33 protein-coding genes, 2 tRNA genes and 1 pseudogene are annotated in these 42,632 nt (G+C 33.6%); 17 read left to right on the top strand and 19 right to left on the bottom strand.

What is annotated here, in order from left to right:
• Positions 1 to 568: 568 nt before the first annotated feature.
• A complete protein-coding gene (locus ACP6PL_RS19810; protein ID WP_426546991.1) occupies positions 569 to 3,910 on the top strand; it encodes an ATP-binding protein in 3,342 nt (1,113 codons plus the stop codon).
• A gap of 560 nt (positions 3,911 to 4,470) precedes the next feature.
• The gene (gene aqpZ, locus ACP6PL_RS19805) at positions 4,471 to 5,193 is read left to right on the top strand and encodes an aquaporin Z (protein ID WP_426546994.1); all 723 of its coding nucleotides are present in this window, start codon (positions 4,471 to 4,473) and stop codon (positions 5,191 to 5,193) included.
• A gap of 119 nt (positions 5,194 to 5,312) precedes the next feature.
• On the opposite strand, the gene ACP6PL_RS19800 is transcribed toward aqpZ, so the two are convergent.
• Positions 5,313 to 6,632, bottom strand: coding sequence for a 3-isopropylmalate dehydratase large subunit (locus tag ACP6PL_RS19800; RefSeq protein ID WP_426546990.1), 1,320 nt, complete (start codon positions 6,630 to 6,632; stop codon positions 5,313 to 5,315).
• Between the two features lie 341 nt (positions 6,633 to 6,973).
• Between ACP6PL_RS19800 and ACP6PL_RS19795 the strand changes: the two genes are divergently transcribed.
• Together ACP6PL_RS19795 and ACP6PL_RS19790 are read left to right on the top strand one after the other, a co-directional pair.
• Positions 6,974 to 7,417 carry a T3SS (YopN, CesT) and YbjN peptide-binding chaperone 1 gene (locus tag ACP6PL_RS19795; protein ID WP_426546989.1) on the top strand — a complete coding sequence of 148 codons (444 nt, stop codon included), beginning with the start codon at positions 6,974 to 6,976 and terminating at the stop codon, positions 7,415 to 7,417.
• Between the two features lie 625 nt (positions 7,418 to 8,042).
• Positions 8,043 to 8,453, top strand: coding sequence for a nuclease A inhibitor family protein (locus ACP6PL_RS19790; protein WP_426546988.1), 411 nt, complete (start codon positions 8,043 to 8,045; stop codon positions 8,451 to 8,453).
• Between the two features lie 256 nt (positions 8,454 to 8,709).
• On the opposite strand, the gene ACP6PL_RS19785 is transcribed toward ACP6PL_RS19790, so the two are convergent.
• Positions 8,710 to 9,516, bottom strand: coding sequence for a DNA/RNA non-specific endonuclease (locus ACP6PL_RS19785; protein WP_426546987.1), 807 nt, complete (start codon positions 9,514 to 9,516; stop codon positions 8,710 to 8,712).
• 320 nt (positions 9,517 to 9,836) lie between these two features.
• The gene (gene sfsA, locus ACP6PL_RS19780; RefSeq protein WP_426546986.1) at positions 9,837 to 10,568 is read right to left on the bottom strand and encodes a DNA/RNA nuclease SfsA; all 732 of its coding nucleotides are present in this window, start codon (positions 10,566 to 10,568) and stop codon (positions 9,837 to 9,839) included.
• Between the two features lie 174 nt (positions 10,569 to 10,742).
• Here sfsA and ACP6PL_RS19775 point away from each other — a divergent pair, with 174 nt between their 5' ends.
• Positions 10,743 to 11,585: a sulfotransferase family protein gene (locus ACP6PL_RS19775; protein WP_426546985.1), complete on the top strand. Its 843-nt coding sequence runs from the start codon at positions 10,743 to 10,745 to the stop codon at positions 11,583 to 11,585.
• A 129-nt stretch (positions 11,586 to 11,714) separates the two neighbouring features.
• On the opposite strand, the gene ACP6PL_RS19770 is transcribed toward ACP6PL_RS19775, so the two are convergent.
• From ACP6PL_RS19770 to ACP6PL_RS19760, 3 genes are all read right to left on the bottom strand, one after another.
• Positions 11,715 to 12,065 (bottom strand): hypothetical protein, encoded by a 351-nt coding sequence (locus ACP6PL_RS19770; protein WP_426546984.1) that lies wholly within the window; start codon positions 12,063 to 12,065, stop codon positions 11,715 to 11,717.
• 253 nt (positions 12,066 to 12,318) lie between these two features.
• The gene (locus ACP6PL_RS19765; RefSeq protein WP_426546983.1) at positions 12,319 to 12,741 is read right to left on the bottom strand and encodes a hypothetical protein; all 423 of its coding nucleotides are present in this window, start codon (positions 12,739 to 12,741) and stop codon (positions 12,319 to 12,321) included.
• 95 nt (positions 12,742 to 12,836) lie between these two features.
• On the bottom strand, positions 12,837 to 13,082 hold the full coding sequence (locus ACP6PL_RS19760) for a hypothetical protein (RefSeq protein WP_426546982.1): 246 nt from the start codon (positions 13,080 to 13,082) through the stop codon (positions 12,837 to 12,839).
• Positions 13,083 to 13,200: 118 nt separating this feature from the next.
• Here ACP6PL_RS19760 and murJ point away from each other — a divergent pair, with 118 nt between their 5' ends.
• The 6 genes and pseudogenes from murJ to ACP6PL_RS19730 all read left to right on the top strand — a co-directional run bounded on the left by murJ (position 13,201) and on the right by ACP6PL_RS19730 (position 18,366).
• Positions 13,201 to 14,820, top strand: a complete 1,620-nt coding sequence (gene murJ / locus ACP6PL_RS19755; protein ID WP_426546981.1) for a murein biosynthesis integral membrane protein MurJ — start codon at positions 13,201 to 13,203, stop codon at positions 14,818 to 14,820.
• A gap of 728 nt (positions 14,821 to 15,548) precedes the next feature.
• Positions 15,549 to 16,712: a pyridoxal phosphate-dependent aminotransferase gene (locus ACP6PL_RS19750; RefSeq protein ID WP_426546980.1), complete on the top strand. Its 1,164-nt coding sequence runs from the start codon at positions 15,549 to 15,551 to the stop codon at positions 16,710 to 16,712.
• A 533-nt stretch (positions 16,713 to 17,245) separates the two neighbouring features.
• The gene (locus ACP6PL_RS19745) at positions 17,246 to 17,392 is read left to right on the top strand and encodes a hypothetical protein (RefSeq protein ID WP_426546979.1); all 147 of its coding nucleotides are present in this window, start codon (positions 17,246 to 17,248) and stop codon (positions 17,390 to 17,392) included.
• Positions 17,393 to 17,671, top strand: coding sequence for a hypothetical protein (locus ACP6PL_RS19740; protein WP_426546978.1), 279 nt, complete (start codon positions 17,393 to 17,395; stop codon positions 17,669 to 17,671).
• 269 nt (positions 17,672 to 17,940) lie between these two features.
• Positions 17,941 to 18,012 (top strand): annotated as a pseudogene (locus tag ACP6PL_RS19735) (prepilin-type N-terminal cleavage/methylation domain-containing protein); the annotation flags it as partial.
• Between the two features lie 18 nt (positions 18,013 to 18,030).
• On the top strand, positions 18,031 to 18,366 hold the full coding sequence (locus ACP6PL_RS19730; RefSeq protein ID WP_426546977.1) for a hypothetical protein: 336 nt from the start codon (positions 18,031 to 18,033) through the stop codon (positions 18,364 to 18,366).
• 149 nt (positions 18,367 to 18,515) lie between these two features.
• Here the strand turns inward: ACP6PL_RS19730 and ACP6PL_RS19725 are convergent, their stop codons facing one another.
• From ACP6PL_RS19725 to moaC, 4 genes are all read right to left on the bottom strand, one after another.
• Entirely contained in the window at positions 18,516 to 20,774 is a 2,259-nt protein-coding gene (locus ACP6PL_RS19725; protein WP_426546976.1) for a glycosyltransferase, read from the bottom strand.
• A gap of 211 nt (positions 20,775 to 20,985) precedes the next feature.
• Positions 20,986 to 21,294: a DUF3181 family protein gene (locus ACP6PL_RS19720; protein ID WP_426546975.1), complete on the bottom strand. Its 309-nt coding sequence runs from the start codon at positions 21,292 to 21,294 to the stop codon at positions 20,986 to 20,988.
• Positions 21,295 to 21,316: 22 nt separating this feature from the next.
• Positions 21,317 to 21,571 carry a 2TM domain-containing protein gene (locus ACP6PL_RS19715; RefSeq protein ID WP_426546974.1) on the bottom strand — a complete coding sequence of 85 codons (255 nt, stop codon included), beginning with the start codon at positions 21,569 to 21,571 and terminating at the stop codon, positions 21,317 to 21,319.
• Between the two features lie 475 nt (positions 21,572 to 22,046).
• Complete coding sequence (gene moaC, locus ACP6PL_RS19710) at positions 22,047 to 22,574, bottom strand: cyclic pyranopterin monophosphate synthase MoaC (protein WP_426546973.1); 528 nt, start codon at positions 22,572 to 22,574, stop codon at positions 22,047 to 22,049.
• Positions 22,575 to 22,658: 84 nt separating this feature from the next.
• Between moaC and ACP6PL_RS19705 the strand changes: the two genes are divergently transcribed.
• Positions 22,659 to 22,731 (top strand) — tRNA-Arg (locus ACP6PL_RS19705).
• A 2-nt stretch (positions 22,732 to 22,733) separates the two neighbouring features.
• On the opposite strand, the gene ACP6PL_RS19700 is transcribed toward ACP6PL_RS19705, so the two are convergent.
• From ACP6PL_RS19700 to ACP6PL_RS19680, 5 genes are all read right to left on the bottom strand, one after another.
• Positions 22,734 to 23,972, bottom strand: a complete 1,239-nt coding sequence (locus tag ACP6PL_RS19700; RefSeq protein ID WP_426546972.1) for an MFS transporter — start codon at positions 23,970 to 23,972, stop codon at positions 22,734 to 22,736.
• A gap of 687 nt (positions 23,973 to 24,659) precedes the next feature.
• Positions 24,660 to 24,863: a hypothetical protein gene (locus ACP6PL_RS19695; RefSeq protein ID WP_426546971.1), complete on the bottom strand. Its 204-nt coding sequence runs from the start codon at positions 24,861 to 24,863 to the stop codon at positions 24,660 to 24,662.
• Between the two features lie 1,220 nt (positions 24,864 to 26,083).
• Positions 26,084 to 26,245 (bottom strand): hypothetical protein, encoded by a 162-nt coding sequence (locus ACP6PL_RS19690; protein WP_426546970.1) that lies wholly within the window; start codon positions 26,243 to 26,245, stop codon positions 26,084 to 26,086.
• A gap of 3 nt (positions 26,246 to 26,248) precedes the next feature.
• On the bottom strand, positions 26,249 to 26,638 hold the full coding sequence (locus ACP6PL_RS19685; protein ID WP_426546969.1) for a C40 family peptidase: 390 nt from the start codon (positions 26,636 to 26,638) through the stop codon (positions 26,249 to 26,251).
• A 27-nt stretch (positions 26,639 to 26,665) separates the two neighbouring features.
• Entirely contained in the window at positions 26,666 to 26,794 is a 129-nt protein-coding gene (locus tag ACP6PL_RS19680) for a hypothetical protein (protein ID WP_426546968.1), read from the bottom strand.
• Positions 26,795 to 27,502: 708 nt separating this feature from the next.
• Between ACP6PL_RS19680 and ACP6PL_RS19675 the strand changes: the two genes are divergently transcribed.
• The gene (locus ACP6PL_RS19675; RefSeq protein WP_426546967.1) at positions 27,503 to 28,429 is read left to right on the top strand and encodes a serine hydrolase; all 927 of its coding nucleotides are present in this window, start codon (positions 27,503 to 27,505) and stop codon (positions 28,427 to 28,429) included.
• 431 nt (positions 28,430 to 28,860) lie between these two features.
• On the opposite strand, the gene ACP6PL_RS19670 is transcribed toward ACP6PL_RS19675, so the two are convergent.
• Positions 28,861 to 28,950: transfer RNA gene (locus ACP6PL_RS19670), tRNA-Ser, on the bottom strand.
• A 986-nt stretch (positions 28,951 to 29,936) separates the two neighbouring features.
• On the opposite strand from ACP6PL_RS19670, the gene ACP6PL_RS19665 reads away from it, so the two are divergent.
• The 3 genes from ACP6PL_RS19665 (at position 29,937) to ACP6PL_RS19655 (ending at position 39,286) form a co-directional block, all read left to right on the top strand.
• The gene (locus ACP6PL_RS19665; RefSeq protein WP_426546966.1) at positions 29,937 to 30,881 is read left to right on the top strand and encodes a calcium-binding protein; all 945 of its coding nucleotides are present in this window, start codon (positions 29,937 to 29,939) and stop codon (positions 30,879 to 30,881) included.
• 511 nt (positions 30,882 to 31,392) lie between these two features.
• Positions 31,393 to 34,266, top strand: a complete 2,874-nt coding sequence (locus ACP6PL_RS19660; protein WP_426546965.1) for a tetratricopeptide repeat protein — start codon at positions 31,393 to 31,395, stop codon at positions 34,264 to 34,266.
• A gap of 460 nt (positions 34,267 to 34,726) precedes the next feature.
• Complete coding sequence (locus ACP6PL_RS19655; RefSeq protein WP_426546964.1) at positions 34,727 to 39,286, top strand: tetratricopeptide repeat protein; 4,560 nt, start codon at positions 34,727 to 34,729, stop codon at positions 39,284 to 39,286.
• Here the strand turns inward: ACP6PL_RS19655 and ACP6PL_RS19650 are convergent.
• Complete coding sequence (locus ACP6PL_RS19650; protein ID WP_426546963.1) at positions 39,283 to 39,597, bottom strand: hypothetical protein; 315 nt, start codon at positions 39,595 to 39,597, stop codon at positions 39,283 to 39,285. The two genes, ACP6PL_RS19655 and ACP6PL_RS19650, sit on opposite strands and share 4 nt — an antisense overlap.
• A 95-nt stretch (positions 39,598 to 39,692) precedes the next feature.
• Between ACP6PL_RS19650 and ACP6PL_RS19645 the strand changes: the two genes are divergently transcribed.
• Positions 39,693 to 40,181, top strand: coding sequence for a hypothetical protein (locus tag ACP6PL_RS19645; protein ID WP_426546962.1), 489 nt, complete (start codon positions 39,693 to 39,695; stop codon positions 40,179 to 40,181).
• A 174-nt stretch (positions 40,182 to 40,355) separates the two neighbouring features.
• Here ACP6PL_RS19645 and ACP6PL_RS19640 read toward each other — a convergent pair whose 3' ends face one another.
• Both ACP6PL_RS19640 and ACP6PL_RS19635 read right to left on the bottom strand, forming a co-directional pair.
• Positions 40,356 to 41,033 carry a pentapeptide repeat-containing protein gene (locus tag ACP6PL_RS19640; RefSeq protein ID WP_426546961.1) on the bottom strand — a complete coding sequence of 226 codons (678 nt, stop codon included), beginning with the start codon at positions 41,031 to 41,033 and terminating at the stop codon, positions 40,356 to 40,358.
• Between the two features lie 166 nt (positions 41,034 to 41,199).
• Positions 41,200 to 42,632: peptidylprolyl isomerase (locus tag ACP6PL_RS19635; protein ID WP_426546960.1), on the bottom strand; the 1,433-nt coding region annotated here is incomplete at its 5' end.

Genomic DNA, 42,632 nt, shown 5'->3' with positions numbered 1-42,632 from the left:
CCTTATATTCAATCCTCTCGGTTTTAACCAGAGGTAATTATCAATTATCCATTATTAATTATCAATTAATGAAAGTACTTACTGCTACGAATAAATAGTTATTAACCTTTAGATAGCTGAAAGCCTTGTCTAGCAAGAGTTATTTCAATAACTTTGCACTGTCTAGTAGAAAAAAGATTTAACTGATAACTGATTAAAATGTGGGGTTTTGCGACAAAATTATTTTGATAAAATTGGAGTATTTTTAAACATTTTTCCTATATTTATATGAAATACAAAAAACTGTGCTACTTACAAATATCCCTATCAATCTTTGGTAGCAAACATTAACGTATTTAATCTTATTCTACTTACCTACTAACTCCTGAATTACTAGAAAATTTAATTTTGGCAAAAATATCAAACTTTCTCTTTGAAAAATTTACTAAATGGATTATATACCTAAATATCTACTTTAACAAATAAAAAAATAGAATAAAATTCCAAAATTTTTGACATTAACCCCTCTTACTTAGTTGGTTAAAAGCAATGAATATTTCTCATACAGCTCAAATATAATTGCTACAATATGGCTTTAAAATATCTGAGTACATTAGTTGCTAAAATATCTGGAAAAGTTCCCCTCCGTATAACTTTGATCCTCCCATTTGTAGTGCAACTTTTTGGGGTAGTAGGTTTGATAGGGTATATTTCTGTGAAAAATTCTCAGAGAGCTGTTAATGATGTAGTTAGTCAACTTTTGAATGAACAAGTTGCTAGAGTTCAACAAAATTTAGAAGTTTACCTTCGTGTTCCCCATCAGGTTAATCAAATTAATGCTACTGCTATTCGTAATGGTCAATTAGATTTAGAAAATACTTCTCAATTAGAAAATTATTTTTGGCAACAATTACAAATATTTGATGTTCTTAGTTTTACAGGATTAGGATTAGAAAATAAAGTTAATTTGGGAGCAGAAAGATTTGCAGAAAATAGTCTCCACTTAAGAGTTTCAACTCCAGAAAGTAACTATATTTTTGAAACTTATTCAACAAATCAATTTGGCGAACGAGTTCAACTATTAAGTAGTATTAAATTCGACCCCCGTACTCGACCTTGGTATAAAGCTGCTGTAGCTAATGGTCGATCTACTTGGAGTAAGATTTATCCTAATACTGCGGGTCTGACTGCTTATCTTGGTGCATCTATGCCTTTTTATAATGATCGGGGAAAGTTGCAGGGTGTACTACTAACTAATATTAATCTTTCACAAATTGGTGACTTTTTAGGTAGTCTAGAAATTGGTAAAACCGGACAAATTTTTATTCTTGAGCGTTCGGGAATGTTGGTGGCAACTTCTACAGGAGAAAAGCCTTTTCGTACTTTAAATAAAGAATACGGAGCTGAGAGAGTTCAAGCCATTGAAAGTCATAACTATTTTACTCAAGCTACAGCCAAATATTTAACTACAGAATTTGACTTAAATCAATCAATTAATTATCAAAAAAATCTGCAATTTGATATTGATGGTAAACCACAGTTTATTAACATTCAACCTTTCCAAGATAAGTATGGTTTAGACTGGCTAATAGTAGTAGTAATTCCAGAAACAGACTTTCTGGATACCATTTATCAACAAACTCAAATTACAATTTTACTTTGTCTCTTGGCATTATTTTTAGCAACGGGAATTGGTATATTAACATCTCGTTGGATTGTGCAACCTATTTTGAAACTAAAAAATGCAGCTACAGCATTATCTGAAGGAGAATTTAATCAGAAAATTGAACTTAATCGTGATGATGAAGTTGGTGTACTGGCTAAAGCTTTTAATTCTATGGCTTTTCAGTTACAAAATTCTTTTGATATTTTGAAAACTAAGAATCAACAATTAGAACGTTTAGATAAATTAAAAGATGAATTTTTAGCTAATACATCTCATGAACTTCGTACTCCTTTGAACGGAATTATTGGTATTGCAGAATCATTAATAGATGGGGCGGCAGGAGAATTATCTTCTCAGGTAAACACTAATCTTTCTATGGTTGTTGCTTCTGGCAGAAGGTTGTCAACTTTAATTAACGATATTCTTGATTTTTCTAAACTTAAACATCGCAATATTGAATTGCAATTAAAACCAGTGGGAGTTAGAGAAGTAGCAGAAATAGTGATTACTCTTTCTCGTTCCATGATTGGTACAAAGTCTTTACAACTAATTAATTCTATTAGTCAGGATACACCTTTTGTTAATGCTGATGAAAATCGACTTCAGCAAATATTTTATAATTTAGTTGGTAATGCAATTAAGTTTACTCAGTCAGGTAAAGTAGAAGTATCGGCTAAAGTATTAGAAAATCAACTAGAAAACTCTTTAGAGATTACTGTTGCTGATACAGGTATTGGTATTCCATCAGATAAATTAGATCGAATTTTTGAATCATTTGAACAAGCAGATGGTTCTACTTCTAGAGAATATGGTGGTACTGGTTTGGGTTTAGCTATTACTAAAAAATTAGTCGAATTACATGGAGGTTCTCTGTATGTTTCATCAGAAGTAGGTGTGGGTTCTCAGTTTAAATTTACTATTCCAATCTCTCAAACTCAAGTAGTTAGTTTGCCACAAGTTACATTATCTGCATCCATACCATTAATTAGAGGATTTGAACTGGAAAATCAAGAGATTGCCCTAGAACAGTTAGCAGCAGAAAGAGGAGATTTTACAATTTTAATTGTGGATGATGAACCAGTTAATTTACAAGTCATCAGAAATAATTTGGCTTTGCAAAATTATGCTATTACTCAAGCTAATAATGGAATTGAAGCATTAGAAATAATTAAAAATGGCTTGATGCCAGATTTAATTTTACTTGATGTAATGATGCCTCACATGACTGGTTATGAAGTGACAAAAAAACTGCGGGAAAAATATTTACATACTGAATTACCCATTATCATGTTAACGGCAAAACCATTAATTTCTGATTTGGTGGAAGGTTTTATATGTGGAGCAAATGATTACTTAATCAAACCTTTTTCTAAACCAGAATTACTTGCCAGAATCAAAACTCATATTAGTCTTACTAAAATAAATTGTGCTTATGGTCGTTTTGTTCCTCATAATTTTTTGCATTTCTTAAAACGTGAGAGTATTGTGGATGTAAAGTTGGGAGATCATGTCAAGCAAAAAATGTCTATTTTGTTCTCTGATATTCGTTCTTTTACAACTTTAAGTGAAAGTATGACTCCAGAGGAAAATTTTCAGTTTATTAATGCTTATTTATCTTACATGGAACCTGCTATTTTAGATAATGAAGGGTTTATTGATAAGTATATTGGTGATGCTATTATGGCTCTTTTTCCTATAAAAGCAGATGATGCAGTTCAGGCAGCAATTAATATGTTGAAAAATTTAGCAGATTTTAATCACGAGCGTCAAGAATTATCACAGGAACCGATTAAAATTGGTATTGGTATTAATACAGGGGATTTGATGTTGGGAACTGTGGGAGGAAAGAGAAGAATTGATGGTACAGTGATTAGTGATGCTGTTAATTTAGGCTCTCGTTTAGAAAGTTTAACTAAGTTATATGAAGTGGATATTTTAATTAGTGAAAATACTTTATTTAATCTGGAAGAAGTAGATAAATATAATTATCGTTTTCTAGATAGAGTAAAAGTAAAAGGGAAAAAAGAAGCAGTTGCAGTGTTTGAAATTTTTGATGGAGATACAGAAGAACAAAAAGAATTAAAAAAACAAACGAAAACTAAATTTGAACAAGCAGTTTTACTTTATTATCAACAAAAGTTTGCTACAGTCAAACAAATAATGAGCGAAATTTTACAAACCAACCCAGAAGACAAAGCTGTACAATTTTATCTCCAGCGTTGTGGTAAATATCAATTTTATGGAGGAGTTAAAGGTGGTGCATAAGGAGATATTCGTTAAATATTAAATCTAGAGATTTAGATAGAAAATCTCTTTCAATAATTGATAATGAATAATTGATAATTACCTCTTCCTTTTAGGGAGAGGATTGACGCGGTAGGGAAAATTTTTTCTCTCTTGGTCGATTGGATATGGCGTTTCGGCGCTTGAGCCGACATGAAAAGCGTAGCGGCTCTGCAAGAGCGGGAAACCTCGCCATCCCATCCTTCGGAATGCTCCGCAAACGACCGCTTGTTTCTCCTTTAAAGGAGAGGCTTTAAACCTTAATTATTCGGTCAAATAAATCTTATAATATGACATTTTCACCCCGTGGGCTTTTTTTTTAATTTCTATACCAATCAAATACAACTGCTATTTAAAAATTCAACGATGCACAATTTTTGACTAAATATAATTGACAATCTATTCCTAACAGTGACAGCTTCTAATCTTTAGAAAAAATTAATATATTAAAAAATACTAAAGTCTGCAATAAATTAGAAAAGTCAAAGATAAAATTCCTCTAATTAATTCTGAACTTGTAATATTTTTTTTACACAATGTAAATAAAAAAACTAATAGCAGAGGTGCTGGGAACATTCGTATTAGTTTTTCGAGGCTGTGGAAGTGCAGTTCTCGCAGCTAATTTTCCTGAAGCTACTCAAAATACTCTTGGTATTGGACTACTTGGGGTTTCTCTTGCATTTGGCTTAACAGTAATGACAATGGCTTATGCCGTGGGTCATATTTCTGGCGGTCACTTTAACCGAGCAGTTACCTTTGGTCTTTATGTTGGGAAACGTTTTCCTGCAAGGGATATATTGCCTTATATTCTGGCTCAATTAGTTGGAGCAGTATTTGGAGCATTAACTATATATCTTATTGCTGTTGGGAAATCAGACTTTGACATTAGTAGTGGAGCATTAGCTTCCAATGGGTTTGGCGTACATTCTCCAGGCGAATATTCTTTGATAGCAGGCTTTATTGCTGAATTTGTCCTAACTTTCATGTTTTTAATCATTATATTAGGTTCGACCGATCGCCTTGCTCCTAAAGGTTTTGCTCCTGTGGCTATTGGCTTAGGACTAACCCTAATTCACTTAATCGGAATTCCAGTAACTAATGTATCAGTTAATCCAGCTCGTAGCACAGGCCCAGCTCTCATTAGTGCAATTTTTGGTGGTGTTACTTGGCCAATGGCTCAATTATGGTTATTCTGGATAGCTCCTATTTTGGGAGCGATCGCCGCAGGGTTTGTTTATTCTAGATTTCTAGAGGAAACTGAGTAAAATATTTCCTATCAAGAACAATAACAAAGAAGAATTTAGTTTCAAAATTTAGGTAAAAAATAAAATATGCTGCTATATTATGAGGGTGAGTTGTAAGATAGGCTCACCCTCTTAATTCATTACATAAATTCTCGTGGGTCAGTCACATATCCAGTCAGTGCTGAAGCTGCTGCTGTATATGGAGAAGCTAAGTAAACTTGTGCTTGTTTATTCCCCATTCGACCAGGAAAATTACGATTAGTTGTAGAGACACAAATTTCTGGTTCATTTAATCGTCCAAATGTATCTTTTGGTCCGCCTAAACAAGCAGCACAAGATGGAGCTGCAGGTTCAATACAACCAGCATCTAAAAATATTTCTGAGAGGGTTTGACCATCATGTTTGACAGTAAATAAATCCTCATAAACTTTCTGAGTTGCTGGTACTAAATAAGTCGGAACTTTGACTTGATGACCTTTAATAAGTTTCGCTGCATGGAGAAAGTCAGAAGTTTTTCCACCTGTACAAGAACCTATATAAACTCGGTTAATTTTAACATCCTGACAGTTACGGGCGAGTTCCTTATTATCTGGAGAATGGGGTTTAGCTACTACAGGTTCTAATGTTGTAACATCGTAAGAATAATCACTATAAAATGTAGCATCTTCATCCGTATAAAATGACTCAAATGGTTTATCGGTTCGACCCCGCAAATATTCAAAGGTAGTCTCATCTGGAGCAATAACTCCATTTTTACCCCCCGCTTCAATAACCATATTACAGAGGGTCATCCGTTCTTCCATTGTCATTTGTCTGACAGTTTCCCCAGCAAATTCCATTGTTCTGTATGTAGCGCCAGATACAGAAATATCTCCAATAATTTGCAGTATTAGATCCTTTGCCAATAAATAATTTGGCATTTCCCCATTCAAGACAAAACGCATAGTTGCTGGAACTTTTACCAATAGTTTGCCTGTACCTGTAATAAAGGCGGCATCTGTATTACCAATACCTGTAGCAAATTCTCCAAAAGCTCCCGCATTACAAGTGTGGGAGTCAGTGCCAAATAATACTTCTCCCGGACGGGTATGACCTTCTTGGGCGAGGGCAACATGGCAAACTCCTTTGTAGTCTGGGTTTGCTTTGAAATTTGAGCGGTCAATAATGTCGTAGAAGTATTTGATATTTTGTTCTTGGGCAAAGTCTCGCAAAATATCTACGTTGCGGTTTGCCCGTTCGTCGGCAGTAAAAATATAGTGGTCTGGTATAAGGACGATTTTTTCTCTGTCCCAAACTTTGGCATTTTCGCCAAATTCTTTTTTAAAGATACCAATTGTACCAGGACCACAAACATCATGGGTCATTAATACATCAACGTTGACCCAAATGTTTTCTCCTGGTGTAATGGTAGATTTTCCTGATGCTTTGGCCAGGATTTTTTCAACCATGGTCATTGCCATAAGCGATCGCTCCTCTTGGTAGTTTACAATTGTATTTTAGACAACCTATACTCAAAGGAAGAAGAAATAAGGAAAAACTTTAATTATTAATGTTAGCTTGTTTTCGCTACTCTATAAGTCTTGATTGTAATACTTTAACTGCTATATTTTTTCTATATAATCTCCGATTTTAATATTGGTTTATTTTGTCAGTTTTCAAAGCTAGATTTAACATATATAAAAAGCTGATAGCTGAATTGTAAAAATTGATAGTTACTTAACAGGCAGTTATTGACAGTTAATATAATTATGTTCAAGCAATATAAGAACTATAAATAGCTTTTGTTCGGGAGATGATAGATATGGAATTTCAAACACCAGCTCAAGCAGAATGTTATCAAAAAATTGATGGGTGGATGGAAGAATTATTCAGTGATTATCCTTGGGAAAAACTTGATGAACCAGGGTTTAGTATATTTTTGGGTTCTGCTTGGGTGGAAATAAGAATTTATCCTTGGAGTGAGGATAGTGTTATTAAGACTTGTTCTACTGTGGTTATTGGGGCTGACTTAAAGTCTGATTTGCTGGAATTTTTATTGAGAGAAAATAGTAATATACAGTTTGGTGCTTTTTCTTTAGATGGTGATGGAAATATTTTATTGGAACATACTATAGTTGGTTCTACTTGTGACCCAAATGAATTGGAAGAGTCTGTTTTGGCAGTTTTGGAAGTTGCGGATGATTATGATGATAAAATTGTTGAAAGTTGGGGTGGTAAACGTGGGTTAGATATTCCACCTCAATAGTTTATTAAGGAAGTAAGAAGGAAGAAGGAAGAAGGAAGAAGGAAGTTGAGAAACCTGACATAAGTTATTCTTTTTAGGATCTTAATTTTTGGCGTTGTACCATCATGGGATGATTGTGAGATCTGCCCAAAAATTTTTCTTTATATAACTACAGTTTTAGATTCTGCAAAGCATGATTATCATTCTACAACTATGGAATAATTTTCATACTTTTAATTTTTTATCTTGTCTCAAAACACAGACTCAAGTTATGCTAGTAAGATTGAATATTTTCTTAGCAATATTCAAGCCAGAGAATGCAAAAATTATAGATAAATTTCTTGCTTAATTTAAAATTAATATAAAATGAGTTTGCCTAATTTAGAAATTGTTTAACTTTGTGGTGGAAAACATGGGTTAGATATTCCACCTCAATAATTAAATTAATTGTATTAGTAAACAGTGGATTTGAAAGTTAGACTATCTAATTAAGTTATTCTGTCTTCATCCTTTTAATTTTTCATCTCGTCTAAAAAACAGAAACTCAAGTTATGCTAGTAAGATTAAATATTTTCTTGGCAATATTTAACCCAGAGAATGCCAACATTATATATAAAGTTGTTGATTAATTTGAAATTAATACAAGATGAGCCTAACTAATTTAGAAATTTTTGAGCGATTACATGAAGCTGCAAAAGATTTACTATGGACGAGTGAATCTGATTATCCCTTTGAATCTTTGATTTGGGAATTTGGTGAAAAAATTTTACTGGATAATGAAGTAGTTTTGAAAATTACTAAACATTCTTTAGATACTCCAATTAAAGTCATAGAATTTGATACCTTTTTTCAAGGTACAGTTACTCATCAAGATTGGCATAATTCAGAAGAAGCTGATACGGTGAACAGATATCAGGAACTTGTCAGGATAATGAAGCAAGACTTAAGTAATTTAAAAGTCTATAAAGTGGGTGAAATTGAAATTAATGTTTATATAATTGGTAAGACTGATACTGGAGATTATGCTGGTTTAGCTACAGTTTCTATTGAGACTTAAAATTTCAGGAATAAGGCAAGTATTACAAGATTATCAAAATATTTGATAGTTTCTTTCACCGTTCATCTTTTATTCCTTAGCAGTATGAGGATTACTATATTAGAGATTACTGATTAAATCTAAAAGTTCTGAAATTCTTCCGACTATCTCCTCTAAATTTCTCACTCCTGACTCCTACCATTACCACTTATACTTTTTCAGTCAACCCTAATTATCAACTATCCATTATTCATTATCAATTATCCATTATCAATTATCAATTATCAACTCGGCTTTCAATCACATCTTGAATTTCTTTTGGAACTTTTGAAAGAAAATCATAACCAGTAGCACTTTCAATTTTATCTACTGAAACTCGGTAAGCTTTCCAGTCACTTCTAATCCGATTTGAATTAGGCATATCCACTGCAATAACTCTAGTATTTGTGTTCACTCCTCTCACACCACTACCAGGTTTTAAAACTACTATAATTTTCCATGTTCGACTAGGAATAGTTAGCTTTCCTCCGGCAAGAGTTGATTTTTTTCTATACCCTCCAGCAATAATATAAAGTTCATTTCCCACCTCTACAAGTTTACGAGAATATTGTTCTAACTCCCGCCAAGTTTCCCGATTATTATCTGGAGCTTGAGGAATTATATTTGTCATCAAAAATGTGGCTGAATTATCTTTTTCATTAGCAGTACGATCTGCTGAAGGAATTAAATGTCCTCTATCATAACCACTATTTCGATAATCATTTGGTCTGACTTGATACCACTCTTCAGGCAAAGTATCATCAGGGCGAAAATCATCCTGTCTTTCTACATTTCCCAGCCAAGATTTATTCAGTTGCCAACTCACCCAGTTTGCTGTTCCTTTCTTTTGGTTATATGACAATACATATTGGGGTTTTTCCATTAAATAATTATCTGAATTTTCGATAGAAGTTGTGGCATTACTTGGGTTTCCTAAAGTCATATGAACTTTGGGAGATGGTTTGAGAAGTAGAGAACATCCACTGGTAAATGTGAGTAAAAGTATTGTAATTCCTAGAGCGATTTTGCGAGATAATATTAGCATTTTTTATTCTTTTATTTGTTAGTTTTTTTCAGTTATCAGTTATCAGTTATAAACAGGTTGTAATATTTTATGGTAGGGGTTTGCTCTCCAAACCCAAGGAAGTTAGTTACCAGGCAGAAAATATCTATTAGGTTGTAATATTTTATTGTAGAGGTTTTGATACCAAACCCAAGCAAAGATGAACTATCCCACTATTATTAAAATACTTAACATTAAGCTAATGGAAAAATTGTTAAATATAAAAATCCTATTAGTGGGATAGACTCATGGAATTTGGAGACCAAACCCCTACAATTTTTTTTCACCCAAAACTCAATATCTTAATTAATAAATTCTGCTATACCCAAATAACGAATTTCTTCGGGAGTAACTGCAAATCTACAAGGCAAAATTTCTACTCCTTTTTTTACAGCTTCTCTCAAAAGTTTACCATAATTAGGGTCGGCAATATCTCCAGGAGCAAACTGATAACAATCACCACGATTTATCAAAAACAAACATACAGCTCTTTCCCCTTGTTCAACTACCTCTATTAATTCCCGTAAATGTTTTTGCCCTCTTTCTGTAACCGTATCTGGAAATAAAGCAACTCGTTGATTTGCCCAAGTAGTATTTTTCACCTCAAGATAAATATTTCGAGTATTACTAATTAACTTAAAATCAACCCGACTTTTCCTTTCTTTTCCGTAAACAACTTCCGTTTTAATTTCTTGATAATCTCCCAATTCAGGAAACAAATATTCTGTCAAAGCTAACTTAATAACTCGATTTGGTAAAGCTGTATTAATTCCCACCCAAGTCGGTTCGTTATCCGTTACTTCAATTAATTCCCAAGTGTAAGCTAATTTCCGTTTCGGATTATTACTATAAGAAACCATTACATTACTTCCTGGAGTAGAAACTCCAGTCATCGGACCTGTATTTGGGCAGTGAGCAATAATAATTTCTCCAGACTTTAACTCTATATCTGCTAGAAATCTTTTATAACGTTTAATCAAAATTCCTGCTTCAAGAGTGGGATATTTATAAGAGAATTTTGGTGAATTATTCATAATTACTTTAAACCAAGTTATGTCCGTTTTAAATTACCTGAAGAAAAAAGATAATTCAGAATTATCAATCAAATTATTTTAAAAATAAAACCAATGAGTTATTGACAAGCATTATTTAGTATAGTAAATTAAAAATGATAGTTTTAAGTATTGATGACCTTTTTTATTATTAACATGACTGTTAAAGAAACAATTAATCAATTCCTAAAAAATCCAGCCCGCATTTCTAAAAATATTATCTGGCGTTTCCCCAAGTCAAAATCTCATCAAAGACATATATTTGTGTTTGGCGCTCCTAGAACTGGAACTACTCTGATGAAATTAATACTAGGAACACACCCAAATTTAACTGGTCCTGGTTATGAAACAGGCATATTTATGTATAAGGAGCTATTTAGTCTGCCATTTTCTGAACTTACTCAATCAGAAATAGAAGATATTCAGAAGCAATCACAGGATATTGTAGATTATTTTGACAGATTGGCTGAATGTACCTTAAAAAAAATTGGTGGAACAAGATTTATTGAAAAAACACCACCCCATGTATTGAGAATAGATTTTTTAGCCAAATATTTTCCTAATGCACAGTTTATCAATATGTATCGCGATGGTCGAGATTGTTATTGTTCAGCTCGTAATCATGTCAACGTAGTTCAAGGAAAAACCATCGAACGATATGCTAGATATTGGAAAAAATGTGTAGATGCTAGGCTAAGATCGGGTAATCTCCCAAATATTTTAGATATTAAATATGAAGACTTAACTTTATATCCAGAAACAGTAGTTAAACAAACTATGAATTTTCTGCAAGAAGATTATTATCCTAGTCAAGTAGATTCAACTCAATATTCTAAAAATACAATTACTAACAGCAAAAGACAAGAATTTTCTCAATTATCTAAACCAATTAATAGTTCCAGAATAAATAGATATAAACAAGAACTAACTTCCGAGCAAATAAATAAGTTTAATCAAATTGCGGGAAATCAACTCAAACAAATTGGATATGATGTTTAATCTCAATAAAATTTCACTATAGCATTTCCCATAGTTATTAAGGTACAGTAAAGAGGGATAATTTTTATGGCGATTGCTGACGCAAAGCTCCCCTAACGCGTAAACTGATGAAACCTTATTCTATAGACTTTAGAAAAAAAATTGTAGAAATTTGGAAATATGTTTAACTATTGCTTTAATTTCTCTAGCTAAACAGGGAAAAGGAATTTTGAAACAGAATAAAGCAACTTCTGAAGGAATATTTTTCATAACTTTTTTTGATAATATATCATCATTAACACCATTAATTTTACGGCGGTCGTGAGGTAAAAAAATAAAACTTAACTGTGGATTATCTTGGTGCAATTTGGTTATAGTTTCAGCTAAAACTTGAACCAAATCGTTAGCTGTAGTTCCCTCTGATTTTTTCAAGAGTATGATATGAATATTAATCCCCAAAACAATCTTATTTTTACTTTTCTGAGTATTAACCCATTCCAATACTTTAGCTAATTTATCCGACTGTTCAACAGGCTTTAATAAAAAAGCTAAGTCTGCTACTAAATTAACAGAGTGAGAAATTGAATCAATTAATCTTTGATATGAAATTTTATCTCTTGCATTAAGTCAAATATTTGATGGTAATGCACCAAGTAAATGCTTGGAAATATTTGTTGGCTGACGATTACAACTAAAACCTAAAATTCCTGTTGAGCAACTAATAAATCAGGCTATTCCTGCCATTTTAATAGTTTTAAAAGTATAATAATTCAGAATAATATCCATCCATCACATCTGCACCCAGAGCATAAAATCTTTCATATTGGTTAACTTTCCAACCTGCATATATAAAAGAGGTAATAAATTTATACCAGGTTTGATATATAAAGAAATTTCTCAGATTTATATTCTCAATTACATCAACTGGATATGTCTGCTTATTAGTATGATCTATGAGACTAATATTTTCTATTCCTTCTCTTCTTAGATAGTCTATCGAAGTACAAACCATTGCTTCATCTCCTAGACTACCTGGAGCAGCAAGTGGTAGAATAATTGCCGAATTAGGAAGACGACGAACAAAACCAAATATCCGAATGATCCACAATAACAAACCATAAGTGGAAATTAATAAAGAAGATATTGGCAGTAAGATAGTAAGTAATAAATCACTCATAATAGTTCTCAAAAATAATTGTCTTGAATATTTTTTAGATGTTAATAAGGTATAGAAAAAAAATTACAAAAGTTGTGGATATAGTATATTTTTGTCTAACTTTTATCAGTTATTAATACATCTTTAAAATTTTTCGAGTAAATTGTAGTAATTAAGGCAATTAAATTTGTTTTAGTGCTTATTTTATTACTTACAGATAAGCAGTTTAAGAAACGTTTAAAATCAGAATAAAAATTAGCAAACAATATCCAACTATTAATATTTTTAATAATCCATAAACCGATGATACTGTCAGTTAAATACTTATAAACTCTTTTGATGATTTGCTGTTGTTTTTTCATTATTGAGTTAATTCCTAAATAGTAAAGAAGGCAAAAAAACAAATCTCCGGTTGCCTATCCCTGAAGACTGAATCTTGATTAAACTTATTTAAGCAACAAAAATTACTATATTGTACTCGTGTCTGAATCAGAATCACAAAAAACTTCTCGTTCCCTAGCAGGAATAGCTAGCATCGTAGCAATAGCCACATTAATAAGTAAAATATTTGGCCTAGTACGTCAACAGGCGATCGCCGCCGCCTTTGGAGTAGGTCCCGCAGTGGACGCCTATAATTACGCCTACGTTATCCCTGGCTTTTTATTAGTCTTATTAGGAGGAATTAACGGACCATTTCATAGTGCCATAGTCAGTGTTTTAGCAAAGCGCCACAAATCAGAAGCAGCACCACTAATAGAAACCATCACAACCTTAGTCGGTGGAGTCCTATTATTAGTAACAGTTGGTCTGATTTTTTTTGCCGATCCTTTAATTGACCTAGTGGCACCAGGGTTAAGCCAAACGCCAAAAGGTTTAGAAATTCGAGCGATCGCCATCCAACAATTTCAGATTATGGCCCCAATGGCTTTACTAGCAGGATTAATAGGTATTGGTTTTGGAGCCCTTAATGCTGCGGATATGTATTGGTTGCCTTCTATTAGTCCACTATTTTCTAGCGTAGCTCTTCTTGGAGGACTTTTTATCTTAGCTTTGCAGCTAGGGGAAAAAATTATTCAACCAGAATATGCCATGATGGGAGGCTTGGTTTTAGCCTGGGGTACTCTCATTGGAGCAATATTACAATGGTTAATTCAAGTTCCCGCATTGTGGCGAGCTGGTTTAGGAAAATTACGTTTCAGATTTAATTTTCGACGCCCAGGAGTACAAGAAATTACCAAAGTAATGATACCTGCAACTTTGTCTTCTGGAATGTTACATATTAATGTTTATACAGACTTATTTTTTGCTTCTTATATTCCCCAAGCTGCTGCTTCATTAGCTTATTCTGGTTTATTAGTACAGACTCCTTTGGGAATTATTTCTAATGTTATTTTAGTTCCGTTTTTACCAATATTTTCTCGATTAGCTGCACCGGAAAATTGGCCAGATTTAAAATATCGCATTCGGCAAGCTTTGGTATTAACAGGAATTACAATGTTGCCTTTAAGTGCAATTATGGTGACATTAGCTTTGCCTATTGTTAGGGTAGTTTATGAACGTTATGCTTTTGATTTATCAGCTTCAAAGTTTGTCGCTTCCGTATTAATGGCTTATGCAGTAGGAATGTTTGTTTATTTAGGAAGGGATGTTTTAGTTAGGGTGTTTTATGCTTTGGGAGATGGAGAAACTCCTTTTAAAATTAGTGTGATTAATATTTTTCTGAATGCTCTGTTAGATTATTTGTTAATTAATGCTTTTGGTGCGCCTGGTTTGGTGTTGGCAACGGTGGGGGTAAATTTAATTTCAATGGTAATTTTTCTCTTATTATTAGATAGAAAACTAGGTGGTTTACCTTGGGGAGAATGGTTGATGCCTTTTGCTGGTTTAATTGGTGGAACTTTGGCGACAGGTTTAGTTTGTTGGGGTGTGCTTTGGGGGAGTCAGTCAGTGTTAGGAAGTGAGGGATTTTTTGTGCAGTTATTGGAGCTTGGTTTAGCAAGTTTTTCGGGGCTAGGTATTTTTGGCTTAATAGTAATGAAAATGAATTTGCCGGAGGTCGATGTTTTTATTGCTAGAATTAAACAGAAATTGGGAATTTGACTTCAGCTCCTCAGTGAGTTGTAGTTCAGTATGATTTGTTTTTTCTGAGCTAATTTGTATCTATATGTTTTACTAATCTGGTATGAAAGATAATAAATTGGATACTTAAATCTAACTTTTATATTTTTGTTTTAAATTAATCAGGCGATCGCTTTTTGGTAAATCACCATATCCTTCGAGTGCTTCAGAGAATGAAATGACTATTTCCCTATCTGCAAGAGTCAGAAATTTGCAACCTACCCTCTGAGTGCTTCAGAAAATAAAACTACTATTTCCCTATCCACAAGAGTCATAAATTTACAACCTACCCTCCGAATGCTTGAGAAAATGAAATAACTATTTCTCTATCCACAATAGTTAGAAATTTACAACCTATCCTGAGTGCTTCAGAAAATGAAACTACTATTTCCCTATCCGCAATAGTTAGAAATTTACAATCTATCCTCCGAGTGCTTCAGAAAATGAAACTACTATTTCCCTATCCGCAATAGTTAGAAATTTACAACCTATCCTCCGAGTGCTTCAGAAAATGAAACTACTATTTCCCTATCCACAAGAGTCAGAAATTTGCAACCTATCCTCCGAATGCTTCAGAAAATGAAACTACTATTTCCCTATCCACAAGAGTCAGAAATTTACAACCTACCCTCCGAGTGGTTCTGACTTCCTTAACTCCTCTATCCTTCTTATTCTTGTAAAATTATCGGTAAAATATCATTTATTTAACTATGAACTTTGCAGCAAGAATGGATGGCTTAGGTGGCGATGCTGCCATTGAAGTTTTTACTAAGGCAAAACAGTTAGAATCTCAAGGTCGAAATATTATTCATTTAGAAATAGGTCAACCTGATTTTAAAACTCCTCAAAATATTCGCGAAGTTGCTTTCCAAGCCATGAATAATGGCTATACAACTTATACTCCAGCAGCAGGATTATTAGAGTTAAGAGAAGTAATAGCGGAACACATTTCTAAAACTCGAAATATATCAATTAATCCCGATGAAGTCGTGGTAATGCCAGGGGCAAAACCAGTTATATTTTTCACTCTTTTAGCATTAATAAATCCTGGAGATGAAGTAATTTATCCTAACCCTGGATTTCCTGTTTATGAATCAGTCATTAATTTAGTAGGAGCCAAACCAATTCCATTACCTTTATTGGAAGAATTAGACTTTCAATTTAGTATAGATAATCTGGCTAATTCTATTTCTGAGAAGACAAAATTACTAATTCTGAATTCTCCTCATAACCCCACTGGCAGTGTACTAACCCCCGAATATTTAGAAGCTATAGCTAAACTAGCAGTTAAATATAACTTTTATATCCTCTCTGACGAAATTTACTCCCACTTAATGTACGATTCAAAATTTACCAGCATCATCAGTTTTCCTGGTATGAAAGAACGCACAATTTTATTAGATGGGCATTCAAAAACTTATGCTATGACTGGATGGCGTTTAGGTTATTCTGTTTCTCCCAAACCAATAGCAGAAAAATTAGACCAGTTGATGTTAAATTCCAATTCCTGTGCTTGTTCATTTACTCAAATAGCTGGCATAGAAGCAATCAAAAATTCCCAGCAATTTGTCAAAAAAATGTTCGACGAATTTAAACAAAGACGTGATGTTATTGTCGAGGGTTTAAATTCTATTCCAGGTATTAAGTGTCGAAAACCAGCAGGTGCTTTTTATGCTTTTCCAAATGTGAAACAGTTACCAATAAGTTGTGAGAAACTAGCAGATTATTTATTAGCTGAAGCTGGAGTTGCCTTATTACCTGGAACTGCCTATGGAAAATTTGGAGATGGATATTTAAGACTGTCTTACGCAAATTCCATTGAAAATATTCAAGAAGGTATTAGTCGGATAAAAATAGCGATCGCCAAACTATAGCTATCCTATTTTAGTTGTAAATTTTTCTGTTAAATTTCTCTAGGAGTGAGGGAAATTTTTACCCATATTTATTTCAGCAAAGCTATGTAATTCTCAGATTTTGTGATTGGAGAAATTATTGGGATGAAAATCTGATTATTTATTAGCTGAAGCTGGAGTAACCTGATTACCCAGAACTGCCTATGGAAAATTTCGAGATGGATATTTAAGATTTTCATACGCCAATTCCATTGAAAATATCCACTCAGGTATGAGCAAGATAAAAATATCGATCATTAAACTATAACCATCCTCTTTATAATTGGAAATTTTTCTGTTTAATTTCTCTAGGAGTCAGGAAAATTTTTACCCTTAATTTATTCCAACAAAACTTTGTCATTTTCATATTTTGTGATTTTTATGAGTAGAGTTATCCTAAACCTTAGATTCTGTAACTATAAAATCTTAAAATGTAGATATTCAACAAAACCTTAGAGGTCTAATTTAGATAAGTTGAGTCTTTTTACTTCACTAAATTTAGGAGTTTTAATTCCATGAATAATATTCTTAATTTACCTGTTGTAATTGGTTTGATTTTCTTTCGACTAGGGCTTTTGCCTATTACTAAAGTTTCTATTCGAGGAGCTGAAGTATTCCTCGGAAAACCTATAAACGTTTGGCAAAGATTTATTTTTATATGATTGGGTACACTATTTTTTGCTTTCTCATTTCACAAATATTTCATCCCTGATAAGCCCAACTCTATTACCTTTAATCGAATTGTTTGTCAACCATACAAAGATTATTTACGACTTCAAGGTGAAAGAATATTCTTGCGTTCTTCAGAATTTCAAAAGCTTAAACTACCTGTTAGTACAAAAGTTCAATTAACTGTTGATGTTGATGGTTCTGAAAAAAGTACATTACTTATTCTCGACAGTGACAAAAAGATCAATGAATGTCCGTTGCTAATCAGTTGAAAAATTCGCAGGACTTTGGGTATTGATGCTGATATATATGTTGCTCCTGGCGAAAAGGAAGATTTGAATAACCGTCCTGAGCTTCATTGAAAAGTCACTAGCAATACTACAATTAAAGCTGACTAAATTAGGTAGGTATAAGTAAATAAATTCGGGGTATTAAGTTGTATTATAGCCAAAGAAAAATGCCCCATGATAAAACGAAAATAATCACAGATAAATATCATTATCAAACAAAGTAATTAAGAGGAAAATCATCGAGTTTAGGTATAAAACATCAAAAAGGATTCACTTTTGCTGAGGTAATAATTTCACTGTTTATAATTTCTATATTAGCTACTATTGCTGCATTAAGTTGGATGAATTTTATTCAGAAGCAACGAATCAAAATAGCAGAATATCAAGTTATGAGAATACTCTCAGAAGCACAATCAAAAGCTAAGACAACAAAAACTTCTATCAGTGTTGAGTTTAAGACACTAGATGGTATTCCTTATTTCTCTAAACATCATCATAATGACACACCAAACTGGAAACCATTACTAAATGAGTTTGGGGTTAAACCTAGACAAATTGAGATATTTAGGCAGCTAAATAATCTAACCATAACATTTAATTATATAGGAGCAGTTTCTACACAAGTTCCATACACGATAAAAATAGGTGCTCCCAGTCACAACGCCGATTTTTCTTAGAGAAAATGCGTGGTTGTTTGGATGCTTTTAGGATGGAAAAGAATAGGCTCCAGTTTCTCTGAATGTCCAACACGTAAAGGAGCAACTCCAGCAAGGGGAAAAATTATTTATTTTTGACTTAACACATTCAATAAACTAGGATACTAAAGTTAAAGCTGACTAACTTCCATTGGTTTCTCTTTTGGTTTTCTTTCAAAGATAAATCGTGGCTTCAACAATACTCGCAATAATAACCAGAAAGATTGTAACTCACCAGGTGTTTCTCGTATTTGCCATTGCCCAGGGCGACAAAATAATAATTCTATTAATTGCCGTTTTTCAGATAAGTTTACTTTCTGAAACCTTACTTTGATACAAGGAAATTCTCCACTCATTTTTATATTGGCAATTTTCCCTGCTAAACAAATTTTTTCCTCAATAATTTTCAATCTGACTGGCAAATTTTTTCCTACTAAATTAGATGGAATTTTCTGATTAATCTCTATCTCAGCTCCCACCTCTGATATTTGTTTAGTTACCCCCCAAAATGTCTGATTATTAATTCGCAGTTTTACCACTCTCCGCAAATTAAACCATTCAAATATATCTGGTTTAGGTACATCTATTAATATCAACAATGCCACCCCAATCATTAATAAATTATACCCACTCCAAAATAATCCCAAATTCCAACCTTTTATCTGTTCCGTTAGTGTAAAACCACCATCAATAAACTTAGATAAATTAAACCATAAACTTATGGTATTAAATCCGAATAATAGAACCAACGGCCAAGCCAAATTCCAATTAAAAAAATAGCGATCGCTTTTAATTCCTTTAGGTGTAACTTTAAATCCTTGTGAGAATGGATATAGTAAAGATTTAATTATTGTTACTGCCAGAGGAAAAGCCAAAACAACACCATAAAAATTTGATAACATCGCCGATCTAGAACGATAATTTAGCCAAGAAAATACAGTTAAATTTACCAAATAATAAGGTATAAAGAAATACAAGTATTCAGCAACAGTAGCTTTAATTGGAATCACATCCAAAAAATTATAAGCCAATGGCATCAACAAAAAACCAAAAGTGCTAATGCTAGTAAACCAATGTAATATTGCCTGTGAATATGACAATCTTTGAATATAACCTAATCCAGAAATTGTCAGAGGATTAGAATTAATAAAAAATGCTTGTAAAGTTCCCCTTGCCCATCTTAATCTTTGAATTGCATGACTAGAAATATTTTCAGCAGCTAAACCAGCACTTAGTTTTTCCTCTAAATAAACCTGACGATAACCTTTAGCTGATAAACGAATTCCTGTAAAATAATCTTCACAAATTGATTCTGTAACAAATCCTCCCACTGATTCTAAAGCTTTTCTTCTCACAACAAAAGAAGTTCCTACACAACCAACTCCATCAGAACTATCTCGAATCGGTTGAACTTGTCGGTAAAATATTTCTTCTTCTGAGGTTAAGATATTTTCTAATCCTAAATTTCTAGAAATAGGGTCGATATTATAAAAGGTTTGAGGAGTTTGTACTAGAGTAATTTGTTTATTTTGAAAAAATCCTAAAGTCCGAATTAAAAAGTTTTTTGTGGGAATAAAGTCAGCATCAAAAACAACAATAAATTCACCGTTTGTTTTGCTAAGGGCGTGATTTAAATTGCCAGCTTTCGCATAAGCATTATTATCTCTAGTTAAATATTCACATCCTAATTTCTCAGCTAATTTTTTAACCGCTGGTCTCTTAGTATCATCCAATAAATAGACTTTTTTGTTAGGATAATCTATAGCCTGACAACCAATAACCGTACGTTCCAAAATAAATTCTGCTTCATCATAAGTAGGAATAAAAATATCCACAGACGGCAGAAAAGTTTGGTCTAAAATTTTCTGAGAAAAATAGTCTGCTTCTCCCCGACGAGGCTTGAATTTAAGCATCAAAAATAAAAGTAGAATACTACTACTTAGCGTCAAAAATTCCAGACCTAATAACCCTAAACTAAATATGCCGTTTACCGGGTCAATTAAATTTAAAGTTGAGAGCGATCGCCAGGATAAATAACGAATAGTTAAACCTAATAAAATCCCCACTACCAAAACTCGCGACCAGTTTTTTGGAGTAGGGGAAATTTTCATAATTCCTTGAGCAATTAAAAATAGTAAAATTGTCGGCAAAACTAAATATTTACTATTATCTGTTGGTACTTGTACCCATATAGGTGGATTTTCTTGAAAGTAATGAATTTGAGCAAAAAATTCATCTATCTGACCAATACCACTAAACCAAGCAACCATAATAATTGTTAATAGTGTTACTCCTCCTATTAACAATAATGTTGCCAAACGGAATTTCAGAAAAATCAGACTATTGAAGCGACTTTTGATATATTTTTTAGCAATATTTGAGGTAGTCATAGTCAGTCATCTCTAATAAGAGCAAATTAAACAAATAAAATTTTATAGTCTTCAAGTTAATACATTAATAATTAATCCTGAGATTCTCCTGAGAGTAATTTTTGATTTTTTACTAGAAAATACCGACTAAAAAATTAGGTTGCCTATTACAAATTACTGAAATAAACAACCTAATTAATATTGCTTAAAGAGACTAAAATATTTGCTAAAATTATATTTTTTCTCGAAACTCTGCCAAAACTTCTATCAAATCAGTCTGACACGGCATTGGTAACAAATCAATTAGAGGAACTTCCTTTCTACCAGCACCTAACTTAACAGGAACACCCTGTAATATTTCCATAACCTGACCTTCAGAAGGTACTTCTTCAGCTAAAATAGGATAAAACTTTTCTGCCAAAGTTAAATGTAGTTTCGCATCAGATAAGTAGAGATGCCAACCAGCAATATCAATATAAACTTTATCCCCTATTTCTGCTGCTAAACTTTCAATTATTTGTGTTGTACTAGCATTAGTCATTTCAGTTATCAGTTATCAGTTATCAGTTATCAGTTGAAATGGTGGAATAATCTGCAAGGACAAAAATATATACCCCATGAATCAACAATAACAACACCCAACCACCTGTTACCCAGATAGCCCAGGGCCAAGTTGCTGCTGTAAGATTACGAAAAAACCATACACCAGAATTACTGGCTGCAAAAATAGCTACATGAATAGCAAAATTCATTCGGTCATCCAACTTACGGAACTCTGGGTCATTACGGTCAGGTTTGCGAGGCCAACGAGGAGGCATAATACTTTTAAAAAAAATTTATTACTGTTCAGTTTCTTTAAATATTGTAAAGGCAACTCAGCAATTTGGAGATTATTTGAGATTATTGTTTATCTACTTAGATGTATTAACTGTTAACTATTGATAAGTCAGCCTCTCGCCTATTGAGACATTGAGACGAGGAAGATGCTCTAATTGACCGATAATTGAATCTTGATAGAACAGAACTAAATAGGCAAAAGGAAATAACTATCAGTAAAGATAACCAGTTCATTTTTTGCTGTATGGGATTAGTAGGTTAGGGTTAATTAACGAAACGATATGTAACCAAACAGTAAATATAAAATTTATTTTGCCTACTGGACTGACATTTATGCAATGGTTACCTGCGACAGATTGTTAAATGCCTCTGAGAGTCTAAATTTTAGCAGTAAATACGCACCCTACAAGTTTAGAACTAAATTAGCTGTGTGAGTCTGCTACCTACTCAATAATTTTAGTTTTGACTTTTGATTTTTGAGTTTTCACTTAAAGTATAATTTTCAGACTTACCGCCACTCTTACTCAACAGACGAATTAACTCAATAGAAATAGACTTCTCCAAAGCCTTAGCCATATCATACAAAGTCAAAGCAGCTACAGAAACCGCTGTCAAAGCTTCCATCTCCACCCCAGTTTCCGCTTTAGTCTTCACCATCGCCCGAATCTGATATCCAGGCAACTGTGGATCGGGAACCAACTGTACATCTATCTTTTGTAAAGGCAGTGGATGACATAAAGGAATAAGTTGGGCAGTTTGCTTGGCAGCCATAATTCCTGCTAACTTAGCAGTGCCCAAAACATCACCCTTTGGACTATTACCAGCTTGAATAGCCTCAAAAGTTTCTCGTAACATTCGCACTTGTCCCCCTGCCTCAGCTTGACGCAAAGTAGGCACTTTCGCAGATACATCCACCATATGAACTGCACCCTCAGAGTCCAAATGAGTTAAACTTTGCTCAAATTTAGAAAAATCCCTTGTCATTCTATTTATTCGTGCTATACTAAATTATTAGTGCGGAAGAAAAACTAATTCAAAAAAAGTTTCATCTAACGCCAAAGAAAAAAAGGGCCTGTAGCTTAGTGGATAGAGTGCGTGGCTACGGACCATGAGGTCGGGGGTTCGAATCCCTCCAGGCCCGTATTAATGATTAACATAATAAGTATCTTGCCCCTGACCAAAAGCAAATCTAATGGAATGGGGCAAATCTTTGTTTGATAAAGTAATAAATGTAGCTATTGCTATGCAAGCAAGACAAGCATCAACAGCAAACATACCTCTGTAACCAATTTGCTCGGCAACAAAACCGAAAGTAGGTCCAGCTAAAGCTAATCCTAAATCAAACCCACCAATACAAAGAGAAAAAAACTTACCTCTTTGATCTGGGGGACATCGGTCAGTCGTCAAAGTAATCATCATTGGTAAAACTAAACCAGCAGAAGAGCCTCCAAAAATAGCTGCTAGTAAAACCATGTTGCTGGTATTTGCAGTCCACAAAGTTAACATACTCAATAAGCTAAATACCAGACCCCCACTAATAAAAAGGCCACGACCAAATCTATCAGAAGCTCGCCCAGTAAAAATACGCATGATAAAACTAGCGATCGCCCTTACACTGTAAAAAAATCCAGCATTCAGAGCAATATTACTTTCCTGAATATACAGTGGCAGAAAAGTAACAGTTGTACCAAATATTAAACCTACTATCAACATAACAACAGCCGGAACCAAAACTCTACGACTTCCTAATATCTGCCAAAACTTTTGTTGCTCAAATTGATCGGAGTAGGAATTTTTTTCTACTATTGAATGTGGTTCCCAAACTAGACAACTACATAATAAGCTCATCATTCCTAAAGTAGAACAAATCACAAATAAAGGCACATAGCCAGTAGCTGCTACGAAAAACCCACCTATTGCTGGTCCAATAGCCATACCTATTGGAGTACATAAACTCATATAACCAATTAATTCTCCCCGGCGACCAGGAGGGGACAAGTCAGCAACTAAAGCAATATAACCAATGGTAAATCCAGCAATACTAATACCATGAAAAGCACGAACTACCATTAATAAAAGAAAAGACTTGAGTAGTAAATAGCCAAGTGGGGCGATCGCTGCTACACTTGTGCCAATCATCAGAACCAACTTTCGACTCTTACTGTCAGCCAATGGCCCTAAAACAAATCGTGATAGTAATAGCCCCACAGCAAAGCAACCCATAACAAAACCAATTTGTTGTTTTGTGCTTCCAATATGGTCTAGGTAAAGAGGTAAAGTAGGCAGTAAAGTAGTTATACTTGACCAAAATAATAAGCCAGCCAAGAATAAAATCATTAGACTACGCTGCTGCTGAGGGTCAAGTGTTCGGAATATTTTCACAGTTAAGTCACCCTGGATAAATTGTATCCCTATATTTTGTAACAAATTATTAAAACTTGTCCAACTTAACTTATCTATCAGAGAATCTTGAAAGAGGACTCCTGCTATAATTTTTAGATTTAGCGGTGAGATGAATTACAAGAACGCAAATTAATTGAGCGTTCCCCAATCCTTTGATATAGGTTTTTGAGATATTTAATAAGGTTTATAATTAAGAATATTGTGTGATATTATTCATAGGTTAGGAAACAAAAAAACGCCAATGTGATTGCTTTAACTGTAAGTATTCAAGTGAAGTAGTTAATTGATTGTTTTATGCATCTAAATGCTAAATGGTAATAGCTGAATGCTTACTTTTAACTTACCAGTATAAACTCAAATCTACAAAACAATAAGAAACAGGAATTAATCATATTCTTGATGTTTGTAAAACTGTATATAATTCTGCTTTGAGAGAGCGGAAGGGCTTGGTAAGTTTCGGCTGTTGCTAACATGAAACAAGAAAATCACTGATTAATAGTTTTTCAATTATTTATGAATATATTATTTCTGCTAATGCTGCCTACACTAATTACAATTGTCAAGCTAAAAATTTAACAGTAGCTAAGAAAACTAATCCTAGATTAAAGTCAGTTAATGCTCAAGTACAACTTAACTTTTCACTTCTTCTTTCTTTCTTCTTCCTTCTTACTTTTTTTGTTCCAACAAAGCTAAACCAGCAGCAAAAGTTTCAGCTAAAACACTAATCAAACGATAAAATGCAACACCACTTAAAACAATACCAGGAGAAAATTTTTGCTCAAGTAAAGTTAAAGCAGTTGCTTCAAATACCCCAACACCTCCAGGCGCTCCTGGCACAACTAAACCTAATAACCAGGCTAAACTAAACACACTAAATACTAATAAAATTTGATTAAATTCAATAGAATTGAACGCTAAAATTGCCAATAAAAATCCAGAACCTCGAAGCAGCACGAAATAAAATTATGCACAAAAAGGCTTGATTGGATAGTGCTCTAATTTTAATTCAGTAACTACCTCCGAATCTAATTTTTGACTTTTAATTTGATTTTAACTAAACCTTTAATTAGTTGGTTTAAAATTCGTGTATGAACAATAGAAATGACTGCCAAAAAACATAAAAACTGTAAAAACCAACTTTCTTGAGTAGAAACAACTAAAGCGACTCGTCAAGCTCCCACTGCCATTAAAAGTGGTTCTATTAACACACTTAAAATTTTAATTTAAACAGGTACTCCTACTTGTTTTGTTGCAGCAATTTGACTATAAAAATGCTAGATATTTCCAGAAAAATACTTGGCAACATTTGTGCACAGATATAATCTAATTGCCCACCGCAAATTAACTTTTTGATCAAACTCTTTAATGATCCAAAACCAGACAACTCACGACCATATATGAGCCATAATTGTGACAACAAAAGCGATCGCTAAATAAACTATTCCAAGCTCAGTAATACGAAGTTATATAACTTGCTGCCAATTATCTTTCAGGGTTTTTGCAAGACAAAATACTGTTCCTCCCAGAATCATCCAGCGCAGATAAGGTTTAAGGTGGAACAAGATTTTCTTCATATCATATTAGAATATTAGTATTGTAGTTTAATAGTAGTAAAGTTAGCAAATTGTTAACTATAGATACTGATAATAAATCAAGTCAAATTTATCCACTACGCTTCTTCCCATAACTTATATAGCAATTTCCACAAGGAGTGATGTACAAAATTTCTTTGTTTTAGGCAGTATGGGAGTAGGGGAGGAGAAAAAGAATTGTACCTACCATGCTTGATAAACACTATAGTGTTTCCAGGAAGAAAAAAGTAATATTTTATAGCCTCAAAAATTTAAATATACACTAATTTCAGGAAATTATTTCACATTTAAAATTTGAAACTATTTATGACATCTTTAAAGTGAATTGGTATTAAAAAGTAGACAAATATTTAACAAGATAAGCTCATTTAATATCAATTTAATATTTGCCCAACCTATACTAAGTCAAGAGAGAGCAAAAAAACTGAAGTATTAACGTGCCCAAACCAATTTCATCTTGCCTATTATCTTCTGATAAAAACATTTTTTCACGTCAAACTACTGAGTATTTTCATAACTTCTAACTACTCTTGCTGCACTCCGAAATAGTTGATAGTATCTTTGACTAACTTCATCCCCCTCTTCAGAAAATACATCAATGGCAATGCCATTACGACCATGACTTTTTCCATAACTATGAATATAATGTCTTTCTCCCAAATATCATCCTACATGATCTGTTATTTCACCAGTGCCAAAAAACACCAAGTCTCCAACTATAAGTCCATCGTTTAATTCATATTTGTCTAGGGAAATTTTTTGACAAAAAGCTTCTTGCTGATTAGCATCTCTGGGTATCCAAATACCAACAGAAACAAAAGCAGTTTGAATTAGACCATAACAATGATAGTTAGGCCCAACTTTACCTCCCCAAAGATAATAATTAGAAGTATTTATAGCTTTATAGGTAAAAGCAATTACTTCTGGTAACTTATCTCGAATTTCAGCATCATTAAAAATTTGAGGTTTGTCAACAGTTGGTGCAGGTTTAATCTTATCAAAGTCTTTATTTACTAACCACCCAGAATAATCATCCTCTAGAAGTTTCACCATAACTGCATTCCCAGATTTTTCCTGAGATTAAATGATTTGTAAATGTCGTCCACTTGCTGCTTGAGTTGCCAAAGAGTCACATTTATCAAAGTCATAAATATTTATATTAGCCCGGCATTGGTACTCAATAGTATTAGATAATTTATAATTAGTCACTGATGGAAATTTTAGATATATTTATTTTCAAGAAAAAAGATTTTTTCAGCCCTTTTAATCAAATGTTGAAGCCTCAGCCAGTATTCCGGGCTTAATTAAAAATACTATAGTAATCATATTTTGGGTTATTTATAAAATAATGAGGGAACAATAAACTGGGAAAAGATGTGGTAGTTTCAAATTTTGTATATAGCAATTCCTATACTTGTGAAGTCAAAAATTCGTTGTTTTTAGGCAGCAAGGAGTAGGGACTAGGGAGGAATAATTAGAGAAACAGCGAATATAAAATCAGAAAAACAACCGTACCTCAGTAACTTAATAAACTTTAAATATATAAATTTGGGATTTTTTACATAAAATTTAAGAAAACTAGAAATTTAAATTGCCACCTTTTATTCAAATCAGTATCCCTAAAAACATACCTAATTTAAAATCAACGGAGAATAATTAGCTAAAAATAATTCCCTCCTGCGAGAGATTGAAAAAAAATATATATAAACTAACTGATTTCGTATATTATTAGGTAAACATTTTTTCCAGTTCGCGAATATTATCTAACTATTCACTTTCCTTTTCTGTATGACAAAAAAATAAGGTTTCAAACCTCCCCTTTCAAGGGGATAAAAAAGAAAATTCCAGATTTTTTTGCTTCCCTATTACAGAAAATACTGATAACTAATAACTGATAACTAATAACTAATAACTGAAATGACCTTCTTTGATAAAGATGAACAGTTAAATATCCTGGGTAAAGAAATTATACAAGCAACCAAGTTAGAATTTTCAGAACTAAATTGTGAGCAAATTGCCATAACTTGGCTAGTTTACCATTCACCAAAAGCTAGAAATATTAAGAATCCCACAGAATTTTGCCAAAAGCAAGTGCGTGGTTGGAGCGATCGCGGTGATGAGCGGATATATCCTGGAAGAATAGTCCATTTATTTTATCTTGTAGCTATTTATGAATGGCTAGAGAAAGGAATGGTCAAAACTTCACCAGAGTTTGAAAGAGCAATTCGAGATATGATTCTTTCTTCAAATCACGATGCGACTGGTTTAGTTGTAGACGTTTTAACGGGAACTACCAGTGGACCAGAATTATCACCTGGACCTTTTCAAACTTGGAAATATCAACGTAATTTTGTCAATCGTTATTTTCAATCTCTCAAGTGGCCTGAGTTAAAATCCATCAATATTAATCAAAAAACATGGTCTGATGGCCCTTATGGTCGGGAACGCATTTTTGAAGGATTATTGATGGAAAATCGGAATATACTCACAACTAATGCTACAGCTCGTTTATTACATAGTATTGTGGGTGGGATTGCAGTATCTCCTCAAGCCTCGGAGAAAATGATGAATTTGTTAAGGAAAAATCCTAGGCAAGAAGATGGAAAAGATGGAACCAAAGGTCAAACTATAGGATTTCTAGATGAGAACCTTCCTCAAAATGGTAATGTATGGTCTACAGGAATTATAGATACCTATGTACGTCACAATTTTGCTTATCTAGAATTACCAAATCTTCAGCCATATCTCTTAGTTGTATTTATAGAAGGCAAAGAGATTAGTAGGAATGAGAGAATATTACCTTATATTTCCCAAAAATTTGTAGAGGCAATGAAAAAATTGTGAGCAAAACAATGAAGGTAAGGCCCTGGAAAAGTGTTTGATCGAGAATAAAAAGGTTGTAGCTTAAAGGTTTTAGATAACAAAAGTTTACTCCACACCTATAACTTAAAAGCTACAACTTTTTTCAATTATTTGATTTAACTACTAGAAAGTGCAAAGTTCTTGAAATAACTATTGCTAGCTAAGGCTTTCAGCAGTGCAAATTTTAAAAACTCTTTATTTGGAGCTGTAAGTACTGTAAGGCTTTTAAAGTAATAAGTTCAGCCTTAAAAGCAAATTGTTTTTGGGAAGAACTTTCTACTCTCGAGTTAACTATTCAATTTGACCAAAACCAAAAATCAAGGTGTCAAGCTTCACCTTTTCACGGGATGAAAAAATAAGTTTCAGTATTTAAAACCTCTAGCTTCAGCTACTGGTACTGATAACTTAAATAACGGAGAGGGAGGGATTCGAACCCTCGGTACGGGGTTCTCCCGTACAACTCATTAGCAGTGAGCCGCTTTCGACCACTCAGCCACCTCTCCCTGGGTAACAGATATTTATTATAACAGATGTTTTTTTGTTATGGCAAGCCTATTTTCAAATTATTTTCATTCTCAATTTTCAACTGGAGCAGTTAGAAGTTAGGAGTTAGGAGTCAGGAGTCAGGAGTCAGGAGCTATTTCCCTCTTTAAAGGTGGGGAAATAGCTCTGATTTACACATTATAAATTTAGGAATTTTATACCTACGCATCAATAACGCCAGACCTACCTATTCAGTATCTACTTAGAGTTAACCATAATAAATACACATTCATTTAAGATCAAAAAAAATAAGACATATCAGACGGATTAAATGTAAGATTTGTTCCAAAAAAAATTAGATGAATCCGTAAATTGGGTAATTGACAATAAACAAGACTATGGTAGACTGTAAAATGGTTATCTTTCTTGTTAAAAGAAAATTATCAAAAACTTCTGAAAGTTTGGAAACCAGCATCTTTAAATTATGGTGGGAGCAAAAATGCTTCGATAGTTTTTAAACTTTAGTTAAATATGATCTAATTTGTATAAGTACAAAAATCTTTAACAATATGGTGAAAACCTGATAGGTTTGGGATATTTCAGTTAAATGGTAATTAATTGAAAAATTTAATTCGGTGCAATGCACTCTGTTGTTAGCCCGTCCCTCAGTAGGTTGTTATTTAAATTGAGTGAATCGACTAATACTAAAACATACAAAACTATGCTAAACAGTACATCAATTAGAACTTTCTAAAAAATGTATCTGTTGTAGCATAAAACTTCCTGGCCTAACTTGGAGAAACAAGAATTATTTGATCGCTTAAGGATTGAATAAAGGGGAACAATCATTATACTTGTAATGTCTGAGTTCACAAGGGTTAAGTTTTCCCTATAAACAAAGATATAAATGAACGAAAAGGTCATCTATACAGAATCTAAAAATTAGCTCTTTGAGCAAATCACAGATAAATTAGCAATAGTAAATTCTAAAAAACGAGGTAAGTAAGTGAGTGAAGTAGTAATTCCAAATCCAACCACACCATCAGTAGATATACCTGACCCAGATGTTAATGATGGAGGACGTATCCGAGTAGGAACTCCAGGAGCAGATCGTCTTGGGGGAACAAATGGTTCTGACAATATTTCAGTTTTGTCTGGTGATGACTTTGTATCAGCAGGTCCTGGTAATGATGTAGTGGTATTAGGTGATGGTTCTGATACTGCAATTGGTGGAACTGGCTCTGACTCTATAGAAGGTAACCGAGGAAATGACTCCATAGACGCAGGTATAGGAGATGATAGTGTCAGAGGTGGTAGAGATAATGATAATATAGACGGTGGCGCAGGAAACGACATTCTCTTCGGCGATCGCGGGGATGACATAGTAAGCGGTGGAGAGGGAGATGACAACATACAGGGTAATGCAGGTGTTGATTTCCTAGAGGGTGATGCAGGTAATGATACTCTTGAAGGAGGTAAAGATACTGATAGTCTAGATGGTGGTATAGGCGATGACTTCCTATCTGGTTCAAGGGGTAATGATGTTTTAACAGGTGGCGCTGGAGCTGATAGTTTCTTCTTCTGGTTTAATGCAGATGGTAGTTATGGAGTTGACACCCTGACAGACTTCAATAGAGGTGAGGGAGATAAGATAGTTCTAGCTGCTAACTTCCCAGTTCCAGAAGATGCGAGATTTAACGCTTTAACAGGTACAACTACTGGCTCTCCACTATCAGCAGATCAGTTTGCAGTCATTGAGAACTTCAACCCTGCAGATCCTGGGGACAATGGTGCAGGAAATGCAGCAGCGATAATTTATGACCCTGCAAATGGTCTAATTTACTACAACGCATCACAAGGTTCTGGTGATGAAAATCAATTTGCTCAGGTTGATAATACTATTTATGATGCTGCTAACCCATTACAAAATACTGACTTTGAAATCTTCTAAGTCTAGTTATTAATAAATGTGGTTTTAAATATGGGTATAACCCAAGAATGAAGATTATGATTCCCTCCTAACTTTAGGGGGGAATTTTGTTTTGGTTTTATATAGTAGGAGCAGGCTCCAGGTTAAATTAACGAGTTTAACAATCAGATTAAATAAACCCGCACCAAAATCTAAATATCATTTGATAATTTGTAAAAGCACTAACTTAACTCAGAACCCTTCCCTACATTTGGCAACATTTAAAATTTTAATTATATCATTGGAGTCTGGGCGGGTTCATCTAATATAGTTGTTTCAAATAAAAATGAGACAGCTAAATTTTTAATTTTAAAGGATTATATCAAGCTTAAGTGTCTCAATCTTAACTGGAATAACTATAGTTTGTAAAACCATTAACTTAACTCGGCATCCCCCCCTACATTTGGCAAAATTTTAGGGGTGTTGATTCACTACAATATTGACAGAATAATTCTATGCTAGTAGCAGAGAAAAATGTCATTGATAGATAAGGATGAAAATAGAAAAACATCTCAGATTAGCAAAATCATACTTAACTGAAGGCAAATTAAGTCAAGCAATAGTAACCTGTCAACAAGTTTTAGAAATACAGCCAAACTCTGCTGATGCTTACAGAATATTAGGGAAAAGTTATGAAGCAGAAGATAATTTTGATGAAGCTATGTTTGCTTATACAAAAGCTTTGGAGATTGAGCCAAAATATGCAGAAGTTCATGCTTTTCTCGGTCAATTGTATAGTCATAAAAAGTGGTTAAGTGAAGCAGTTAATCAATATCAAAAAGCGATTTCTTTAGGACTGGAATCGCCGGAATTATATTATAATTTAGGTAATATAAAACATCAATATGGAGATTTGGAAGGTGCAGTTAACTGTTATGAAACAGCGATTATTCTAAAACCAAATTATCTTAAGGCTTATTTGAGCTTGGGTATTGTTTTTGAATTGCAAATAAATTATCAAGCAGCAGTTGATGTTTATAGAAAGTTAATAGAATTAAAGCCAGATTTTGTAGAAGCATATAATAATTTAGGTGGCGTTTTAGCCGATATGAATCGAAGGTCAGAAGCTATTGAAATTTATCAAAAAGGTTTAGCTCTAAAATCAGATTCGGCAGATTTATATAATAATCTTGGTTTTACTTTATTAAAGGAAAATCCGATAGAAGCGATCGCTGCTTATTATAGTGCTATCGAATTAGACCCTAATTTTATTAAGGCGCATTATAACTTAGGCAAAGCATTACAAATTATTGGGGAGCATGAATTAGCAGTAAAATATTTTCAAGAAGTTATTAGGCTGAAGGGAGAAACAGATTGTGTTTTAGCCTATAGTGATTGTGCTTTTTCTTTAATGACTATAGGAAAATTTGCACCTGCTTTTGTTTACTTAAAAAATGTAATTACTAATCATCAATTTGTTGATGGCTATTGTCGGGTATTAGAGGCGAAGTTAGGAAATCCTGAAAATGCAATATCTGATGAACTGTATTTGACAAAAGTAGCAGGCTTGAATTTTCTCAAAGAATTGCAAAAATTAGATAATTATTCGGAAAATTCTCAGCAGCAGTATCAGAATATATTTCAATGTTTGTTGCAATATTATGTTAATTTTGGCAATGTCTTGATGGAAAGTGGGTATTATGAAGGTGCTGAAGATTTTTATCAAAGAGCGTTACAAATCAAACCAATTTCTGCAGACGTTTATTGGCTATTAGGAAATAGTCTAGTTAAACAAAAACGGTTAAATTCAGCAATTATTAGTTATCAAATATCTCTGCAAATATTACTGAGTGAAAATAGAATTGATGAGACGACAAAGATTTACTTTGAGTTGGGTAAGGTTCTGGAAAAACAGCAAAGATGGCAGGAAGCAATAGATTATTACAGTAAAGTCTTATCAGCAAAAAAAGAACATATATTAAATAATGATTTTTCACCTTATAAAAAGTTAGAGGGATTATATTTATCCACAAAAGATTGGTTGCAAAAATTAGATAGCAAGAATTATCAGAAACGATATATAGAAGTAAGACTAGAAAAATTAGCGACAGAATATATAGAAGAAACTTCTAAATCTCCTATTCAGGTAAATGTTGAAAATAGGAAGAAAGATTTAGAATGTCAAGGGTTAAATTGTAATGAATGTTTAAAGCAAATTTATCAGTGGTTTAACCCGAAATCTCTTGTTCAAGGGGTATATAGTCTTAGTATTCAGGATGAGCTTGGGAAAAATATTGATGTTTTGAGTCAGGAAAGATCCCCCCTTCAAAAGGGGGGGACTAGATCCCTATCTGTAAGTAAAGATGGAAGTATACCTACTTTGACAAAAGATGCAAAAAATGGTATTTCAGGATTTGCCTACTTTCAGAAACTTTCCCAGAGTCCTACCTTTGTAACTATAGTACAGTCGGGAAGAGCTTGGATAATGCCCAAGAAAAATTACTGGAGACTATGTTACGGCATTGCTATTATGACTCCAGATAACTATTTATTGGGAGATTTGTCTAGGGAATATCCATCTCCATTACCAGGATGCACAAAACATGACCCAAGTCAACATCGGATTTTTGGCTTTGAAAAATTGCCCCCCCTAGAGAAAATTAATGGTAAGGTAGCAGTATTATCGGTATTGTCAGGAAATGTATATTTTCATTGGATGGTAGACTTACTGCCGAGAATAGAAATATTGCGCCAGGGTATTAATCTAGAAGAAATAGATTGGTTTGTAGTTAATGACTATCAACAACCTTTTCAACGAGAAACACTAAAAAGTCTTGGTGTTAGAGAAGAGAAGATTTTGGCAAGCGATCGCCATCCTCACATTCAAGCAGAAGAGTTGGTTGTACCCTCATACCCTAGTTATTTGGGATGGTTACAACCATGGGGATTAAAATTTTTAAGAGAAGTATTTCTCAGAGGTATAACTAATAATAAGTCGGATTTTTCCGAAAGAATATACATAGGTAGAGGTAATGCTAGGTATCGCCGGGTAATGAATGAACCAGAAGTGGTAGAGATATTAAAGCAGTTTGGTTTTACATGCATTACTCCAGAGTCAATGTCTCTAGAAAATCAGATTGCCACTTTTGCCCATGCCAAGATTATAGTCGCTCCTCATGGAAGTGGTCTAACAAATATAGTATTCTGTAACCCAGGGACAAAAGTTATCGAACTTTTTTCACCCCACTATCTCAGATACTATTATTGGCATATTAGCCGATTATTAGGATTAGAGCATTACTTTCTAATTGGTGAAACATTTAGTTGTTATCCGATTAGAAATATAATGTATGAAAGTTCCTTAGTGGAAGATATTTTAGTGAATTTAGATTCACTGAATCAAATGCTCAAAGTTATAGGTATTTGATGAAGTCAGAAGTTAGAAGTCAGAAGTCAGAAGTTAAATGATTTTAGTTTTTAAGGAGAATTAAGGGTTATGAATAAGAAGGTCATCAGCTATTGTTGAAGTCGGAAGTCAGAAGTTAAATTATTTGAGTCTCTAAGGAGAATTAAAAGTTATAAAAATCTCATCAGTTAACTATAGTAGTTACTTGTATATGTTCAAAAGCTTTTTGCGTAGCATTCCGCAGGAAAAGCGGAATGGTTCTAAACAAAAGGATGAGAAAGTCAAAAAATATTGGCAGAAAAAGTAAGTCAAAGTTTTACTTTATTCCTTCTTCCTTCTTCCTTCTTCCTTACTTTTACTAAATGAGAAAGTCAAAAATTATTGGCAGAAAAAGTAAGTCAAAGTTTTACTTTACTCCTTCTTCCTTCTTCCTTCTTACTTCTTCCTTACCTTATTAATAGTAGCCCAAAAAAGAGAGAAAATGGCATCAACAAATCCTCCTGAAAGCGCAGCAGAAAATTTCCACAAAAAAGCAGAAGCTTATTTAGCTCAAAAGAAATTTGAGGAAGCGATCGCGTCCTGCGAATTAGCTATAAAAATAGAAGAAAATTATTTTCCTGCCTACAAAACTTTAGGCAATGCTTGGCAAGTACAAGGAAAATTAGCAGAGGCAGAAAATTGCTATAAAAAGGCGTTAGAAATCAAATCAGATTGGCCGGAAGTATATGCTAATCTAGGTAGTTTATATGCCATGCAGCAAAAATGGCAAGAGGCTATATCCTATTATCAAAAAGCTGTAAATCTCAAACCAGATTTTGCTGGAGCTTATCGTAATATGACGAAAGTCTGGTTAAGTTTGGGCAATCAAAAATCTGCTACATATTGTCAATATAAGGCATTATCTCTAGAACCAGAAAAATCAAATCCAGAAGAAGTGATGAGTTTAGGAAAAACTCTTCAGCAACAAGGTAGTTTAGATGAAGCAATATCTTGTTATCGCATGATAATTAAATTAGATAATAACTCATCAGAAGCTTATCAAAATTTAGGGGAAGCTTTAAAACAGCAAGGAAAATTAGATGAAGCGACAGTTTGTTTTCGGAAGGCAATAGAATTAAAAGTATCTAATACAAAAATAGAGAATTCAGATGATATTTCATCAGCTAGTCAATATAATTTAATTTCTAGTCAAGAGTTAAATCCCAGAGATACTTTAGTAGGCAGTTTAAATAATAATCAGGTTAATGGTAATGATACCCTGGTAGCTTCTGAACAGATAAATAATATTCCGCCCCAACCAACTCTTTCGACGATTAATCCTGAAGATATAGAAACTTATATGGTAGTGGCAGAGACTTACCTTAATCAGAAAAAATGGGAACAAGCAATTGCTGTAAGTCAGAAAATTATTCAAGTTAAAACAGAACCCAAAGCTTATAAAATAATCGGCAATTCTTTACAAGCTATGGGTAAATTACAAGAGGGATTAGATTGGTACAATAAAGCATTAGAAATTAAGCCTGATTTTGGGGAAGTATATGCAAATATAGGCACGATATTTGCTCAACAAAAACAGTGGGAACAAGCAATACAATCTTATCGAAGAGCAATTGCAATTAAACCAGACTTTGCCGGAGCATATAGAAATTTAGCGAAAATCTATACTCAGGTTAATCAGTCAGCAGAAGCAGCAGAATATTTGTATCAAGCACTTAGATTAGAACCAGGAAAAGCTACGGCAGAAGAATTTTTATTCGTTGGCAATACTCTGGGCGAAAATAGTCAGTTAGAACAGGCGATAGCTTGTTATCAAGAAGCAATTAAGTTAAAGCCTCAGTTAGTAGAAGCTAGTTATAAATTAGGAGAAATCTTAATTCAAAATGGGCAGTGGGGAGAAGCAATTGCTTGTTATCAAAGAGTAATATCTGCTAATCCAAAGAATTTAGAAGCTTATCAAAAATTAGGAGATGGTTTACTAAATCAGGGGCAGTTAGAGCTAGCTTTACAGAATTATCAAAAGGCTCAACAAATAGAACCAAATAATACAGAATTTCAGCAAAAAATCGGAGAAATTTATTACATATATGGAGAAGCTTTCCAAGAACAAGGAAAAGTAGAAGAGGCAGTAAAAGCTTATAGCCAAGCAACAGAAAATTATCCACAATTCGATATACCTTATGGAAAATTAGGGGAAATTTTCTCGCAACAGGAAAAATGGGAAGAAGCTGTCAAAGTCTATCAAAAAGCAAGTGAAATAAAACCAGATAATTCTTGGTACCACAACAGTTTAGGAGAAGCTCTGAAGAAATTAGAAAAATGGGAAGAAGCTGTTGAACCTTATCGTCGAGCAATAGAATTAAATCCTGACTTTTCTTGGTCTCATAATAACTTAGCAGACTGTCTATTAAAACTAGAAAAATGGGAAGAAGCTGTTGAACCTTATCGTCGGGCAATAGAATTAAATCCTGACTTTACTTGGTCTTATATTAACTTAGGAAATACTCTTTGGGAAGCTGGAAATTGGCAAGAGGCAATAGAACCCTATCGTCGGGCTTTAGAATTAAAAGCAGATATGCCAGAAGCTTATCAAAAATTGGGAGATTCTCTGAAAAAACGTGCTGAATTAGACCTCGAAGAATCAATTAAATGGTATAAGAAAGCCATAGAAAATAATCCTGATAATGAGCAACTTTATCACAAAGCGCTAGAGGTTAAGCCAGAAGACCACAAACTTTATTTACAACTAGGTAATACATTAGTAAAAAAAGGGAAAACTCATGGAGCGATCGCCTTTTATCAGTTGGGATTACAAATTAATCCAGACGATGAGGAAATTAAGGCACAATTAGAAAAGATATTACCTAAAAAAAACATTCAGGTAAAAAATTCTCCACCCCTAGTAAAACTAGAAACTCAAGTTAATAATTCACCGCAAAACTTAGCTCCCGATATATCAACTTCAGTCAACAGTCATCCTGCTGAATCTAATATAGAAACCGAAAAAGAAGATGCCTATCAATTATGGCTCAAGGAAAACTTACCTAACTCAGACAAACTAAACAAAATGTCGGAAAATTTAGACACTTTCCGATACCAACCATTGATCAGTATTATCCTGCCAGAAAAAAAAGCATCTCCAGAGTTTCAAGAGACAATTGAATCAGTAATAAATCAAGTTTATCCTAACTGGGAACTTTGCTATATTGCTGACGAACTGCCGCAAAATATAGAAGTAGAAAACAGAATTAAATTAGTCTTAAAAAGTGAAAACAGAGATATTGCCACAGACTTAAATTCTGCTGTAGCATTAGCAACAGGAGATTTTGTTACTCTCTTAAATCCTGACGATCTATTAACTCCAGATGCTCTTTATCAAATGGTATTATTTCTGAATAAACATCCAGATTCAGATATGGTTTATTCAGACGAAGATAAATTAACTACTGAAGGAAAATTAACTCAACCTTACTTTAAACCAGATTGGTGTCCCGATTCATTTTTATCTCGAATGTATACAGGTCATTTGTGTATATATCGCCGAGAATTATTGGAAAAATTAAACGGTTTTCAAGTCGGATATGAAAGTAGTTATGAATATGATTTAATTCTCCGCTTAAGCGAAGCAAGTCAAAAAATATTCCACATTCCCAAAGTACTTTATCACAACAGAATCTCTAAAAATGGAGTAGAAAAAGATTGGGAAATATCAGAAGAACTTGTGAAGAAAGCATTGACCGAAGCATTAACAAGAAGGGGAGAAACAGGAACAGTTTATAGCGTACCTAACCATCATGGATTTTATCGAATTCGCTATCAAATTTCCGATCAAAAATTAGTCAGTATAATCATTCCTACTCGAAATTTAGGAAATATTTTAGATAGATGTTTGGAATCAATTTTTACTAAAACCACCTATCCAAATTATGAAGTAATAGTAATTGATAACGGCAGTGATGAACCAGAAACATTATCTATTATTGAGAAGTGGAAAAATCAACAACCAGAACGCTTCAAATCTTATGAACTGAATATTCCTTTCAACTTCTCCAAACTAAATAACTTTGCTGTAGAAAAAGCAGAAGGTGATTATTTACTATTCTTAAATAATGACACAGAAGTAAAAACTGCTGAGTGGTTAGAAGCAATGGTTGAGCAAGCGCAAAGAGAAAAAATAGGAGCTGTCGGCGCTCTATTATTATATCCAGATAATACAATTCAACACGCCGGAGTTGTATTAGGAATGCGGAGTATTGCAGATCATAGTCACCGAGGTTTTTCTCCCACTGATGCTGGATATAAAGGTCAAATTATTTCTGTTAATAATTATTCTGCTGTAACTGCCGCTTGTTTAATGTGTCGTCGAGAAGTATTTGAACAAATTGGAGGATTTGATGAAGAGTTAGCAGTAGCATTTAATGATGTAGATTTATGTTTAAAAATGCTGCATAAAGGTTATCGAAATATTTATATACCTCACGCTGTTTTATATCACCATGAATCAAAAAGTAGGGGAGTAGAAAATACCGGAGAAAAACAAAAACGTTTCCAAAAAGAAATTCAAGATATGAAGCAAAGGTGGAAACATTTAATAGACGAAGATCCTTGTTATAATCCTCATTTAACTAGACAACAAGAAGACTTTAGTTTAAGGATTCAAACAAATGTAGAAGTTGCTGTTTCTCTCTATGAAAAAGATGCAGAAATAGTTGGTTGTTCTATAGATGAACCAAAATCAGGAATAAAGAAAGATATTAGTTCTATTTGTATAGGTGGTTGGGTAGTAGGAAAAAAATCTCCTCCAGTTTCAATAGAATTTATTTCTGGTGGTAAAGTAATCAGAGAAGTTCCTGCTAATTTACATCGTCCGGATGTAGGAGAAATTCATCCAGAATTTCCAGAAGCTAAATATTGTGGTTTCTGGGGAGAAATAGAAGTAATTGAATTTGCGCCAGAGATAAAAATTTCCTTAGAAGCTATTCTCAAAGATGGTTCTCATGTCCGACTGGGGATGGTGAATTTAAAGTGCCCTAGTTTGATTTAAAAGTGAAGAGGGAATAAGGAAAAACAATCAAGATAGTTGTCTAAAATAAATGAGTATTTCCTATTCCCTCTTTTCTGGAAATGTCTAATTTTAAAAGGTAATTTTAACTGAATTGGAAAATTATTATCCTCAGTTTTGCTATCAACTTTCTCTCTGTAGTGTTGATGATTATTACTACTAGAAATATCCCAAGGAATAGGATTAATTTCTGCTTCTGTTAAAACCTTAATTATGTAGGAACCGAATGCTTTTGATAGAAGTGGTGGTACAGCATTACAAATTTTTGTGTAGTTTTCAGAGGCAAAAATCACCAAACTTGGGGATGTTTCTCCGGAATATACGGTTTTATCTTAGAAGTATTAAGTAAAGAAAGAAATAAACCAATAAATTTTAGGAGAATTTTCCTATGAATATTCAAACTAATTTCAACAAAATTGTTCGCCTGGGTTTAGTTGTTTTAACTGCTACTTCTTTATCTTTTGCAACTATAACTCCTGCAAAAGTTGCTTTTGCTCAACCAACACAGAAAAGTGTAAGTCCAGATGTAATTAACGAAGGGATGAACGGAACATGGAATTTACAGTGGAAAGTCAACGGATGGTTACATAGAGGTCGTTTGAGAATGGATGGAAATTTTGGAACTATGATTGTGAATGTAACTGGACCTAATGGTAGAAGAGTTTACGCTGAACAACAAATGAATATGGTTCCTGATAGAAATGGTTATATTCTTCAAGGTAGTAGACCTACTTATCCTGGTAGTGATGCGATAAACGGTAACTATCAACCTGATAGTTTTTATATTGAATCAGATTATCATGGTAGTTGGAAAATGAGAAATTGTTCTGATTATCATGGTTGTATTCCAGTCAGAATGACAAGAATTGACCGATAAATTCAATCAAGTTTAATCAAGTTATTCTAGGGGTAGGTTTGGCAAAAAAAACTGTAAGTATTCCCCAATAAATACTAAAAAAGAGCTGCTCCAATTCATTTTAGACAGGTATCTCTATTTATTTTTCCCTTTTTTTTCAATATTTACTTCCTCTTCCTTATTCCTTCTTCCTTCTCAATCATTAATTGAACCATCAGGCATAACTGTTCCTCTCAGAATTACTCCACCTAAATCTGTATTAGTAATAACTGCACCTTCTAAATTAGCATTACTTAAATTAGTTTCTTGTTTATAACCTCGGAAAGAGAAACTATGAAAATCTGCTCCACTTAAATTAGTATCAGCAAGATTAGCATATTCTAAGTTAGTACCATGGAGACTAGCATTACTTAAATTAGCTGCTTCCAAATTTGCTCCCCAGAGTCTTGCTTCTAATAAACTAGCATCAGTTAAATTAGCATTACTCAAATTTGCCATAGTCAAATCAGCTTCCAATAAACGAGTACCAGTTAAATTTGTATTTGTTAAATTTGCTCTGTTAATATCTGCTCTATATAAGTTAGCTTTTTCTAAATTAGCTCCTGTTAAATTAGCTCCTGTTAAATTAGCTCCATTCAAATCTGCACCTTGGAAATTTACACCAGTTAAATTAGCTCCCGAAAGGTTAGCATTCTCTAAATTAGAGTTGTGGAAATCTGCTCTACTTAGGTCGCATTGTTTCCATAAGAATGATACACACCAATTATCTTGTAATAGATGATTAATATCTTCAGAATTAGCTGCGATAACTGGTGCAGATAAACTCAAGTAGATGAAAGAAATGACCAAACTAACAGTTGCTAAAAATTTCATTGCTAAAGTTATTTTAATTGAACTTAAATTAATTTTGTTTGAACCAAGAAAGCAAACTTTATCCAAAATAGATAAAATGTAAAATTCGCTAGTACAACTTCCAACACAATCATAATAAGTAGAAATTGTCTAGCGAACTAAGTAAAGCTTTGACTCGTACCATTAATTAACCAAAACGTAAAGCATAGTCATCAGTATTTACTGCAAAAATGTTATTTTGAACATCTTCTATAGAAGTTTCTTCAACTACACCTAATATAAAGCTACTATCAAGCAGTCTAATTACAGCATCTCCATCGACTAATTCATAAGTTAAACCATCAGAAGGAATAAACTCAGCAATTATGATAATTTGATCTTCGGTAGGAGTGAAGTCAGTAATTCTGTTAGCTTCGTCTATTTCCTCTACTTCATCATTTTCAACAACATCAGTTCGCAGAATAAAACTATCTGCACCCGCACCACCTGTCAGAATATCAGCACCATAATCGCCAATTAGATAATCATCTCCGACTCCACCTATTAATTCATCATCTCCTTTTCCACCGCGTAACCAGTCATTACCTTCTAAACCGAAAAGGGAATCATTACCTTGATTTCCACTGATGACGTCATTACCATCGCTACCTAATATCTGATCATTACCTTCTAAACCCATCATTACTAAGGAATCATCAACTTGACTTACTTCAAGTATATCGTCACCATCGGTAGGGTCATTTTCATCATCTTCATCAACATCACTAGCTATTTCATCACCTTCACCATCATTTTCATCTGTTTCTTCATCGCTTGTTTCTTCATCTGTTTCTTCATCTGTTTCTGAGTCTTCATCTCCTTCCCCACTAACTTCTTCATCAATAGTTGCTGGGATTTGAGTAGCGAGTAGCTCTGAATCTATAGATTCCCCAATTTCTGAATTGTTATTATCAGAATCAGCATTATTCTCAGAGTCGTCATCCATTGAGACAAGATAGTTTACTTTATTTGCGCCATCCTTATTAGCATATTCATTGAGCAAATCAGAATCAGTAACAATATCTGATACCCTACTAGGAATATTCCCTTCTACTACCCTAGCTGCAAGGATGCGATCGCCTTCTCGGAGTTCTTGTACAACATCAAAACCATCGGTAACTTCACCAAATACTGCAAAACCACCATCTAGATCGGTTGCATCTTCCACAGGGAAATAAAACTGTGAAGAAGCTGTATCTAATACTGAAGTACGAGCCATAGCTATTACCCCTGCTTCGTGAGATAATGCCACAGGTTCATCAACTATCTCGTTATAAACAATTTCTCCTGTTTCTGCAACTTCGATTTCCAGGGGTATTTCTCGTTCTTCACCTGTTTCTGGGTCAATATAACCCCCCGCACCTAAATCATCAATAGGAAAATCAGGGTCTCGACCTTGGGGATCTCCACCTTGAATCACAAACCCTTCTACAAATCGGTGGAATGCTAGAGAATCATAGACATTTTGCTCTACCAAGTCAGCAAAATTAGCTGCTGTTACTGGAGCGCTTGAGGAATTGAGTTGAATGGTAATTTTTTCTTTTTCGCCAGCTTCTTCTTGATTTTCAGTATCTTCTTGTT

This window comes from Dapis purpurea BLCC-M126 (assembly GCF_050015975.1).
In the GTDB taxonomy this organism is placed as follows: domain Bacteria; phylum Cyanobacteriota; class Cyanobacteriia; order Cyanobacteriales; family Microcoleaceae; genus Trichodesmium.
The sequence above is the reverse complement of the archived record's forward strand: the minus strand, read 5'-3'. Positions and strand labels throughout refer to the sequence as shown.

Coding starts and splice junctions, on each gene's coding strand:
- ACP6PL_RS19810 (WP_426546991.1), top strand. CDS start 569: ATGGCTTTAAAATATCTGAGTACATTAGTTGCTAAAATATCTGGAAAA.
- ACP6PL_RS19800 (WP_426546990.1), bottom strand. CDS start 6,632: ATGGCAATGACCATGGTTGAAAAAATCCTGGCCAAAGCATCAGGAAAA.
- ACP6PL_RS19795 (WP_426546989.1), top strand. CDS start 6,974: ATGGAATTTCAAACACCAGCTCAAGCAGAATGTTATCAAAAAATTGAT.
- ACP6PL_RS19790 (WP_426546988.1), top strand. CDS start 8,043: ATGAGCCTAACTAATTTAGAAATTTTTGAGCGATTACATGAAGCTGCA.
- ACP6PL_RS19785 (WP_426546987.1), bottom strand. CDS start 9,516: ATGCTAATATTATCTCGCAAAATCGCTCTAGGAATTACAATACTTTTA.
- sfsA (WP_426546986.1), bottom strand. CDS start 10,568: ATGAATAATTCACCAAAATTCTCTTATAAATATCCCACTCTTGAAGCA.
- ACP6PL_RS19775 (WP_426546985.1), top strand. CDS start 10,743: ATGACTGTTAAAGAAACAATTAATCAATTCCTAAAAAATCCAGCCCGC.
- ACP6PL_RS19765 (WP_426546983.1), bottom strand. CDS start 12,741: ATGAGTGATTTATTACTTACTATCTTACTGCCAATATCTTCTTTATTA.
- ACP6PL_RS19760 (WP_426546982.1), bottom strand. CDS start 13,082: ATGAAAAAACAACAGCAAATCATCAAAAGAGTTTATAAGTATTTAACT.
- ACP6PL_RS19750 (WP_426546980.1), top strand. CDS start 15,549: ATGAACTTTGCAGCAAGAATGGATGGCTTAGGTGGCGATGCTGCCATT.
- ACP6PL_RS19745 (WP_426546979.1), top strand. CDS start 17,246: ATGAATAATATTCTTAATTTACCTGTTGTAATTGGTTTGATTTTCTTT.
- ACP6PL_RS19730 (WP_426546977.1), top strand. CDS start 18,031: ATGAATTTTATTCAGAAGCAACGAATCAAAATAGCAGAATATCAAGTT.
- ACP6PL_RS19725 (WP_426546976.1), bottom strand. CDS start 20,774: ATGACTACCTCAAATATTGCTAAAAAATATATCAAAAGTCGCTTCAAT.
- ACP6PL_RS19720 (WP_426546975.1), bottom strand. CDS start 21,294: ATGACTAATGCTAGTACAACACAAATAATTGAAAGTTTAGCAGCAGAA.
- ACP6PL_RS19715 (WP_426546974.1), bottom strand. CDS start 21,571: ATGCCTCCTCGTTGGCCTCGCAAACCTGACCGTAATGACCCAGAGTTC.
- moaC (WP_426546973.1), bottom strand. CDS start 22,574: ATGACAAGGGATTTTTCTAAATTTGAGCAAAGTTTAACTCATTTGGAC.
- ACP6PL_RS19685 (WP_426546969.1), bottom strand. CDS start 26,638: ATGGTGAAACTTCTAGAGGATGATTATTCTGGGTGGTTAGTAAATAAA.
- ACP6PL_RS19675 (WP_426546967.1), top strand. CDS start 27,503: ATGACCTTCTTTGATAAAGATGAACAGTTAAATATCCTGGGTAAAGAA.
- ACP6PL_RS19660 (WP_426546965.1), top strand. CDS start 31,393: ATGAAAATAGAAAAACATCTCAGATTAGCAAAATCATACTTAACTGAA.
- ACP6PL_RS19655 (WP_426546964.1), top strand. CDS start 34,727: ATGGCATCAACAAATCCTCCTGAAAGCGCAGCAGAAAATTTCCACAAA.
- ACP6PL_RS19645 (WP_426546962.1), top strand. CDS start 39,693: ATGAATATTCAAACTAATTTCAACAAAATTGTTCGCCTGGGTTTAGTT.
- ACP6PL_RS19640 (WP_426546961.1), bottom strand. CDS start 41,033: ATGAAATTTTTAGCAACTGTTAGTTTGGTCATTTCTTTCATCTACTTG.